Genomic DNA, 54351 nt, shown 5'->3' on the forward strand with positions numbered 1-54351 from the left:
AACGCCAACGTCGCCCGCATACGGTTCACTTCATGTGCGTCCACACACCCAACATGCTCCTGATCAGAACCAACGGAAAGACCTAACGGAGTCCTACTAGGCCGCCGTTCGGATCAGCCCGGCCGTGAGGTGCGGCGCCTCTCGACCGCCCTGACCTCGCGACGCCGGGGTGATCCAGCCGAGAGGGCCTGGCCCAGATACCGGGCCACCGCCTCCTCGATCCCCGCCGCGTCCGCGCCCTCCGCCGCCCAGGCCACGTATCCGTCGGGCCGTACCAGGACGGTCGTCCGGCGGTCGCCCGCCCAGCGCTCCACGGTCAGCCACCCCTCACGGACACCGGGGCCTTCGTACGTCCCGGGCGTGATCAGCACGAACCGGCCGCCGCGCAGCGCCTCGTAGAGCCGGCCGTCCTTCAGGGCGACGTCGGGGACGCGGGTGCCGGTGAGGCGGTGGGCGCCGCGGAGGGAGGGGTAGGCGTAGCCGATCCCGGTGATCTGCCCCAGGGCCTTGCGCTGGACGGGCGGGGCCATGTCGACGAACGCGGAGACAAGGGCGCGGGCGGCACGCAGCAGCGGATTCCGCGCGCGGGCCAGCCGGACCAGTCCGCCACTGCTGCGCAGCACCGCCCTGCCGACCGGGTGGCGCTCGGCCTCGTAGCTGTCGAGGAGCCCTTCGGGCGCCCGGCCCTGGACGGCCGCGGCGAGCTTCCAGCTCAGGTTGGCGGCGTCCTGGAGGCCGGTGTTCATGCCCTGCCCGCCGGCCGGGGAGTGGATGTGCGCGGCGTCCCCGGCGAGGAAGACCCGCCCGACCCGGTAGTGCGGTGCCTGGCGCTCGTCACTGTGGAAACGGGAGAGCCAGCGGGCGTCGTGCATGCCGTAGTCGGCGCCCAGGGCACGGCGGGTGATCTCCTTGACCTCGTCGAGGTCGAGCGGGGCGTCGTCTGAGACCTCGTTGCGGCGGTTCCAGCCCATGACCCGGTACCAGCCGTCGCCGAAGGAGGCGATCATCGCGAAGGCGTCGGCGCGGCCGTTGACGGTGAGGACGCCCTCGGGCTTCTCGGCCAGCCGGACATCGGCCAGGATCAGCGACTTGATGACGGAGACACCGGGGAAGTCCAGGCCGATCGCCTCCCGCACGGCGCTCCGGTGACCGTCGGCGCCGACGACATAAGCCGCCCGACGGGTGACGACCGCCCCGTCCGCGCCGCGCACGTCGAGGTCGACCCCCTCGTCATCCTGCCGCAGCCCCACGACCTCGCTCTCGTACGCGAACTCGACCCCAGCCTCCCGGGCCCGCCGCTCCAGGAGCCGCTCGACCTCGTACTGCGGGGTGATGAGCAGGAACGGGAAACGCGAGGGCAGCGTGCTCAGATCCGAGGGAGAGGCGGCGGAAGAGCCGCAGGCCGGTGATGGTGTCGCCGGTGGTGAGGAGTTCGTCGGCGAGGCCGCGGGCGTCGAGCTGCTCCAGGGTGCGGGCGTGCACCCCGAAGGCGCGGGAGAGGTTGCTGATCTCGCGCGGCCGCTTCTCGACGAGGGTCACGGTGACGCCGGCTGTGGCGAGGTCACCGGCGAGGAGGAGGCCGGTGGGGCCGGAGCCGACGACGATCACGGTGCGGTGGGTGGCGGTGCCGTTCATGGTGGCCTCCTGTTGCCAACGCTTGCTTGCCATCGCCTATTGCCAACAAATGTTGGCCAACACTCGTTGACGAAGATAGCGAGGCGCCAAAGAGGATGTCAACAATCGTTGGCAAACAACTGTTGGCGAACACTTGTTGACCTACGCCCGTTGGCCTACGCTTGTTGGCATGAATGGCAGCGACAGCACCTCCACGGTTCCCGGCTCCGGCGCCCCCCGCCGCTCCGACGCCACTCGCGGCGCGATCCTCGCGGCGGCCCGCGAGCGCTTCGCGACCGACGGCTACGAGCGAGCCACCATCCGTGCCATCGCCAAGGACGCGAACATCGATCCGTCGATGGTGATGCGGTACTACCGCAACAAGGAGGGCCTCTTCGCGGCGGCCGTCGCCATCGACCTGCGGCTGCCGGACGTGAGCGGGGCGGACCGCCGGCAGGACGCGGGGCGGATCCTCGTCGAGCACTTCCTCGACATGTGGGAGAACAACGAGGTCCTCACCGCCCTGCTGCGGGTCGGCGTGACCAACCAGGCCGGGGCGGAGCGCATGCAGGGCATCCTGCGGGACCAGCTGCTGCCGGTCGCCCGGCAGGTGTGCCCCGACCCCGAGCAGGTCCCGGCACGGGCGGCACTCATGGCGTCGCAGCTGCTGGGGCTGGCGCTCACGCGGTACGTGCTGCGGATGCCGCCGGCGGTGGGGCTGGCGCGGGCGGAGATCGTGGCATGGCTGGCACCGACGATCCAGCGGTACCTGACCGCGCCGAGTCCCTGAGGCTTGCCGAGCACTCGTATCCGCAGGGGCCACGGGACCGGTAGGACGCTGGAAAGGCCGCCCCGTACATGAGACCCGCCGAGCCAAGGAGCGGATCGCGGAGCTTTCCGCGCAGCTGGAGGAGTTTCACCGCACCACCGGAGAGATCCGCATCACCCGCAAGGCGCTGCTGGAGCTCCCGAGCTGGTCCCGCCCGAGCCGCCGCCCCCGAAGCTGCCTGACCATCCGGCCTACCAGCAGACCACGGCGGTGTTCGTCGCGGCCGAGGCCCGCTGCGGGCGCGGCAGGCGTGTGAGGCGATGGACCTGGAGATCGCGCCCAACACCATCAACAACACCCGCCTGAAACTCAAGCGGCTCGTCGAACGCGGGATCCTGGCCGAGACCGAGCAGGCCTTGTTCACCCATCCGCGGCCGTAAGCCGCCCTGCGTCGCCGCGATCCGCCCGCCCTCAACGAGGCAGCAAATCAGGAATCCATCCTCATACCGCCCTCTCACACCGGCCTTTCTGTGTCTTCCGGTGGCGTGTCGCTGGGCTGGTCCGTCAGTCCTGAGGGTGGGGCAAGCCAGGTTTCGTAGAAGGCGTCGAAGGCGGCGACCATGTCCACGTCGCGGTCGTAGAGCCATTGGATCTGCAGGCCGTCCAGGAGCGCGAGAAGGACGACAGCCGCCTGGCCGGGATCGCGGTCTGCGCGGATGTGGCCCTCCTGCTGGGCTCCACTCACGCAGCCGCTCGTAGCGTTCGGTGAAGAACTCATGGGCCGGGTGTTTCGCCACGGTGGCCTCGGCCGACAGCAGGGCGAACAGTTGGACGAGTCCGGGTCGCTGGGCGTTCTGGCGCACCAGTTCGGTGACGCCGGTGAGGTGTGCGCTGTCGAATGCGGCCTGGTCCTCGTCGTCGCGTTCCTGGATTATCGCGGACAGCAACGCCCGCTTGCCGCCGAAGTGATGGGTCAGACCGGTATCGCTGAGCCCGACACGGGAGGCGATCTCGCGTAGCGATGACCCGTGATAGCCGTACTCGGCGAAGACCTCGACAGCGGTCTGCAGGATCTCGCGGCGGCGTTGCCGTCTTCTCCGGCCCGCGCTGCTGGCAGGCTCAGTTCTGGCGGGCACCGAGACCGTCCCCGGGCCCGGGGACCAGCGGAGACGCCGGACCGCGGCCTTCCTCCATGGACCGGCCCAGCTCTTCGCCCCGACACCTGGACGCCCGCCTGGCCCAGGCCCACGGTGGCGAGCTCGGAGCCCTGCGCCGGCTGCACGCCGGCGAGTCCGTCATCCTCTTCGGCCCGGTCGGCGTCGGCAAGACCCCCATGGCCCAGGCCCTCGGACATCTCGCCGTCCGCCAGGGCGCCCACGTCCTCTTCGCCAAGACCAGCCGGATCCTGGCTGACCTCGAGGGCGGTCACGCGGACCGCACCTGGGAGAAACGGAACCGCGAACTCATCTGCCCCGGGCTCGGCGAACAGTGATGGAGGTCGCCACGACCCTTTCAGTCCACACAGGCCGTGACCATTACGGGGACGCTCCGTGAATCACGCCGTCCGTATGGAGCCCGGTCGGCGCGGACAGAGACTGGCGTCCTAACCGGTGGCTGCCTCGGCGAACTGGTTGGTGTCGAAGAGCTGGTTGATGTGGCCGCCCAGCTCGGACCGGTGCTGTCCGGAGAGTTCGGCGGCGGCGCGGGCGTCGCCGCCCGCGCAGACGTCGATGAGCTGGTCGTGGTGTTCGATGGTGTTGCGGCCGCCGAGGAGGGTGGAGAACTTGCGGTAGAGGATGCGGTGGATCTGGGGGTGGAGCTGCTCGACGATCCGGCTGAGTACGGGTTGTCGGCGGCCGAGATCGGGACGGCGTGGAAGCGGTCGTCGGCGGCGAGTGCGGCGTTGGTGTCGTTGGCGGCGACGGCCTGTTCGAAGTCACGGTTGGCCTCGCGCATGTGCTCAAGGTCCTGCCCGGTCATGACCGGCACAGCTGTCTCGATGGCCAGCTGGTCGAGGGAGCGCAGGACGGCGAGGGTTTTCTCGACGTCACGGCGGTTGAGAGTGGTGATGCGGGTGTAGACGCCGGGTTTGGCTTCGACCAGGCCGATGTCGGCGAGCCGGGCGAGCGCCTCGCGCACTGGGGTGCGGCTGAGGCCGAGGCGCTCGGCGAGTTCACCGCCCTGCCGGGAGACAAGGAGGTTCCCCGCTGACGCCTGCTACGGCGTGCACACCGTGCGGGCTGTGGAGAATTTCGCGATAGCCGGGCCGCCGCGGGAAGGGAATGGCCGGTGGCCGAGGATCTCCGGGCCCGGTTGGCCGATCTCCTCGCACGCGCCGATGACCGCTTCGGCGATGTCCGGCGACAGCAGGCCAAGGTCACGGTTTGCCTGCGCCACCGCCTGTTTGACGGCGGCCTGCGCGGCGACCAGGACAGGGAACTGGGCCATGGTCGACCCGTGACACGGCGGTGAAGGCCGTCCGGAGCTGCCGTGTGCAGCCCCGGCCCCGCCCATGAAGCAGGACCGAGAAGGATCGCGCTGAGCAATCCGAGTACGGCGCGGTCGCGGTCAGCCGAGCGGGACGCCTGTGTGGTTCTCCAGGACCTGAATGAGTCGAGCCTGGAACTGTTCGTCCTGCGCCGCAGGGTGCGGTGTCTGCGTCTGCTCGTGATACCAGTAGCCGCCGGTGTCAGGCGTCACGTCGTGATCGGTGGCGAGCCGCACCTGTGTCCGGTGCCCGGCGGCCAGGTCGTCCGAAGCGCCGGGACCGCCCATACGTGTGGGAACCCATCCGGGGTCGACCGCATGGCTCGAGGTTCCTTGCCACCGGGACGCGAGGGCGAGCGCGAGGGTGGTGACCCACAGTTTGCTGTCGTCGTAGGAAGCGGTGCCGGCGGCCAGCTGTCCCAGGTCGGTGGAGCCGGTTCGGTGCATGGAGCTGCTGAGATAGATGAGCCTGGCCGGCTTGTCCATCAGGGCCGTCAGCAGGTAGGGCGCGACGGTGTTGACGGTGACCGCTTCCGGGGAGTGCAGGACGCCGGCGTTGTGGATGACGGCGTCGAAGCGGCCGAATTCAGCGGCCTGCCGGGCAACACCGCGGATCTCGTCCAGTTCGGCGAGGTCCCCGACGACGACGCCTTTCCACCGGGCGGTGTGATCCACGTAGGTGAGACGGGCTGGGCTGCGGACGTGGATGACCACGTCGTGCCCGTCGTCGGCCAACGCGTTCGCCGTGTTGCGCCCGAGTCCGCTGGATGCCCCGGTCACCAGAATCAGTGCCATGCGAGTTGTCTCCCGTCGGTGTGGTGATGGGTGCGGTGAACTGGTCGGGAGCCCGCCGCTTGCCCAGGTCCTAAGTGGAATGGCCGCCCTCGGTTCTCCCTTTCGGCGATCAATTCGGCGGATTGGTCGGAGACCGAAGGGAAGAGGCGACAGCAGTGTCCTGGGTGGCGGCCCAGGACGCGAGCAGGTTCAGGCCTTCTGAGGAGGGTGAGCCGGGCTCGGCGGTGTAGATGGTGAGGGTGAGGCCGGGTTCGGCGGCCATGGCCAGGGCTTCCCAGGCGAGGGTGAGGTTGCCGACGACCGGGTGGTGGAAGCGTTTGATGCCGGTGCCGTGGCGGGTGACGTTGTGGGCGCCCCATCGGGTGCGGAAGGCATCGCTACGCGTTGACAGCTCGCCCACCAGATCGTGGAGGTCCTTGTCATAAGGGTTGCGGCCCGCTTCGGTGCGCAGGACGTCCACGGTCATGTCGGCGATGAGGTCCCAGTCCGGGTAGAAGCGGCGGGCCGCGGGGTCCAGGAACTGGTGTCGAGCTAGGTTCGGCGGCTTCATGCCGCCGCCGTAGATGTCGCTGAAGAAGGCACGGGCGAGCTGGTTGGCCATGAGCAGGCCCAGGCGGCCGTTGACGACGACCGCGGGCCCGGCGGTGACGGCATTCCAGGGTCCACTGCAGGCTCTTGTGCAGGGTCCGCTGTCTGCTGGAGCGCGCCCGCGGGCGGGCAAGCGTATCCGAGCCTTCCTGGGCCTGGGCGAGGTGGAGCAGGTGGGTGCGTTCGGCGTCGTCGAGCTGGAGGGCGCGGGCGACGGCTTCGAGCACGGCGGGTGAGACGCCGGCGAGGTTGCCGCGCTCGAGTCTGGCGTAGTACTCGACGCTGACGTCGGCCAGAGCGGCGGCCTCGCTGCGGCGCAGCCCCGGTACGGGGCGGCGGGTGCCGGATGGCAGCCCCGCCTGCGCGGGGGTGATCTTGGCTCGCCGCGAGGTGAGGAACTCGCGGACTTCGTCACGGTTGTCCACACATCTGACCGTACGCCGCCACCTCGGCCCCAGGCATGTACTGCCAGTACACCCATCGTCAGTGACTCGCTGCCCGCCCGGAGCGGCGGTGACCTGGACGCCGTGGTGTCCCTTCCCGCGGACCTCTGCCGGCCCAAGGATTTCGAACACCTCCCGACAGGATCCCGCGATCATCGTCGGCGCGCCGTATGGCGGTGTGAAGGAGCAGGAAGCAAGTGAAGCAAGGAACGTAAGGAGACTCAGGTTGCGCGGCGTAATCATGCGTACGGCCGGTGACGTCCGGATAGAGCAGCGTGACGACCCGAAGATCATCGAGCCCACCGACGCGATCATCAGGCTGACCGCGACCTGTATCTGCGGGTCGGACCTGTGGCCCCACCGCGGGATCGAGCCCGTCGGTCACACGGCCATGGGGCACGAGTACGCGGGCGTGGTCGAGGAAGTCGGCGACAACGTGCGGAACGTCAAGGTGGGCGACTTCGTCGTCGGGTCGTTCGTCATCTCCGACAACACCTGCGAGATCTGCCGCGCCGGTTACCAGTCCGGCTGCGTGCACCGGGAGTTCGTGGCGCAGACGGTCGGCACCCAGGCGGAGAAGGCCCGCATCTCCCACGCGGACGGCACCCTCGTCCCCACGCCGGGGCAGCCGTACCGTCCGGCTGGTCGAACAGGCCGAGTTCGTCCTGCGCCGGAAGGCCCTCCCAGTCGCCCCGGGTGGCAACGGCGAAGGCCGCGGTGGTGACGGCGCGGTGCAGACGGGGGGACCTCACGTACGCCGCTTCGGCGGGCGGTGAGGCACCGGGCGAGATCACTTACGCCGAGGCCTTCGCCGTCCAGCCCTTCGCGGGATCACTGGTGTCCGTCGACCTGACGGGAGCTCAGATCGAAGAGATCCTGGAGCAGCAGTTCAACGACTCGGCACCCGGGCACCCACCCTCATCCTGGGCCTCTCCAAGGGCCTGACGTACGCCTACTCCCGCAGCGCCCCGGTCGGCGACCGCATCGACCCGGCCTCGATCGGACCCAACGGCGAAACGTTGAAGCCGGACGCCACCTACCGAGTCACCGCGAACACCTTCCTCGCCGGGGGCGGTGACGGGTTCACCACCTTCGCCAAGGGCACCGGCACCATCGGCGGCGGAGACGACATCGCGGCCCTGTCCGACCACCTCACCGCCAACAGCCCCGTCGCCCCTCCGGGCACCGACCGCGTGACCGAACTTCCCTGAACAGCAGTCCCGTCGAGGCTCCACCCGGCATTCCGGGTGGAGCCTCCTCCCTATCCCGCGGCGGCAGGCTCGGGGGTCGGGGCGGTGGCCGGCGAGTGGGCGAGGTCGTAGGCGTTCTCCGCGTGCAGGTGGACGTCGACGCCCTCCTGCTCCACCTCGGGACGGACCCGCAGGCCCATCGTCTTGTCCAGCGCCTTGGCGATCAGCCAGGTCACGCTGAAGGAGTACGCCAGTACGGCCAGGGCACCGACCGCCTGCTTGCCGAGAAGGGAGAGGCCGCCGCCGTAGAGGAGGCCGTCGACGCCGTTGGGGGCGTCCGATGTGGCGAGGATGCCGATCAGCAGGGTGCCGGTGAGGCCTCCGACGAGGTGGATACCGACGACGTCGAGGGAGTCGTCGTAGCCGAACTTGTACTTCAGGCCGACAGCGAGGGCGCACACCGCGCCGCCGATCGCGCCGAGGACGAGGGCGCCGACCGGGGAGACCGCGCCGCAGGCCGGGGTGATGGCGACCAGCCCGGCGATCGCGCCGGACGCGGCGCCGAGGCTGGTGGGGTGGCCGTCGCGGAGTTTCTCGACGAGGAGCCAGCCGAGCATCGCGGAGCAGGTGGCGGTGAAGGTGTTCAGCACGACGACGGAGGCGGCGTTGCTGGAGGTCAGAGCGGAGCCGCCGTTGAAGCCGAACCAGCCGAACCAGAGCAGACCGGCGCCGAGCATCGCCAGGGGCACGTTGTGGGGCCGTTCCGTGCCCTTCTGCCAGCCGATGCGCTTGCCCAGGACGAGGATCATCGCCAGGGCCGCCGCGCCGGCGTTGATGTGTACGGCCGTACCCCCGGCGAAGTCGATGGCGCCGAGCTCGTTGACGATCCAGCCGCCGACGACGTCGTCGCCGTCGAAGGCGAACACCCAGTGGGCGACGGGCAGATAGACCAGGGTGACCCAGATGCCGGTGAAGGCCATCCAGGCGCCGAACTTGATGCGGTCGGAGATCGCACCGCAGATCAGTGCGGCGGTGAGGGCCGCGAACAGGGCCTGGAAGGCGGCGAAGACGGAGAGCGGGATGGTGGCCTTCGGGTCGTCCTTGATGACACCGCTCAGGCCGAAGAACTCGGTGACGTCACCGAGGATTCCGGCGCCTCCCATCGAGTCGCCGAAGGAGGCCGAGTAGCCGTAGACGACCCAGATGCAGCCGACCAGGGCGACGGCCCCGAAGGTCATCATGATCATGTTAATGACGCTCTTGGCGGCAACCATGCCGCCGTAGAAGAGCGCGAGGCCCGGCACCATCAGACAGACCAGTGCCGTGCTTGCGAGCATCCAAGCGGTACTTCCGGTGTCCATGCGCACACTCCGCGGAGAAGTTCAGCAAAATGAAACTTCGTTTCACCACAGTGGACAGGAGATGCGTTACAAGACAGATTCGTGGCCGATTAACACCGGGTTTCAGTGCTGCGGGCTGTCCCCGAAGGCCGTCACCGTCAGGAAGCGGATCGGCAACTCCACCAGCCGCTCCGGGCCGTGCGGGGCCTCACCGTCGAACTGCAGGGCGTCGCCGGGGCGCAGGGTGTAGCTGGACTTGCCGTGGCCGTACACCATGACGCCTTCCAGCATGTAGAGGAGCTCGGTGCCGGCGTGCTGGAAGAGCGGGAAGACCTCGCTCTGTTCGGTCAGCGTGACCAGCAGGGCGTCCATCCGTTTGTGGGCGCCCCGCAGCGAGCCGAGTTGGGCGTACTCATGACCGACGCGGGTACCGCGGCGTACGATCCGGGCGCCGTGCCCGGCGGGGACGAAGACGGCCTCGCGTTCGTCGTCCATGCCGCGGAACAGGGCGGTGACCGGGACGTCGAGACCGCGCGCGAGCCGGGAGAGCGTGGTGAGGCTGCACGCGGTCTGGGCGTTCTCGATCTTCGACAGCATGGCCTTGGAGATACCGACCCGCTGTGCCATCTCGCCGACCGACAGCCCGGCCGCCTGCCGGTACTCGCGGGCCCGGACCGCGATGATGCGCTCCAGCGCCTGGTCGTCGGCGTCCTGGGAGTCCGCTGCGGGTTCGGGGTGCTCGGTCACCGGCGCATCCTAGCCCGCGCGGTCCAGGCGGAACCGGGGATGGGGCTCGGTGCGGCCGGTGGCGAGGTCGGCGGCCATCGCGCCGATGAGCGGGGCGAACTTGGCGCCGTGGCCGGAGCACGGAGAGGCAATGACGAAGGGGCCGTGGCGGTCGAGGACGAAGTCCTCGTCGGGGGTGGTGGTGTAGAGGCAGGTCGCTTCGGCCACCGGGTCGGGCTCGAGGCCCGGGAGGCGGTCCCGTACGAAGCCGCTCACCCGGGTGCGCGACGACGGGTCGACAACCCCGTCGCGGGTGCGGGCGGTGGTGGGGGTGCCGCGATCGTGCTCGGCGACCTTCACCGTGGGGAGCGGGCCGCCGTCGCTTCCCGACGGCAGGCCGTACAGGTGCAGCGCACCGTCCCAGACCAGGGTCGGCCACTTCACGGACGGATCGCGCTGCCGGAAGTGGAAGACCTGCTGCTGCGTCACGTGCAACGGCGGCAGGGCCACGGGCAGTCCGAGCTCGGGCAGCCAGGCGCCGGCGGCGATCACCACGGTGTCCGCGACGATCTCACGGCCGTCGTCGGTGTGCAGCAGAACCCTCTCGCCGCCCCGGACGTCGATGCCCGTGACGCGGGCGCCGATGATGGCTTCCGCGCCGTGTTCGATCGCCCGCCGTACGCAGGCCCCGACGGTCTCGTCGGCGTCGACCACGCCCGCGTCCGGGTGGTGGAGCACCGGGCCCGTGACACGGATGTACGGCCAGCGCTCCAGGGCTGCTTCGGGGCCGAGGAGTTCGTGCGGCACTCCGGCCGCATCGAGGAGTGCCGCCAGCGCCTTCGGGTCACGGTCCTCGCCCATGTCGAGGCCACCGGTCGTGCGCAGCAAGGGAGTCGAGGCGTCGTCCTCCAGTTCCCGCCACTGCTCGTGCGCCTGCCCGGTCAGCCGTACATAGAAGGGGTCGGCGTACGCCCGCCGGAAGATCCGCGAGCTGCCGTGCGAACTGCCGTGCTTGTGGGCGATGTCGTACGCCTCGATGAGCGTGACCTCGTGGCCACGCCGGGCCAGTTGCCAGGCGGTGGCAGCACCCATCAGCCCGGCGCCTACGACGGCGATCACAGACCCTCCCCGGGGATCCAGTTCGTACCCGCGAGCGGGATGCGGGCCATGGCAGCGGACTCGATGGTAAGTGCCACCAGGTCCTCGGGCTCGAGATGGAGGAGGTGGGCCTTGCCGCAGGCGCGGGCGAGGGTCTGGGCCTCCATGGTCATCACGCGGAGGAAGTTGGCGAGCCGGCGGCCGGCCTCGGCGGGGTCGAGGCGGGCGGCGAGGTCCTCGTCCTGGGTGGAGATGCCGGCGGGGTCGCGGCCGTCCTGGTAGTCGTCGAAGTAGCCTGCGGCGGAGCCGAGTTCGCGGTACTCGGCGTCGTACTTCGGGTGGTTGTCGCCGAGCGCGATCAGCGCGGCCGTGCCGATGGCGACCGCGTCCGCGCCCAGGGCGAGCGCCTTGGCCATGTCGGCGCCGCTGCGGATGCCGCCCGAGACGATCAGCTGGACCTCGCGGTGGACGCCCAGCTCCTGCAACGCCTGGACGGCCTGGGGCAGGGCGGCCAGGGTGGGAATGCCGACGTGTTCGATGAACACGTCCTGGGTGGCCGCAGTGCCGCCCTGCATTCCGTCGACGACCACGACATCGGCGCCCGCGTGCACGGCCAGCTTCACGTCGTAGTACGTCCGGGTCGCGCCGACCTTCACATAGACCGGCTTCTCCCAGTCCGTGATCTCGCGCAGTTCGAGGATCTTGATGGCGAGGTCGTCGGGGCCGGTCCAGTCGGGGTGGCGGCAGGCGCTGCGCTGGTCGATGCCGACGGGCAGGGTGCGCATCCCGGCGACCCGTTCGGTGATCTTCTGGCCGAGCAGCATGCCTCCGCCGCCGGGTTTGGCGCCCTGGCCGAGGACGACCTCGATGGCGTCGGCGGCGCGCAGGTCGTCGGGGTTCATGCCGTAGCGGGACGGCAGGTACTGGTAGACGAGGTGCTTGGAGTGACCGCGCTCCTCGGGGGTCATGCCGCCGTCGCCGGTGGTCGTCGAGGTGCCTACCTCGCTGGCACCGCGGCCGAGGGCCTCCTTGGCCTGGGCGGACAGCGCGCCGAAGCTCATGCCGGCGATGGTGACGGGGGTGGCGAGTCGCAGGGGGTGCTTGGCATGGCGAGTGCCGAGGACGACGTCCGTGTCGCAGCGTTCGCGGTAACCCTCCAGCGGATAGCGGGACATGGAGGCGCCGAGCAGCAACAGGTCGTCGAAGTGCGGGAGTCTCCGCTTGGCGCCCCAGCCGCGGATGTCGTAGATGCCGGTCTCGGCGGCGCGCTGGATGGCGTGGATGGTGGCGCGGTCGAAGGTGGCGGACTCGCGCAGGCCGTGGGATGCGGGTTCCATGGCTGAACTCCTCTGGTAACGGCGAGGTGTCGCGCCCCAAAGGGGAGCGGGGAACTGCGCGACCAGCCACACTCGGCCCGCAGTGTTGGGACGGTATTTCCAGCGGAGCTAATAGGCTGCTGTGTTGTCGACCTTGAAGTGGTACAGCTGCCTGGCCGAGCCGTACCGGCGGAAGTCGGCGGGGTTCTCGTCACGCTCGGCCGCCTTGAGCAAGTCAGCGAGCTCTGCGAGGTGTTCGGCGCCCATCTCCTTCTCGACGCAGTCGGCGCCGAGGGACTTGACCGTGCCCCTCACATAGATCCGGGCCTCGTACAGGGAGTCGCCGAGGGCCTCGCCTGCATCCCCGCACACGACCAACCGCCCGGCCTGCCCCATGAAGGCGCTCATGTGGCCGACGCTGCCGCCGACGACGATGTCCACGCCCTTCATGGAGATCCCGCACCGCGCGGAGGCGTCCCCGTCGATCACGAGCAGGCCGCCGTGGGCGGTGGCCCCGGCCGACTGAGACGCGTTGCCGCGCACGCGAACCGTGCCGGACATCATGTTCTCGGCCACCCCGGTGCCGGCGTTGCCGCGAACGGTGACCGTGGCGTGCTGGTTCATGCCGGCGCAGTAGTAGCCGACGTGGCCCTCGACGTCGACGGTGTGGTCCTCACGGATCCCGCAGGCCACGGCGTGCGCGCCGCGCGGGTTGAGGACTCGCCAGGACGTCGCGTCGGGGGTGTGCAGGGCCTGGTTGAGGTCCCGCACGGGAGTCTCGGCCAGGTCGATCAGCGTCGCCATACGTACACCTCTTCCGGCTCGGGTTCGAAGATGCGGGCGTTCTCGATGCCCGGCAGGACGTCCAGCGCCCGGTACTCGGAGGCCATCGCGACCCACGCGTCGGTTTCGGCGACGAGCGCCGGCTTGCAGGCGATCGCGTCGCGGACGACCGCGAAGGAGTCGCCGGTGGACACGAGCAGCGTGTAGAAGCCGTCGAACCGCTCGCACAGCAACCGCAGGGCCTTCTCCAGGTCGGCGCCCTGGGCGAGTTGGTGTGCGATGAACCGCGCGCCGACCTCGGAGTCGTTCTCGCTGTCGAACTCGACGCCCTGGGCGCGCAGTTCACGCCGGATGGTGGCGTGGTTGGCGAAGGAGCCGTTGTGCACCAGGCACTGGCCGGGGCCGACGGAGAAGGGGTGCGCGCCCTCGGGGGTGACGGCGGACTCGGTGGCCATCCGGGTGTGGCCGACGCCCTGCCAGCCGGTGACAGCGGCGAGCCCGAAGGACTCCGCCAACCGCACTGGATTTCCGGTGCCTTTGAGTACGGCCATATCCGTGCCCGAGCCGATGACGGTGGCGTGGGGCAGCGCGGCCGAGACGGCTGCGAGCAGGTCGGCGATGGAAAGATCCGCATGCACGACCGTGGTGGCGTCGGCCGCGACGGCCACGGCGCCGGGCAGCGCGGCCTCCGCCTCGGCCGGCGTGGCCCCGAGCAGCGAGACGACGGCACGTCCTGGCGGAGACAGGCGCGGGTCACCGTAGACCGCAACTCCCGCCGAATCCGGGCCGCGTTCGACGACCTGTCCCAGCATCGCGGCCAGCAGCGCGCCGAGCCGGGGTTCGAGGGAGGGCTCGCGCAGGTGGAGCCCCACGATTCCGCACATCTCAAGTCCCTTCAGAAGGCGGTCAGATAGCGGTCGAGCTCCCAGGGGCCGACCGTGGCGTGCCAGTCGAAGAACTCCTCGCGCTTCAGGTCGGCGAAGTACCGGCTGACCCCGGTGCCTACTGCGTCCAGCGCGCCGCTGATCACGTCGTCCGCCTGGAGGGCCTCGACGGCGTGCAGCAGGGTGGGCGGGAGTTCCGGGCCCTTGCCGGCCGCGCCGGGCTCGCCCGGGTCGAGGCCGCGTTCGATGCCGTCGAGGCCCGCGGCGAGGGCGGCGGCAGCGGCGAGGTAGGGGTTGGCGGCGCCGTCTCCGCCGCGCAGCTCGATGCGGTTGCCGTCGGGGACGCGGACGAAGTGGGTGCGATCGTTGCCGCCGTAGCCCGCCATGCGTGGCGACCAGGTGGCTCCCGAGCGGGTGGAGACCGCGCCGGTGCGCTTGTACGAGTTGACGGTCGGCGCGATCACGGCCTGGAGCGCCCGCGCATGCTCGACAACCCCGGCGACGAAGGAGTAGGCGAGCGAGGACAGACCGAGCCCGCGCCCGTCGGTGGCGTCGGGGAAGGCGGGTTCGTCACCCCGCCACAGCGACATGTGCAAGTGCATGCCGGTGCCGGTGCGGTCGGTGAACGGCTTCGGCATGAACGTGGCGGTCATGCCCCGCTGTTCGGCGAGCATCGAGACCAGGTACCGCATGGTGATGACCCGGTCGGCGGTGGTGAGGGCGTCGGCGTGCTTGAAGTTCTGCTCGAACTGGCCGTTGCCGTCCTCGTGGTCGTTGGCGTAGTTGCCCCAGCCGAGGGAGTTCATGGCGCTGGAGACCGCGGTGAGGTGGTCGTACATCCGGGTCAGTCCCCGTGCGTCATAACAGGGTTGGGCTGCGGTGTCCTTGGTGTCGGCGACGCTGAGCACGCCGTGCTCGTCGCGGTTGACCAGGAAGTACTCGACCTCGGCGCCGACGGACATCGACAGCCCCTGGTCCGCGGCCCGCTCCAGGAGCCTGCGCAGGATGACGCGGGGCGCGTAGGGCCAGGGTTCGCCCTCCACGTGCGGGTCGCAGTGGACGAGGGCGAGGCCGGGCTTGATGAAGGGGACGGGTGTGTACGAGGAGGCGTCCGGCCGTGCGATGACGTCGGGGTCGCTCGGCTGCTGGCCGAGAGCGCCGGCCGCGTAACCGGCGAACCCGACGCCCTCGTCGCGGAGTTCCTCGACGGCCTGGGCCGGGACGAGCTTGGCGCACGGCTTGCCGGTCAGGTCGACGAAGACGGCCAGTACGAACTCGATGCCGTCGGCGCGGACCAACTCGGCGAGATCGGGGGCGTCCGCTGCTGGGTCGGTCGTCATGGGGCCTCCCTGGCCGGGATGGAGTGTCCACTAGGATGAATCATCGTTGCCTACGAGTAGACACTCTTGGTGTTACGGACGGATTTCAGCGGTGGAAGGTCCCCGTAAGCCGAGGGGCCGGGCACCGCCCCCGAAGAGGCGGAACCCGGCCCTGATGCACCGTCAGGAGAGGGCGGAAGACCATTCGATGGCAGCCGTATCGGACGAACCGCCGGACGGCCCGTATCAGGAACCTGCCGTGCCGAACCTCTCGTTCGCACCGCCGATGGGCAGCCCCGCCAGCAGAGCACGCCGGCTGGCCCTGACGTGCTCACGCATCACGTGCTCGGCGCTGTCGCCGTCCTTCTCCAGGATCAGCTCCAGGACGAGGTGGTGTTCACGGTCCGACTGAAGGGGGCGGCCCGGCTGACTCAGCGACGTGTTCACCAGCCGGGAGTAGGCCAGCTGATTCATCAGCATCCGGTAATGGGCTTCCAACTTGCTGTTGTCGGCCCCGGCGATGAGCAGGTCGTGGAACTCCTGGACCAACTCCGCGTACCGCTCCCGGTCGTCCCCTGCCACCGCTTCATCGGCCTCGCGCAGGTTGCGCTCGAGCATGTCGATCTCCGGAACCCGGCCCCGCCGGGCGAGAAGGCGGGCGGCCGCGCCCTCGAGGAGCTCCTTCATCTCGAAGAGCTCGGTTATTTCGCGACGGGAGGGAGTGGTGACGAACGTCCCGACGCGGGGCCGGATTTCCACCAGTCCTTCGGTCTGCAGCTGCTTGAGGGCTTCGCGTACCGGCGTACGACTGACACCGAACTCTTCCGCGAGAGCGAGCTCCGACAGCGGAGCCCCGGGCTCGATGTCTCCCTTGATGATCCGCCGGCGCATTTCGGCGATCACCCTGGCCTGCATCGACCCTCCCCCAGCCTCCGGCCGGGGGGACCCCCACTTCGGTTCGCTCGTTGCGCGATTCACCGAACCATCCTCCGTCTCCCGAGCCGCCCGCCGGTCATCCCAGCGGCGCGAGCGCGCCGCCGTCGAAGAACTTACCCGCGCTGTAGACCATCGGATGGTGCTCGGCGACCGCAGCGTGCACCACTCGGCAGATGAACACGGTGTGGGTGCTGGCCTGCAGCCGCTCGCGGATCTCGGCCTCCATCTGCGCACTGCTCCGGGCGATCAGCGGGCTGCCGAACGGGCCGCTCTCCCAGTCCAGGTCCTTGAACTTGTCGTCGGCCTTGCTTGCGAACGTACGGACGACATCGAGTTGGTCCGTGGACAGGATGTTGATCGCGAGGTGGTCCGCCCGGAACAGGCAGTCGTGGGTGGACGAGGTGCGCTGGACGCACACCATCACCGTGGCGGGGTCGAGCGAGATGCTCGAGAACGCGTTGACGGCCAGCCCTCTGGGGGTCCCTGCGTCCATCGCGGTCACGACCGTGACACCGGTGACGAACTGCCGGTTGACCTGCTTCATCACATCGAGGTCGGGCTTCGAGGCAAGCGGGGCCATGGAGATGCTCCTAGTCATCTTGATCGTCAGTCCTGTCCCACCCGGATGACGCCGAGCGCCGAGAGCAGCGCCCGGGGATCCCACGTCACATGCTCCGCGACGATCCGGTCCCGCTCGAAGCGGGCGAACGTGGCGCCGCTGACCTCGACGTGCCGCTTGGTGGGAGGGACGCCGAGGAACGAGTTCACATGGGTTCCGCTGCTGTGCCAGCGGATCGCGGCCCTGTCGCCTTCGACGACGATGTCGTCGATGGTCGTGACCAGGTCCGGGAAGGCGGCTCGGGTCGAGACGATCGCGGCTTTGAAGGTGTCCAGGTTCTGCGGGTGCGGGTCCCCGCCGTGGCGGAGGTACGCCGGGCTCAGCAGCGCGTCGAGGGCATCGACGTCACCCTGGCCCCAGGCCGCGGCCCACACCTTCTCGATGAGCCCACGACGGGCGTCAGAGTGCGACATCGGTCTTCTCCTTTCTGTCTCCGCTCAGCTCCTTCCAGAAGGCCACCGCCAGGCCGGCGATGATCACGAGGAAGGGCAAGGACGTCACGATGACGGTGTTCTGAAGAGCGTTCAGTCCGCCGGCGAGCATGAGGACGACGGCGGTGACACCGGTGAGGACACCCCAGAGGATGAGCACCGGACGACGCGGGGTGAGCGATCCGTCCGAGGTCATCATGGACAGCACGTAGGTGTTGGCGTCCGCGCCGGAGACGAAGAACATCACGACCAGGATGATCGCGATCACCGATGTGACAGTGGCGAGCGGGAAGTGGTCGAGGGTCGCGAAGAACGCGCTGTTGATGTCAGCCGTGGTCTGCTTGGCGACGTCGCCGCCCTCGAACAGGTCGAGGTGGATCGCCGTACCGCCGAAGACGGTGAACCAGGTGAAGAACACCACGCTGGGGACGACCAGGACGCCCGTGACGAAGCCGCGGATGGTGCGGCCACGCGAGATACGGGCCAGGAAGACGCCGACGAAGGCGCCCCAGGAGACCCACCAGGCCATCATGAAGTAGGTCCACCACTGCATCCACTCGAGCCCGCCGAACGCGGTGCCTTGCAGGCTCATACGGAAGAAGTCGGTGGCCCACTGGCCCACGGACTCGATGTACAGGTTGGCGATGAACACGGCCGGGCCGACGATCAGCATGAAGACGAACAGCGCGCCCGCCAGCAGCGAACTGCCCTGGCTCAGGAACTTGATGCCCTTGCTGACACCGGTCACCGCCGAGAGCGTGAAGACCGATGTGACGGCGGCGATGATGAGCACCTGGCTCACCGAGTTGACCGGCACCCCGAACAACCGGCCGAGACCGTTGTTGACCTGGAGAGCTCCAAGGCCCAGGGACGTCGTGGTGCCGAAGAGCGTCGCGAACACGGCGAGCACGTCGATCGCCTTGCCGATCGGCCCGTTCACGCGGTCGCCGAGCAGCGGCACGAACAACTGGCTCACCAGGGTGCGCCGGCCCTTGCGGTAGGTCGAGTACGCGATGGCCAGACCGAAGACGGCGAAGATCGCCCAGGCGTGCAGGCCCCAGTCGAAGTAGGAGTACTGGAGGGCGCGCACCGCTGCCGCCGGCGTGTTCGGCTCGGCGAGACCGTGCGGTGGCGTCGCCAGGTGGGAGATCGGCTCGGCGACGCCGTACGAGACCAGTCCGATACCCATGACCGCGCTGAGGATCATGGCGAACCAGGTCAGCGTCGAGAACTCGGGACGGTCGCCGTCCTTGCCCAGTCGGATGTCGCCTGCGGGGCTGAAGGCCAGGAACACCAGGAAGACCAGGATGGCGAGCGTGACCACCAGGTAGCTCCAGCCGAACGTGGCCGTCACCCAGTTCAGCGAGTCGTTCGTGACCTCGTTCAGGTTGTCGGTGAAGAGCACCGCCCAGGCTACGAAGACGGCGGAGAAACCGAGCGAGGTCCAGAAAACGGAGCCGAGCCTGCCGCCGCCGTCGTGGCCGGCACCTGTGCCATCCGGGGTGCTTTCCCCACCGCTCCCCGACAGCGTCGCGGACGTCGTTTCCGCACCCGTTCCAAGGTGACTGGACATGAAACTCCTTGGGTCCGCGGGGCCCGATGGCCACCAATGCTGGCATACAAGTGGCAGTAAGGCAGGTCGCGGATTGAGCGTCAAGAGGCCGCTGTAAGCGAATCGTAAATTCGTGCGCCGTCGCACGTAAACACACAGGTCAATGGCACTAAACGGAATACATGCAGCTACCGAGAAGGGACTCGATGGAGCCCTCCAGCTCGACATCTTGACCGATGCAGGAGGGGTCCCTATCGTCCTGTGGCATGCAAGAGCGCATCATGGATCGTCCTGACGACAGCATCGTTCTCCGCAAACTCGTGCTCTACCGCGACGTCGTCCTCACCGAGGCGGGCGAGGCGCCTGCGCAGCCCGCACGACGAGCCAGCGTCGCCGCCGTCATACGGAACCCCTGGGTGGGCGTCGGCCCCTCGGCCGACCTGTCCGAACAGCAGGGCCAAGTCGCCCCGGTGCTGGCGAAGTTGCTGACCGGGCGGCTCATCGGCGCCCTCGGCGGCGTGGACGAGATCGAATCGTTCGGCAAGGCCGCCATCGTCGGCACAGCGGGCGAGATCGAGCACGCCGGAGCCCTCATCCACACTCCGTACTTCGGCAACCTGGTCCGGGAGTTCCTCCAGGGCGAGTCGATCATCTGCTTCGCCGACACACGCGCCGAGGCCGGCGAGACACTGATCGTCCCGCTCTGGCACAAGACACATGCCGCGACTCGCAGTCACTACCAGACCATCAGTGCCCGTGTTTCCGACGCCCCGCGTGCGGACGAGATCGTGGTCATCGCCGCCGCGTCGACGGGGCCGCGCCCGCACCCCCGTATCGGGGACCGCATGACCGACCCCGTCGTCAGCACCGAAACCCTGGAGGTAGTTCCTTCATGAACGTCCGCAAGATCGTGACCGTCGTCGAGGAGATCCGCATCGAGGGCGGACGTGAGGTCAACCGCCCCGCCCGGGTCGCCGTCGTCGCGGCCGTGATCGAGAACCCATGGGCCGGCCGGGGTTTCGTCGAGGACCTCACTCCCGGAATCGACGCGAACGCCTCCGACCTCGGAGCACTGCTGGCCCCAGCGGTCCTCGACGCCCTGGAGGCCCCCGCAGAGGCGTACGGCAAGGCGGCCATCGTCGGCCTGGACGGCGAGGTCGAGCACGGCTCGGCTCTGATCCACACGCTCAAGTTCGGCGACCACTTCCGCAAGGCCGCAAACGCCACCACCCTGCTGCCGGCCGTCGAGAAGCGCGGGCCCGCCGGCATCGTCTTCGACATCCCGCTGAAGCACATCACCGACGCCACGATCCGTTCGCACCACCAGACCGTCGAGGTCCGGATCAGCGACGCTCCCCACCCGAACGAGATCGTCATCGCGCTTGCCGCGGCCGCCCAGGGGCGCCCCCAGCAGCGCCTGGCACCGCTTTCGACCGAGCAGTAGGCGTTCATGAGCAAGCCCACCGTGGTCCTGCTGCACGGCGTCGGGCTCGACCACACCATGTGGGAGCCGGCCGCCGCACTCCTGGCCGCCCGCTTCACCGTGATCGCCCCCGACCTGCCGGGCCACGGCACTCGCCCGCCGGTGAGCGACGGGGTGACACTCGCAGACCTGGCCGACGGGGTGGTCGGTGAGATTCCGGCCGGCTCGCACCTGGTCGGATTCTCACTGGGTGCCCTGGTCGCCCAGCATGTGGCGCTGCACCACCGGGAGTTGGCGGCCACGCTCACCTCGGTCAGTTCGGTGTGCGAGCGTACGGCCGAGGAGCGGGAGTCCGTACTCGACCGGCTGCGCACAGCCGAGGCCGACTTCACGGCGAGTGCGGCCGCATCCCTGAAGCGGTGGTACGCCGGCACCGGCGTCGGCCCCGACCAGGTGGCCCGCACCCAGGCCACGCTCCTTGCCAACGACCTCAGGTCCTTCCTCAACTGCTATCGCGTCTTCGCCACAGCGGACGCCGACATCGCACCGGACCTGGCCACGATCGCCGTACGCGCCCTGGCGGTGACGGGCGAGAACGATCCCGGGTCCACCCCCGAGATGACCCACCGGCTCGCCGCGGCGCTGCCCGACTGCCGCGCCGAGGTCATCCCCCAGGCACGTCACATGCTGCCCGTCGAGCGCCCCGAGGCGTTCGTCGGCTCCCTCACCACCTTCATCGGAGAGTGCGCACATGTCTGACCTCACCACGTTGCAGCACTTCATCGGCGGGACGTGGGTCGACCCCGCATCGGGCGAGTACTTCGAGAGCACCAACCCGGCCACGCGCGAGGTGCCCTATCGGGCAGCACGCGGGAACGCCAGCGACATCGAGCGAGCTGTGGCCGCCGCGAGGAAGGCGTTCGAGGACCCGCGCTGGCGCGACCTCAGCCAGACGCGACGCGGACATCTGCTGCGGCGCCTGGGTGACCTGATCGCCGCGAACGCCGAAGACCTGGCCCGCATGGAGACGCAGGACAACGGCAAACTGCTGCGCGAGATGCGCGGGCAGCTGGCCACCCTGCCGGAGTATTACTACTACTACGCCGGGCTGGCCGACAAAATCCACGGCGACTTCATCCCCACCTCCGACCGCCAGGTGCTGAACTACACGGCCCGTGAGCCCCTCGGTGTGGTCGGCGCGATCACGCCCTGGAACTCTCCGCTGACGTTGACCAGCAGCAAACTGGCGCCCGCGCTCTGCGCCGGCAACACCGTCGTGGTCAAGCCCTCGGAGTACACGTCGGCCACGGTGCTCAAGCTCGCCGAGCTGGCGCTCGAGGCAGGGTTCCCGCCGGGTGCGGTGAACGTCGTCACCGGGTTCGGAGCCGAGGCCGGGCAGGCCCTGGTCGACCACCGCGACCTCGCGAAGATCTCCTTCACCGGCAGCACCGCCACCGGGTCGCGCATCGCCGCCGCGACGGCGAGCCGTTTCATCGGCTCCACGCTCGAACTGGGTGGCAAGTCGCCCAACATCGTGTTCGAGGACGCGCACATTCCGAACGCCGCAATGGGCGTCGTCGCCGGCATCTTCGCCGCCGCCGGACAGACCTGCATCGCCGGCAGCCGGGTGTTCGCGCACAGGTCCGTCTACGACGAGCTTCTCGAGCGTGTCTCGGAACGCGCGCGGACCATCCGTATCGGCGACCCGATGGACGAGAAGACCGAACTCGGTCCGCTGGCCTTCGAAGGACAGCGCGACAAGGTGGCCGGGTACGTCGACCTCGGACGCGGCGAAGGTGCCCGGGTGCTGACCGGTGGACGGGCCACCGACGGCGGCCTCGGCGGCTACTTCTACGAGCCGACCGTCCTCGTGGACGTCGACAACAGCATGCGCGTCGTACGCGAGGAGATCTTCGGCCCCGTCCTGGCGGTCATGCCGTTCGACACCGAGGAGGAGGTCGTACGTCTGGCGAACGACACCGAGTACGGACTCGCAGCCGGCGTGTGGACGACGAACCTCGCACGGGCGCACCGGATGGCCGCCCGCCTGGATGCCGGGACCGTGTGGGTCAACACCTACCGGGCCATGTCCCCCATGTCGCCGCGCCAGGGCTTCAAGAGCAGCGGAGTGGGCGTCGAGCACGGCACCGAGACGATTCTGGAATACACGCGGCTCAAGAGCGTCTGGATCAACACGAGCGAAGAGCCCGTGGCCGACCCGTTCACCATGCGGAGCTGACATGCCACAGGTCTCCATCACCCTCGCCGAGGGCCGCACCCCGGAGCAGATCCGGGACTTGATGCACGAGGTGCACGCCGCGGTCCTGCGCGCCGTGCTGCATTTTCCCGGGGATAACCCCCGGACCCCCAGCAGAAGAGCCGGTCAGTTGGTGTGACCGGCGCGAACATCCCGAGGCAACAGCAGCAGCGGAGGAGCAGTCATGAGGTTTTCGTTGTTCGTGCACATGGAGCGCTGGGACGAGGAGGTCAGCCACCGGCAGCTCTTCGAGAACCTCTCCGAGCTGGCCCTGATGGCCGAGGCCGGCGGGTTCGGCACCGTGTGGATCGGGGAGCACCACGCGATGGAGTACACGATCTCCCCCAGCCCGATGCCGCTGCTCGCCCACCTGGCCGCGAAGACCTCGACGATCCGCCTGGGTGCCGGGACCATCATCGCCCCGTTCTGGCACCCCCTCAGAGTCGCCGGTGAATGCGCGCTGCTCGACGTCATCAGCAACGGCCGGATGGAGGTCGGACTCGCCCGGGGTGCCTACCAGTTCGAGTTCGACCGACTGGCAGGAGGACTGCCGGCCGCCGACGGCGGAAAACACCTGCGTGAGCTCGTGCCGGCCGTCCGGGCGCTCTGGCAGGGCGACTACGCCCACGACGGCGAGATCTGGCAGTTCCCGACATCCACCAGTGTGCCCAAGCCGGTGCAGCAGCCCACCCCGCCCATGTGGATCGCCGCTCGCGACCCCGCCTCCCACGACTTCGCGGTGGCGCAGGGCTGCAACGTCATGGTCACCCCACTGATGAAGGGCGACGAGGAAGTGGCCGACCTCAAGGGGAAGTTCGACACCGCCGTTGCGAACCATCCAGAGGTGCCGCGTCCCGACCTGATGGTGCTACGGCACACGCATGTCCACTCCCCCGACGAGCCCGACGGCTGGCGCCCGGCCGCGGAGGCCATCAACCGCTTCTACCGAACCTTCGACGCCTGGTTCGGCAACAAGACCACCCCGCAGAACGGGTTCCTGCCGCCCAGCCCGGAGTCGAAGTTCGAAGGCCGGCCGGAGTTCCAGCCGGAGGCACTGCACAAGACCGCGGTGATCGGCACCCCGGCCGAGGTCATCGAGCGGCTGCGCACCTACGAGGAACTCGGCGTCGACGAGTACAGCTTCTGGATCGACAACAGCATGTCGCACGAGGAGAAGCGCAAGTCGCTGGAGCTGTTCGTCAAGGAAGTCATGCCTGCCTTCCAGTGAGCCGAGGCCGTCCGTCGAAGCCGTCGCCAGGCACGGCACTCGCACAGCATGACCAGGACGCCCAGGAGCCCGCCGTCAGGGGGCTCGTCGGCGGGTGTTGCCCGGTCGCGGGTCAATCGCGCCGGCTGGCGCGGTCGGCGGCGAGGCGGGCCTCGAAGCCGTCGAGGAGGGACTGAAGCCCGAACGTGAAGGTGTTGTCGGGCGCTGCGGCGTACTCCGTGGCTGCCGTGGTGCCGAGGCGTTCGCGCAGGCGCGGGAATTGCCTGGCGGTCTCGGCGGCGCGGGTCACGGCGTCGGCCATCAGTTGCTCGGCGTCGGCGCCGTTCCTGCTCAGACGGTGTTTCAGCGAGAGTTCTATGGCATGGCCGAGCGCGCTGCCGATCACGAAGATGAACACGGTGGCGGCAGCCCGGTCCGCGTCGTCGGCGGCGAAGCCCGCCTTTTCGTAGAGGGCCAGGCTGAGGTCGTCGTGCCGGGCCTTTCCGGGCCCGTACAGGAGGTGGCTGCTGAATGCCTGGCCGAGCCAGGGATGCCGGGTGAGCATCGCGTGCATGCCGGTGGCGTGGGCGGTGGCGGCCGTGCGCCAGTCGGTGGCGTCGAGATCGGGCAGCTCGACCTCGTGCCAGATCGCGTCGGCGGCGAGTCGGACCAGGTCGTCCCTCGTTTTGATGTGCCAGTAGACGGCCGTGGGGGCCGAGCCGAGCCGTTTCGCCAGGCTCCGCATGTTGAGGCCGTCCAGTCCCTCGTCGTCGAGCAGCTCGATGGCCGCACGGACGATCCGGTCTGCGGTCAGTGTGTCTCGCGGCATGGCCACCACCCTACTTGCACTTAGTTCACGAAAGGTCTTGCACTTTGTTCGAGAGCTACCTACGCTCCTTCTCGCACTTAGTTCAAGTGCCCGAAGGAGGAACCGTGTCGCAAGACAAGCTGTCGGAGTTCGTCAAGGCGCAGGCCACGGAGCTCGGCGTTCCCGGTGTCGCCGTCGGGGTGCTCCTGGACGGACAGGAGATCTACGCCTCGCACGGCGTGACGAGCCTCGGCAATCCGCTGCCCGTCGACGAGAAGACGCTGTTCCATCTGGCGTCGGTGTCCAAGACCTTCACGGCGACCGCGCTGATGCGCCTGGTCGCTGAGGGGAAGGTGGACCTGGACGCGCCTGTGCGGCGCTACTTACCCGAGCTGAAGCTGGCCGACGAGCGGGCCGCGGCGCAGATCACCGTCCTGAACCTGCTCAACCACACCGCGGGCCTGGACTGGAACCTGATTGACGACGGCGAGGGCGACCGCTCCCTGGCCGGGCTCGTGGCCAAGCTGCCCGGGCTGCCGCTGATCGCACCGCCCGGCACCCGCGCCTCGTACAGCCAGGCCGGATACAACCTGGCCGGGCGGATCGTCGAGAAGGTCACGGGCGTGCCTTTCGAACGGGCCATGGCCTCGCTCATTCTCGAGCCGGTGGGCCTGTCGGACACCGTGTACGGACTGACTGAGGTGATGCTCCGCAAGTTCGCCGTGGGCCACAACCGCGGCGACGACGGCGATCTGCAGGCCGCCCGGCCCTGGGGAGCATTCAGGGAAGGCGCTCGCGGCGACAACCCCGGCGGCGGCCTCGCCTCCTCGGTGAGCGACCTGCTGCGCTGGGCGCGGTTCCAACTCGGCGACGGCGATGGCGTGTTGCCCGCAGCGGAGCTGCACCGCATGCGGGAGCAAACGGTCGGGCTGCGCGCCAGTACGCTCGGCGACGGACACGGCATCTGCTGGTTCCTGCACGACCTGGACGGCCTCCGCGGAATCGGTCACGGCGGCTCGGGCAACGGCCAGTTCGCCGAGCTGCTCATCGTGCCCGAGCGCAACTTCGCGGTGGTCTCGCTGGCCAACGCCGGCCCGGACGGCTACCCCTTCAACCAGTCCGTCGTGCGGTGGGCGCTTGAGCACTACCTGGGCGTCGTCGAGAAGACGCCGGAGCCGCTCCCGTACGACGAGGGGCAGGCCCAACAGGTCTTCGGCCGCTACGAGATCGACGCCATGAACCTCGACATCGCCACCGACGGCACCCGTCTCACCCTGGCGGTCGGGATCAAGCCGGAGATCCGCGAGGCATCGGACGAAGAAATGCCCCCGGACTACCCAGCCGCGGGCATCGGCTTCCTCCCCGGCGACGAGTACATCGTCACCGAAGGCGGCCTCAAGGGGCAGCGCGGCTACTTCTCCCGCGACGCCAACGGCGCCGTCACAGGCGCCGACCTCGCCGGCCGGCTCTTCAACCGGGCCGCGGAAGCATCCTGATCCGAGGCCGGAAGGGCGGACCCGAGTGGCCGCCCCTTCCGGCACCCGCGGCAGTCGGCTCACCAACACGACCCGTCTCCGGCTGAGACCCGCCAACTGCGCCCGCACAGCGGGGAACGACGTCAGTCACCCAACCGCTACACACCAACGCGACCTGCGCGCCGACGTCCCGCACTCAAGCATCACGAGCCTTGAATCATTTTCTTGATCTCAGGCAGCTTCGTGTCGGAGTCGACGTTGACGAAGATGACGTCATCAGACGCCTGTTCCAATGCGATGGCAATGCTGGGATCCCCCCCTCGATCGCATAGGCGGTCGTCGAGGTTGGCGTCTTTTGACCGTCGCTGTCATCGCTCGGCGTGTCGTCGCACGGCGGAAGGGCGGCGGCACCGAGCTTGTTCCCGAGGGTGAAACCCCTGGACTCTGCGCCCGAGTACGTGCGGTTCTGGTACTCGGCTCGGTACGCGCAGGACGACGCGGACTCGCCGCCGTCGCTGTCGCTCGACGAGGTGCAGGCGACGGACATGGTGACCAGGACTGCCGACAGCTGCGGATGTCGTATTAGGGCGTGTATCGAAAGTGAGTACGCCCTCGCTCTTGTAGCCTCATCCGGATGGTGATCGAGGCGGGCGTGATCGAACGGATCTGGCGGTATCCGATCAAGTCGACAGGGGGTGAGTTGCTCCACCGGGCGGAGGTTGAGGCTAGGGGGTTTGTCGGCGACCGTCTCTTCGCGGTGCGCGACGCTCAGGGCAAGTTCGGCTCGGGGAAGACCACTCGTCGCTTCCGCAGGATGCCGGGCCTGCTGCATCTGCGTTCCCGTTACGTGGACGACGTTGGTGAGCCTGAACTGCTCGACCCGCGAGGCGCGGTGGTACCGGATCGGAGTGCCTATCTTCGTCGTTACCTCGGTCGCGAGGACGTCGAGGTAGCTCGCGAGGGGGCAATCTCTCACTTCGACCAGCTGCCTATCAGCGTGTTGACCACGGCCACCCTTGACTGGATGCGTTCGGCGGTGCCCGATGTTCCCGTCGATGAGCGACGCTTCCGGCCGAACCTCCTAATACGCACTCCACCAGGCACTCCTCCGTTCGTGGAGGACGAGTGGTTCGGGAGCAAGGCGCGGATAGGCGACGCGGTGTGCATTGAGTTCGTGCGATCGAGTGAGCGATGCGTGATGACCAACGAGGCTCAGCAGGACCTCCCCCACTCCCCGCTGGTATTGCGGGCCATCACGAAAGCGCACGACATGCGGTTGGATGGGCTTGCCACGGTCGTGTCGCCAGGACAGGTGCGGGCCGGAGACCCCCTTGTTCTGCTCTAGGGTCCATCGAAAGTGGATCTCGCACGTGAGATGATCTTGGTTCGTGGCACGCGGAGATCTTACGGACGGGCAATGGGCGGTGCTGAAGCCGCTATTGCCGAAGGGCAGGAAGCCAGGACGGCCGCCGATATGGACCAGGCGGCAACTGATCGACGGCATACGCTTCCGGGTCCGCACCGGCATCCCGTGGCGGGACGTACCCGAGGAGTACGGGCCATGGGGCCGGGTGTACGACCTGTTCCGCCGCTGGCAGCGGGACGGCACCTGGCAGCGGATCTTCACCGCGCTCCAGGCCCGGGCCGATGCCAAGGGCCTGATCATCTGGGACCTCAACGTCGACTCCACGGTCTGCCGGGCCCACCAGCACGCCGCCGGGGCACGGAAAAGGGGGATCTGCAGAAGGAGCCGCCCGGCGGGCTCACCGTCGAGCCGGACGACCACGGGCTCGGACGCTCGCGCGGTGGTCTGAGCACCAAGCTGCACCTGGCCGTCGAGCAAGGGCAGAAGCCCATGTCGATCGTGATCGCGGCCGGTCAGCGCGGTGACTCCCCGCAGTTCGAGCCGGTCCTGGGGCGCGTCCGGGTGCCCCGCCTCGAGCTCGGAAGGCTGCGGACCCGGCCGAGGCGGGTGCGGGCCGACAAGGCGTACGCCTCCCGCAAGAACCGGGCCTACCTGCGCACGCGTGGCATCCGCTGCACCATCCCGGACAAGGCCGACCAGGCCCGCAACCGCAAGAAACGCGGCTCCCGGGGTGGCCGGCCACCGAAGTTCGACCCCGAGGACTACAAGGCGCGTCACGCGGTCGAGTGCGGCATCAATCGCCTCAAGAGGCACCGGGCCGTGGCCACGAGGTACGACAAGCTCGCGGTCCGCTACGAGGCCACCGTCCTCGTAGCGGCCATCAACGAATGGTTGTGAACGGGCCATGCTGTGACGGCGCATGGGCTTCCTCGAAGCGAAGCGTTCTGCTGTCAGCCAAGACTGTCGCGCCTACGACGGCATGAGCGACAGGATCGTCACATGCAGCCGATCTTCGTTCTCGTGCACAGCCCGTCCGTAGGCCCCTCGACCTGGCACCCAGTGGCCGAACACCTGACTACGGCCGGATATCAGGTACGGGTGCCGTCCCTGCTGCACATAGGCGCCGGCGCTCCGCCCTTCTGGCCCCGCATCGTCGACGCCGTCCGCGACCACCTCCGGCAGCTCCCGGCCGACAGTCCCGTTACGTTGGTGGCACACAGCAACGCGGGCCTGTTTCTCCCGGCGATCCGCTCGGGCCTCGACCATCCGGTGACCAGCTCCATCTTCGTCGATGCCGCGCTGCCAGCCCAGACCGGACCGACCCCTGTCGCCACACCCGACTTGCTGGAGTTCCTCCGCCCGATGGCCGTGAACGGCAGGCTGCCACGCTGGACCGACTGGTGGGACGAGGCAGAGGTCGCACCCATGTTCACCGATCCGACGATGCGGCAGACAGTCATCGAGGAGCAGCCCACCCTGCCGCTGTCCTACTACGAGCAGCACATCCCGGTCCCCGACGGCTGGGACGACCACCCCTGCTCCTACTTGCTGTTCGGCCCTCCGTATGACGACCACGCCGACCAGGCGGGCGAACGCGGCTGGCGTGTGGCACACCTGCCTGGCGCACACCTCCATCAGATCATCGACCCTGCTGGCACAGCCCGTCACCTCGTCGAGCTCGCCGCTACAACTTGATCCACTTCCGATACACGCCCTAGTTCGGGCAGCCGGCGGTCGGCTTGTTCGTGAAGTTGCCCGCGTCCCACGTGCTCAGCCCGTCCAGTTGGCAGTGTCCGGGCCGATCAGAGTCATCTAGCCGACAAGTTTCTGGCTGTCTTGCGAGGCGGTTGTACGTCAGACGCTGTGGGTACGTGTTCCGTTCGATCTCTGCGGGCCTCAACAGCTGCGGCGCCCAACGTGGAGAACCAGCGCCGATGCGCATCCTCGTGGTGCTGACCTGTGGAATCGAGACCTGCGGGGCTTCGTCCTGCCCGAGATGGGCCAGCTACTGGAGACCGGCGCCCCGGCTCCATTGGGAGCCGGGGCGGTTTCTCGTCGTGTGCGGTCAGGACCGGGGAGGGTTGCGACACAGGCAGAACGGATGCCCGGCCGGGTCGGTGTAGACCTGCCAGCCGTAGCCGGACTCGCCGACGAAGCTCTTTTGAAGGGTGGCCCCCAGCTTGATCACCCGGCGCTGCTCGGGCTCGAACTCGTCCACTTCGAAGTCGAGGTGGAACTGCTGCGGATGCTCCTGGCCAGGCCAGCTGGGCCGCTGGTAGTTCTCCACCCGCTGAAACGACAGCTCGACGCCGTCGTTGCGCAGGTTGACCCAGTCCTTCCGGCTGATGTCGGTGTTGATCTCCCAGCCCAGCAGCTCAGCGTAGAACTCGGCCAGCTTCCAGGGATCGGGGCAGTCGAGAATGACATCGGTGAACGTCAGCATTCGATCATCATAAATTGCGGCGCCGGACGCCCGCGATGCAGCGTGGTGGTGCAGAACGGTCGCGAGTGTCTGCTGAGGCCGGGGGAATTCGCCGTCTACGAATCGATCGCTCCCTACACACTTCTCTTCGACGAGGGAGTCGACCACCGCTTCATCCGTTTCCCCCGCGCAGCACTCGCGCTCCCCGACCGGTTGCTCCGGGACATCACCGCGGTCCCGCTGGGATCCGACAACCCCGTTGCGCGCCTGGCCTTCACCTATTTCTCCCAACTGGCCGTCAGCGACGCATTGCACCAGGGCGTGCACGCCGACGCCGTCGTGGGACCCAGGTCGAACTCCTGCGTGCCGTCCTGACGTCCCAGCACGGCAACTCCAGCCTGGCCAGGACACCGTTGGAGGCGACACTCAGCCTGCGGATCACTCAATACCTTCGGAAGCATTTGGCTGATCCCGATCTGTCGGCGGCACGGATCGCCGCCGCACATGACATCTCCGTACGTCACCTCTATGCGGTGCTGTCCCGGTCGGGCATCAGCCTCGGAGACTGGATCCGCGCACGCCGCCTGGCCGAATGCAGGCGAGAGCTGGCCGGCCCGAACGGCCGACTGCGGACCATCGCAGCCATAGGACGACGGTGGGGCTTCGCGGACGCGACCCATTTCAGCAAGGTGTTCAAACAGGCATACGGAATCTCGCCTCGGGCCTGGCGCGACCAGAACCACCCCCGCTCCTTGGCGTGATGGCCTCCGCGCGGCCCCGTTTCGCGTGGCCGACCTTGGAACGCCCGGTCTGGGGCCAGGGCAATGTCGTTCAGAGGACCTGTCCGGCTTGATGCGGGTTCAGGTGACTGACGTCGCTGCGGAGTTCATCGACGGCAACAGAACCGATGCAGGCACGACGACGTCGCCCTGCCCCCTCGCCCGATACGGATCCTGAAGCTCTGCACCACTGACAAGTTCCCCGCACGGATGACAGAGTCCGAAGCCGACGATGACCCCAAGGTCCATGGGCGAGGCCGGAGAACCGGGCCCCCATCTGAGAGGCGTGTTCATGACCATCTGCTCGACTCGGTGGACCACGGGCATTCTGACCATCGGCGCCCTTACAGCCAGCCCGCTCAGCGGCGCCATGGCCGTCGCACCCTCCGCGACGGCGGCATACACTGAGCAGTGCAACAGCAATCAGGTCACGAGCGTCGGGGTTACCCCTGGGTACTCCATCACCCGGCCGGCTTACCAGAGCGGCGTCGACAGAACCGCCAACTGCTGGATGGACTACGGCAGCGCGGGAAAGGGCGCCGAGTGGCTCCAGTTCTCGCTCAACTCTTGCTACGGGTTCAGACTTGCGACCGATGGCGTATTCGGTTCGGCCACGCGAAGCGCCCTCGCGTCCGCCCAGGGGCAGGAGAACATCACTGCTGACGGCCAGTACGGCACTCAGAGTTCTCAGTACCTGAAGTTCCCGCGGTATCGGGAGATCACCGGCGACCGTAGTGGCTGCGAGTCGATCAACTGACCTGCCACCGCTGAGGAACTATGCCCGGCATCTGCGGCCCTGGTGGGTCTGAGACTCAGCTCACAAGGCGTCCCGTCACGTCTTCCAGGGCAGACAGAAACCTGGAAGGCGAGCGCGGATGCGGGGCGTCGTCTCAGTCGATGTGGTCTGGCGCGTGGCTCCTTGGAGCGAGGCGAGCTCTTGCTGCTCAGTACCCATGGGTGTCGGCGTACTACGCCATGCGGAAGGTGGCGCCGAGGATGCCCCGCAGGGCACGGGCACCGATCCGCATGCCCGGTGTTCAGGGCCGCGCCCCCGAGGGCGGAGGCGGCCGTGAAGCCGATGACGCCGGTCAGTTGGTTGTTTCTGTCCCCGTAGGTCCGCGCCCATCGAAGGTGACGTCGAAGGCGTTCAGAGCGGTCTTCCAGCGCATGGTCCAACGAGCCTGACCTTTGCCGGTGGGATCGGGCGACATGATCGCCATGTAGACGCATTTTGCGGCCTGCTCATTGGGGACGTGTCCGCGGGCCTTGACCGCCCGGCGGATCCGCGCGTTCACCGACGCGAAGCTCTCTTGTCAAGCTGCGGTGCGCGCGGGCGGTTGGGCCGGGCTCTGTTCTGCGTCTCTCCACATATGACGGATGATCACGTTGGCAAGTTGGCGCTTGTGTGCTCGGCGCGCGGACCGTTTGGGCATGTTCTCGCTGGTCTTTCTGGCCATGAAGGATCGGGCTGGCTCGTGGCAGCGGACCTGGGTTACGTGGATGGTGTGCAGCACGGAGTTGACCTTGCGGTTGCCGCCGACGTCGAGCCGGTGGCGGCGGGCCCGGCCGTGGCCCTCGCCGGAGGAGACGGCCAACGGAGCAGCACCGCACCAGCGGGCGAACTGGGCCTCGGTGCGGAACCGGCACGGGTCTCCGACCTCGACCAGCAGGTCCATGGCGGTAACGGTGCCGATGCCGCAGATCTCGGTGAGTGTGCAGCCCAGGGCGGCCAGCAGCGCGGGGATCTTCTTGTCGAGGTCCTTGATCCGCCGGGTCAGCCGGCAGATGTCGTCGAGCGCGGCGGCCAGCCGGTTGAGGCGCGTCAAGGTCGCCGAAGCCATCTCAGGCTGGTGGTCGACGACGGTCTCCAGTGCCTCGAGTTGGGGCAATACTCTGCTGGTCGCGGGGAGTTCGGCTCGTATGTCCAGGGGCAGCGCGACGAGAACGGCCTCGGCTTCCGTCAGCTGGCGGGTTCGCTGCAGGATGAGGGAGGACCGCCAGTCGTGGATGGCAGTGAGTTCGTCCCAGGCAGCGTCCGGCGCGGCGTGCTTGCCGGCCGGGGGCAGGTGCGGGTCGGCCAGGGTCTCGCGGGCGATCGCTTCCGCGTCTTCGATATCGGTCTTGGCGCGGCGTCGCCGCCTGCGGCGTTCTGCGGCGCGGTTGGGCTGCACTTCCCGCACGTCGTATCCGGCCGCGGCCAGGGCCAGGGTGAGCGGCTGACCCAGGCCGGATGATCCTTCGACGCCGATCCGGTCGATCACCAGCTCGCTGTCGCCGAGGAAGCCCAGCAGCTCGGTGATCCCGTCGGGCGTGACGGCGAAGGAAGCGGCGTGTTCCGCTTCACCTCGCTGATGGACCAGGCAGATCGTGGCGGTGCGCTTGTGCGGGTCGATTCCTGCGACGCCGTGGCGTGGTTCCAACTCCTGTTCCTCCCCTGCTGCCGATACGGTGGCAGCGCGGCCCCCGCGACGTCGGCAGATCTGGGTTGAGTCGGACAGGCTCTCTTCAAGCCAGGCGCCCGGGGGCCGCGCCAACGGCCCGCCCGACACTTCGAATCCAGGACAACTGAATCGCCGTCAATCGCGTTCAGAGTCAGGACGGACCGCTTCATACACTGCTTGGGGGGAGCAACTCCCCAAGCAGTGATAGGAGTACAACACCCAGATCGCGTTCGTCGTGCGGACGATGCGGCGGATCTCGGTGTCGAACCGCAGGAAGGGGGTGAACTCCTCCCAGACGTTCTCCCCCAGCTTCACGATCGCCGGTGGGTGCCGTTGGGGTGCAACCAACGCGACAGATGTCTCGTAGGCGTGGGGCCACTTGGATGTACCGAAGTAACGATCACTCCGCTGATCTGGGGTTTTTGCGCTGGTTGGCATTGAAGCGCGCCTTCTTCTGTCGATTCCCGCACGTGTTCATGTCACACCATTTGCGGGTGCGACTTTGGCTGGTGTCGAAGAAAGCGGCTTGGCAGGTTGGTGATGCACACAAGGCCAATTTTCCGTCTCGTTCGCCTGCGATGATGCTGATCGCGTCGGCGGCGATCACGCTGAGGGCATCTTCCACGCAGGAAGCCGAGCTGAGCCGCCATCGCCGCTTACCCTCGGGCGTCAGGATCGCCGCGGCCCGACCCTGAGCGCTGCAGTCATTGATGACTTGGACAGCAGACGCAGGGAGAGCGTCCTGGAGTGCGGCCGCTGTCGCGGCGGCGTGAATCGACTCCCTCAGTTCCCGAGCGAGTTCGAGCTGGGCGGTGGCGCAGGAGTCCACGGCGAGGCCGTTCACTGCCAGCCAGTCGACGAGTCGGTGCGGCGTGGGTATGCGCTCCACAGCGTCACCATGACGCTCCGACAGAGTCCCCGTGAAGCTGGTCGCCAGCACGTTACCGAGGCGGAAGTCAGGGAACCCAGCACGCATAGAACCACCTTAGCAGGTTCCACGCTGGCATGAAGGCATGGTAGAACCGTCTAAGCCGGTTCGCGACGGTTCGCAGCCGGTTCCGCGATGGCCAGGAGGTCTCATGCCCCGTCCAACCAGCGACGTGCAAGCATTTGAAGCCCACGCAACCGACGCTGACCTCGGCGATCTGCGCGCGCGACTGGCCGCGGCGCGACTACCGGAGGCCGAGACGGTCTATCGCGCCGCGCCCGGCCCTCGCCGATGGGAACAGGGCGTTCCTCTCGCCGACCTCGTCGATGTCGTGAACTACTGGCGCACCGGGTACAACTGGCGGTCGTTCGAAGAACGCCTTAACCGAATCGGCCAGTTCCGCACGACGATTGATGATCTGGGAATCCACTTCCTGCACCGCCGATCCGCGCGCACAGATGCCACTCCTCTGATCTTGACGCACGGCTGGCCGGACAGCATTGCTCGGTTCATCGATGTAGTAGACGAACTGGCAGATCCGAAAGATGCAGACGCGCCGGCGTTCCACGTCGTGGTTCCATCGCTACCGGGCTTTGGCTACAGCGACAAGCCGGCCACCACCGGGTGGGGAACCGAAAAGATCGCGGCCGCATGGGTGGAACTGATGGGAAGGCTCGGCTACAGCAAGTTCGCAGCCCACGGCGGCGACTGGGGAGGCAATATCACCACGGTTCTCGGCGGCAGGTTCCCGGCGCACGTTCTCGGCATCCACACAACGTTCGCGGAGGGACCGCCCGGGTTGACAACGGACGGGCTGACGGCGGTCGAGCGCAAGTGGACCGAGGAAACCCGCGATTTCTGGCGCCAGCACGCGGCGTACGCGAAGCAGCAGGCGACCCGACCGCAGACCATCGGCTACTCGCTCGTCGACTCACCGGTCGGGCTTCTTGCCTGGATCCTTGACAAGTTCGCCGAGTGGTCAGACACCGAAGACAGCCCGTTCGAGACGCTTCCCAGAGACCGCGTTCTTGACGACGTCACCCTGTATTGGCTGACGCGGACCGGCGCATCGGCGGCCCGCATCTACTACGAAAGCCACAACTCGCTCGATCCCGAACTTCGGGTCGACGTCCCGTCAGCACTCACCATGTATCCCCGCGACATCGAGAAGTGTCCGCGCCCCTGGGCACAGGAGCGGTACCGACAGATCGTCCGATGGAGGTCGCCCGAAAGCGGGGGACATTTCCCGTCGCTGGAGGTTCCCGAGTATTTCGTCAAAGATCTGCAAGAGGGCCTCGCGGCAGTGCTGGCTGCTAATCGGTGAACGCGGCTCGGCGACCCGGCACTCGATCATCGCCTGATCCGGCTCAAGGCGTTGCCCGACGGCTTCCAGACCGAGTTCATCGAGACGGCGGAACGTGGTCAGACAGGGCGCTGCGAAGATGGCGTGGAGAATGTCGAGGTCTTTCGGATGGTCAGGTGGTGGCCGGAAGCCGGGTGAGCCTCGTCCATCTGGTGGTGAACGCCGTTGCCCAGGGCCAGGTCCTCTCGATGCGCAGGTAGCGGCGGCGGGCGTGGCGGGCCAGGCGGGCGGGCAGGTGGTAGAGGCGGAAGCGCATGGTGTCCGGCTCGGTGCCGGCGAGGTCCTCGCTGTCGTGCAGGGTCAGCAGACGGAGCCAGGCATTGAGATCGGCCGCGAGGTTCGCGGCGAGCATCAAGGAACTGGATCTGGCGCGTTCACACCGGTCAACTCCGCAACGTGGTAACCCTCTTGAAACTCGCCTCCTGTGCCAGTGAGGTCTCCCACGCGCTTGCGGGAAGCTGTGCGATGGCGGCCTCGTCCTGGGGCGTGATCTTCCAACCGACCGTGTAGCGGACCGTGCGCCGCGTGGTGTCGCGCCCCTGATCGGAGGGCGCGGCTGCCGATATCGCGGGGGCATATCAGGCGATGAGCGCGATGCCGGGCCGCTCGATCGCCGCTGAACACTCTGCCCAGGAGGTACTTCGCCGGTGGCCACCTGGGCAACGCACAGCCGGCTCGTGGATGCTTCACAGGTGGCGCCCTTACTGTCACGCACACCCAACGGGCGACACAGAAGAGCAAAGGCGAGCAGTCATGAGCGAAGAACTCCACGACCACGACAGGGGTCTCTCCTTCGACCTCCCCACGCTTCACCGCCGCAAGATGATCCGGCTGCTGGCCGGCGTGAGCCTGGTCCCGGTGGTGGGCTGCAGCGGTGACGATGCGGACACCGCCGGGTCCTCGTCCTCGACCTCCTCGGCCTCGTCTGCCGCGGCCTCCTCAGGGGCTTCCGGGGCGAGTTGCGAAACCATCCCGGGTGAGACGGCCGGGCCCTACCCCGGCGACGGGTCCAACGGAGTCAACGTCCTCAAGGAAAGCGGCGTCGTACGCTCGGACATCACCTCCAGCTTCGGCTCCGCGAGCGGCACCGCCGAAGGCGTGGCCCTGACCATCACCCTCACCGTCGTCGACGCCGCCTCCGGCTGCGATACGGCGAAAGAAGGCGCGGCAGTCTATCTCTGGCACTGCGACCGGGACGGCAACTACTCGCTGTACTCCGAGAGCGTCACCGAGGAGAACTACCTGCGAGGAGTGCAAGAGACCGACTCCAAAGGCCAGGTCACGTTCACCAGCATCTTCCCGGCCTGCTACACGGGCCGCTGGCCGCACATCCACTTCGAGGTGTACGGCAGCCTGGACGACGCCACCAAGGCCACGTCCATCACGGCGACTTCACAGCTCGCCCTGCCGAAGGACGTCTGCGACACGGTGTACGCGAGCGACGGCTACGAGCAGAGCGTGCAGAACCTCGGCCAGATCTCCCTGGAAAGCGACATGATCTTCAGCGACGGCTACGACCAGCAGATGGCCACGGTCGAAGGCAGCGTCGACAAGGGTTACACAGCCACCCTTACGGTGCCGGTCTGACCGCCACCGCGTGAGCCGAGCCCCGACGTCACCGGCGTCGCAGGCCGGAGGTGCCCCGCATCGCCCACGTACAAAAGCGGCGACCGGACCTGCCGATGCAGGTCCGGTCGCCGCCCGATGCCGTCCGGCGAAAGGCGTCAGTACGAACTGCGCCTCATACGGCGCAACAGCACGAAGCCGGAGATCACGAGCACCGCTCCGGCCGCGGCCGGCCACAGCTGGGTACCCGTTTCGGCGAGAGAGCCGGAACCCCCCTGCGGTTCGGTCTGTGCACCGGCCGCCTGATCGTTCCCGTCGGCGTTCGACGCCTGATCCGAGTCGTCGCCTTCACCACCGCTGCCGCTGTCCGAGCCCTCCGCCGGTGACGTGGCCGGATCGCTCTGGGCGGGCGAGGGCGTCGTGTACACCTCGGGGTCCGGGCGGTTGGTGGGCGCGGAGCCGACCTCGGGTTCGGCCTCCGGCGCCTTCGTGGCCGTCTCCGGCGTGTCCGTGTCCCCGGCGTCTCCGGCGTTGTCGCCGTTGCCGGCATCCGCCTCGCCGTTCCCGCCGTTGTCACCGGACGCGTCGTCAGGATTCTCCGTCGGCTTGTCCTGAGGGTCCTCCGTCGGCTTGTCCTGCGGCTCCTCACCGGCGCCCGCACCCGCGTCGCCGCCCACGCCGCACTTCCGGCCGGCGTTGATGCATTCGACCATCTCCTTCATCAGGTCCTCGTCGAAGACGTTGATGAAGTCGCCGTGGTCCGTGACCGGCTTGTGCACCTGCTCGGGGAAGGAGTCCACCGCGAACAGCGGAACCGTACGACCGCCGTCCTTCAGGCTCGGCGCGTCGACGTCGTAGACGATGCGCTGCACCAGCTGCGGGATCGCCTGGAAGCCGTTCGCACAGTTGCCGTTCGCGTCAGCGAACGCCACGTGAGTGCGGTGGTTCGCGCTGTCGATGTTCCGGCCGTCCCAGCAGCTCTGGAACTTGAAGGTGCGCACCACGTCACTGCCCTGGGGACAGAGCGGATACTTGTCCTTCAGCTGCCGGTCCTCGAACCCGGTGCAGCTCCACGAAGCATTGGCATTCGCGGTGCCGTTGACGAACGCCTTGGCGTCACCCGTGATGATGCGCAGCAGCCGCGGCATCTCGGTGACCTTGCTCTGCGGGTTGCCCACAAAGTTCAAGGTCACCTTCTTGGGCGTGACGATCTCACCGACGTTGCCCTCGCTGCCACCGCCCGGCGAGTTCGCGTCCTGCTCCTGCACGCCGTTCTGCAGACGCAACACCGGCCAGTAATACGTGGACTTGTCGCCCTGGTCCACGCACGTCGTGTCACCGTTCGCCAGGTCCTCGTCGCTCGCGAAAGCGTCGTTGGCCTGGTTGCCGATGTAGTCGTGGAAGTGGTGGGCGCCGTTGGTGACGCCGGGAGCCACGATCACGTTGTCCGAGTTGAACAGGCCGTTGGCGTTCACACCACAACTGGTGGTGAAGGTGCCGCGGGAGGCGTTGCTCTGCTGCTGCGCCTTCGCCACGTTGGGCTGCACGGTGGTGATGTCGGTGAAGTCCTCGGCCACGGGCGCGCCGGCGGCCTGACCGCCATTGCCACCCTGCTGGTCACCCTGATCCTGGCCGTCCTGGCCGTCACCCTGGTCCTGGCCCTGGTCGTCCTGATTGGCGTCGCCCGCGTCCTGGCCGTTGCCCGCCTGGTCGCCGTTCTCGCTGCCGCCGGCCTCGTTACCGGTGGCGCGCAACGTACAGGCGGCAAGAGATTCAAGACCCTGCGGGCGCTCCCCCACACGCCCGATCGCGATCGCGATCCGCTCGATCGTCGCGGTCCGCTTGTCCTTCAGCGGATTCATGATCGCGTTGTCGGCGAAGCCGGCGTCCTGCTGAGCGGCCTGCGCCGAGTTCTGCAGTCGCTGGTAGGCCTCGGCGATCTGCTTGTCCAGGAGGGCAAGTTGCTTGTCGACCTCCGCCCTCGCCTGGTCCGGCACCGCCGTCAACTTGGTGCCGACGTCCGGGCAGTCGATCGTGGCGGCACCCGAAGCCAGAACCTGGTCGGCCTGGCTTTGACCCGGCTGCTGACCCGAGCCGCTCTCGGTGGCCGTGGCGTAAACGTTCGCCGCTACCAGCGCACCTCCTCCCAACATCAGCGCGACCGCCGCAAAGGTCGTGCGTCGTGCGCCTGTTGGGCGTCTTCGCGTGTTGCGTCTCACGGGACTACTCCTACGGTTCGTCGGAGGCCGGGCATGACAATCCCCTGCCCCCATACGGAGCCGAACCCCGGAGTGTTCAATCACCCCATAAATTCATAGAGACCTCTCACGAAATAGGTACCTCTCGTGCATCAGCCCGCCCGCCCCCGAGGACGTGGTGAACTCCCAGCAGGCCGCGGCCTGGAACGGATACGAGGGCCGGCACTGGGCCGACCACCAGGCCCGCTACGACGCCCTCAACGACGGGGCCAACACACCACTCCTCGACGCGGCGGCCATCACGCCGGCCGACCGCGTTCTCGACATCGGCTTCGGCAACGGCCGCACAACCCGCCTGGCTGCCGGCCGCGCCGCGTACGCCCTGGGCATCGACCTGTCGGCGCCCATGCTGGAGCGGGCCCGGGCGAGCGCCGCGGCCGAGTGTCTCGACCAGGTGGAGTTCGTACGGGGCGACGCGCAGGTGTACGGCTTCGAGGAGGCCGCGTTCGACGTCGCCGTCAGTCGCTTGGGCATCATGTTCTTCGCCGATCCGGTCGAGGGTTTCGGCAACATCGGCCGCGCTCTGCGCCCGGGCGGGCGGCTCGCCTTCGTCTGTCCGCAGGAGTTCGGGCGCATGGACCAGTCCACGGTCTTCGCGGCGATCGGGGAGCACGTACGGCTGTCCGATCTGTCGCACTCCACCGGTCCCGGCCCGCAGGCCTTCGCGGACCCCGGCCACACCCGTCGGGTCCTGGCCGACGCCGGCTTCGACGACGTGGCCGTCGAGGGCGTGTAAGCACCGCAGTACTGGGGCAAGGACGCCGGCGACGCGACAGGGTTCCTCTTCGGTTTCGGGCCGCTGCGGCACTGGCTGCGCGAGGCGGACGCCGATTCCGCGGCGGAGGAGCGTGCCCGGCAGGCCGCGGCGGAGGCCTTCGGCACGTATCAGGACGACAGTGGCGTACGGCTGTTGGGCCGCTACTGGCTCGTCACCGCCGTACGCCCGTGAGGTCCCGGAGTACGTGCTTCACGCGTTGTGGCCGGTGAAGGGGCCGCCCGTGGTGAAGGCCAGTTCGGCGAAGCGTTCGCCGATGCGGCGGTGGGTGGCGGCGTCGGGGTGGAGTTCGTCGGGCAGGGGCAGCTCGGCGAAGTCTCTCTCGCCATAGAGGTCGCGACCGTCGAGGTAATGCAGGTGGGGGTCGTCGGCGGACCGCTGGCGCACGATGCGGGACAGTTCCTCCCGGATGACACCCAGCGTCAGTTTTCCCGTGGCTCGCTCGGCGGGGTCGCCGGTCGCCCGGAAACGCAGCGCTCCGACGGCGAGCGCACTGAAGTCGAAGGCTCCGGGGCCGGGTGTGTCCTCGTGGATGGGGCACAGGATGGGCGAGACGACCAGCAGCGGTGTGGTGGGGTGGCCCTCGCGGATGGTGTCGAGGAAGCCGTGCACGGCGGGGGTGAAGGCGCGCAGGCGCATCAGGTCGAGGTTGACCAGGTTGATGCCGAGCTTGAGGCTGATCAGGTCGGCGGGGGTGTCCCGTATCGCGCGGGCGGTGAAGGGGTCGAGCAAGGCGCTGCCGGCCAGGCCGAGGTTGATCAGTTCCACGCCGCCGAGGGCGGCGGCCAGTGCGGGCCAGGTGTTGGTGGGGCTCGCGGCGTCGGAGCCGTGGCTGATCGAACTGCCGTGGTGCAGCCAGACTTTGCGGCCCCGGTCCGTCATGGGCGCGACGGGGGCGTCGGTGCGCAGGGCGATCAGTTCGGTGGTCTCGTTGTGCGGCAGCCAGATCTCGATGTCCTTGATGCCGTCGGGCAGGTCGGTGAAGCTGAGGGTGCCGGGCGGGCCCGGCTGGTGCTCGGCGGTTCCGGTGGTCATGTCGATCGTGACGGTGTTGCCGCCGGTCACGGTGGCCTGGCCGGTCAGCCGGCCGTCGACGAGCAGGTCGTACACGCCGTCCGGGCGGGGCGGGGCACCCTGGTAGGTCCGCTTGGTGGGCAGCGTGTCCAGTTCGACGGTGGTGGCACGGGTGCGGAAGAGCAGTCGTACGCCGGAGGGCTGGGACTCCACCATGGCGAGTTGTGGGTCGGTGCACTGGGCGCGGGCTCGGGCGGGCAGGCGGTGTGGCAGCACGCCGTGTTGGGTGGTCTCCAAGTCGAGGGCGCCGCGGATGAGTTCGGGGGTGATGGGCGTGGTGGTCCAGTCGGGGTTGGGGTGCATGGCCTCCGCCTGTTGATCAGCATGGTCGTAGAACACGGATTTCCCGGATTGCTCGGATACGCCGATGTCCGGCGTGGGCGGCGGTCGCCGCCTGGTGCCTCAGGGCGCGGGCCAGTTCCGCAGCAGCGCGTCCAGGGCGTCCAGGATTCGCGACCAGGATTCCTGTGAGTCGGGGGCGCTGTGACTGAAGCCGCCGGCCAACTCCAGGCTGACGTAGCCGTGGAAGACGCTGCCCAGCATCCGGACCGCGTGGGTCTGGTCCGGTTCCGTCAGGTCGTAGCCGCGCAGGATCGCCCGCGTCATCTGCGCGTGTCTGCCCCCGGCGCTCGCGGCCGCCGCCTGAGGGTCGAGCCTGAACTGGGCCGCGGCGTAGCGGCCGGGGTGCTCCCTGGCGTAGTCGCGGTAGACGTTCGCGAAGGCCGCGAGGGCGTCCTTGCCGGCCCGCCCGGCCAGGGCGTCGGCGGCCCGGTCGGCGAGTTCTTCCAGGGCGAGCAGGGCGATCCTGGTCTTGAGGTCCTGGGAGTTCTTCAGGTGCGAGTACAGGCTCGCGACCTTGACATCGAAGCGCCTGGCGAGCGCGGAGACGGTCACCTGGTCGAAGCCGACCTCGTCGGCCAGTTCGGCTCCCGCCCGGGTGAGGCGTTCGGCTGTCAGCCCTACGCGTGTCATGTTCTTCCTCCCGTTCGGCATAACCAATCATGCTGTTGCCTAATCCCCTTAGGCAAATTGTGCAGTCGAGACGTGAAGCGCCTACTGAGGGCGGTCTGACCCTGGGACGACTGGTGATTGCGTACGCTCAGGGCCTGCGTGAAAGGCTCAGCGCACACATATGAGGAGAGGCGGCGGCATGCGCATCGGACTGCTCGGTACAGGACCGTGGGCCGAGATGGCCCATGCCCCCGCCTTGAGCGAGCACCGCGAACTCGATTTCGTGGGCGTGTGGGGCAGGCGCAGGAACGCGGCCGAGGCACTGGCCGAACGGCACGGGGCACGCGCGTACGAGGACGTCGACACCCTGCTCGCCGAGGTGGACGCCGTCGCGATTGCCCTGCCTCCCTCCGTTCAGGCCCCGCTCGCGGCGCGCGCGGCGCGGGCCAACTGCCATCTGCTGCTCGACAAGCCCCTCGCGGCGAGCGTCGAGGAGGGGCGGGCGGTCGTCGAGGCGGTCGGGGAGGCCGGTGTCGCCTCGGTGGTCTTCTTCACGGCCCGTTTCCAGAGCGCCACCGAGGCCTGGATTTCCGAACAGGCCGCTGTGGACGGGTGGTTCACGGGACGCGCAGAGTGGCTCGGTTCGGTGTTCACCGGCGACAGCCCGTTCGCCGACTCGCCGTGGCGACGGGAGAAGGGCGGCCTGTGGGACGTCGGCCCGCATGCCCTGTCCGTACTGCTGCCCGTTCTCGGCGACGTCGAGCGGGTGGCGGCCGCCGCACGCGGCCCGAAGGACACCGTCCACCTGGTCCTTCAGCACATCGGCGGGGCGTCGAGCACCCTGACTCTCAGCCTCACCGCACCGCCCGCGGCTGCCGGAGCCACGCTCGAACTGCGCGGCAAGGCGGGAGCGACCGTCCTGCCCGATTCCACCGAAGGACCGGTCCAGGCTCTGATCCGGGCCGCCGACGCCCTCCTCGTCGCTGCCCGCACCGGCCGTCCGCATGCGTGCGACGCCGCCTTCGGCCTGCGGGTGACGGAGATCCTGGTTGCGGCCGAGGCCCGGCTGACAGAGCCGTACTGACCGGGATTCCCTGTCTGCCATAAGGCTGCTTTATGAGGTCATAGGCCGGACCCTCGTACCAAGTTAGGCTTGCCTTAGTTTAGGGTTGCCGACGAGTTGCCTGTTCATCACTCGAAGGGAACCTGATCATGCCCCGCCCCCTGCGGGTAGCCATTGTCGGAGCCGGCCCCGCCGGGATCTACGCCGCCGACGCGCTGCTGAAGTCCGAAGTGGCCGCCGAACCCGGCGTGTCCATCGACCTCTTCGAGCGGATGCCCGCCCCGTTCGGCCTGATCCGTTACGGCGTGGCCCCCGACCACCCCCGCATCAAGGGCATCGTCAAGGCCCTGCACCAGGTGCTCGACAAGCCGCAGATCCGTCTCTTCGGCAACGTCGACTACCCGAGCGACATCAGCCTGGACGATCTGCGCACCTTCTACGACGCCGTGGTCTTCTCCACCGGGGCGACGGCCGACCGGGCGCTCGACATACCCGGCATCCACCTCGACGGCTCGTACGGCGCGGCGGACTTCGTCTCCTGGTACGACGGCCACCCGGACGTCCCGCGGACGTGGCCGCTGGAGGCAGAGAAGGTCGCCGTGCTCGGTGTCGGCAACGTGGCGCTCGACGTGGCGCGCATCCTGGCCAAGACGGCCGAGGAGCTGCTGCCGACCGAGATCCCGCCGAACGTCCACGACGGACTGAAGGCCAACCGGGCTCGCGAGATCCACGTCTTCGGCCGCCGTGGACCGGCGCAGGCGAAGTTCAGTCCGATGGAGCTGCGGGAGCTGGACCACTCCCCCAACATCGAGGTGATCGTCGACCCCGAGGACATCGACTACGACGAGGGATCGATCGAGACGCGACGCGGCAACAAGCAGGCCGACATGGTCGCCAAGACGCTCGAGAACTGGGCGATCCGCGATGTCGGAAACCGGCCGCACAAGGTGTTCCTGCACTTCTTCGAGTCGCCGAGCGAGATCCTCGGCGAGGACGGCGGCGTCGCCGGCCTGCGCACCGAACGCACCACCCTCGACGGCACCGGCAACGTCAAGGGCACCGGCGAGTTCAAGGACTGGGACGTCACCGCGGTCTACCGCGCGGTGGGTTACCTCTCGGACAAGCTGCCCAAGCTGCCCTGGGACGTCGAGTCGGGCACGGTGCCGGACAGCGGCGGCCGGGTGCTCGAGGACACCGGTGCGCACCTGCAGTCGACGTACGTCACGGGCTGGATCCGGCGCGGTCCCGTGGGCCTGATCGGTCACACCAAGGGCGATGCCAACGAGACGGTCGCCAACCTGCTGGACGACTACGCGGGCGGCCGTCTGCACACGCCCGGTTCGCCCGCCCCGGAGGCTGTGGACGCGTTCCTCGCCGAGCGGAACGTCCGCTTCACGACGTGGGACGGCTGGTACCGGCTGGACGCCGCGGAGAAGGCGCTGGGCGAGCCCGAGGGCCGGGAGCGCGTGAAGATCGTCGAGCGTGAGGACATGCTCAGGGAGAGCGGCGCGTAGCGCTCAGGTGCCGCGCGGCCGGGCACTCCCCCACCATGTGCGGGGGCGGCCCGGCCGCGCGGCGATTTGCTTTGCGAGCGGGGCGGTGGTGTCACGCCGCGGATGAGCGGCCGCGGACGGCCTGGGCACCCCGTCTCGGGGCGGCGGATCGGGCCGCGGGCCCAGGCAGGACCGGTACCAAGGACGTAGGTCCACAGCGCCTGGCGTAACTTCGGGGGAACAACCGGCGCCGTCCGTACGTACATCTCTACGCCGGTGCGCCCCGCTGCAAGTGCGGCTCGCGAAGCAACGAGGAAGGTCAGCACCATGACTCAAAGCACTCCCCCAGCCACTGAACTGACGTCGCAGTACCTCGCCCAGGTGGTCGGTGACCTCGACCGCAACACCAAGGAACAGGAACGCATCCGCGCGGAGATCAGCGCGCTGCAGGAGCAACTGCTCGCCCTGCAGCATGACCACACCGTGCTCGTGAACATGCAGCAGGCGCTCGGCTCGGAGGCGCCCACTCAGCCTGCGCCGCCCGAAGACGCCACGGCACCCGCGACCCCTTCCACTCCCAGGCGGAAGAGTCCGAAGGCCGCGACCGAGTCAGGCCCCGGAAAGCGAGCCGGGACGAAGAAGGACCCCACCGCACAGGGCGGCACGACAGCAGCCAAGAAGGCAGCGGCCAAGAAGCCCAAAGCCCAGCCCAAAGTCGAGCCCATAGCCAAGGCCGAAGCCTCAAAGTCCGCCCAGCCCACGCTCGTTGAGCTCATCCGCCGTCATCTCGGCGAGCAGAGCGAACCCCGCTCCGCGGCGGAAATCGCCAGCGCGCTCGGCCAGGCCCACCCCGAGCGTCGTATCAAGACCACCGTCGTACGCACCTCGCTCGAAGGACTCGTGGCCAAGAGCCAGGCCCACCGCACCAAGCAGGGCTCGTCCGTCTTCTACACGGCCCCGGAAGCACCGGAGCCGACGGCGCCGCCCCGGACCGAAACCCAGTCCGCCGAGGACTGACTGACGGATTGTCATCTGCGCTGGGGTGCGGCGGCGCCTCCGGCGTCGTACGTCAGGCGTTGGGGTCGAAAGCGATGCCGGCCGGCTTGGCCGCGGCGAGGTGGTTGTTGAAACTGCCGTCCTTGAGGCCGAAGTTGGCGCTGCCGAAGTTGGCCTGGCTCAGCCTGTCGCGCAGACCCGCGGGGTAGCCGTTCCAGCCGACCAGCGGGGGATACTGCCAGGTGCCCTTGTGGTTCTCCGGCGGCTCGTCGTTCGCGGTCGCGGGGCGGAAGGCGTGCGTGCTGACGCCGTCCTTGTGGTACACGATCTTGGGGTGGTTCCCGTCCCAGCGGATCTGGTCACGGCCGTGGACGCTGAAGCCGCCGTGTGCCGAAGTGGACACGTACATGGCTTGGTTGTTCTGCACCCACAGCACGACGTGCTCCCAGTCGTGACGGTGTCCGCCGAGACTGCTGCCGGCCACGGCCTGGTCCTTCTCGAAGTACAGGCCGTACATGATGGCGCACCAGCCGTTGTTGCACTTGTAGCGGGAGTACCCGTTGGTGTTGTCCAGGTCCGAGGCGTCGCGGCACTCGCCGTTGAGGGATCCGGTCGGGTTGAGGCCGCCGTTGACGGTCCCGTCGGGGCCGATGGCGGGCGTGGAGTAGCAGCCGTCCGTGTCGTAGTCGTACGCCGGCTGGAACGTCTGCTCCAGTGCTTCCGCGTTGGCGGGCAAGGACCGCGGCGGGGCCGCGAGAGCAGTGCCGGGGAAGGCGACGACCAGCGCAACGGCGCTGCCGAGTATGAGAGTTGCTCTGCGGATCCGTGAACTCGTCTTCAACGCGTCCTCCTGATCGGCCACGGTGTGGGCCGCATGATGATGGCATGATTGGCATGCCCGCAACAGACTCTCGGCACCTCGTTGACACCGTGATCTCCGAAAGGTGTTGAAACGATGAAGCGCCCACTAATACCTGGGAGTTGATGGGCTGAGCCGGCCGTCGCATCAGTTGCGACGGGTCAGGTCCGGCTGTCGGCCCCTTCCCGTACGTGCTCTGACGGGTAGTCACGCCGAGGCAGGAGGAGGGGGGTTGTGAGGATGAGGAGGCCGGCGATCGCGATCGCGGTGCGGGGACTCGTGATGCCGGCCAGTACGCCCCACAGGGCGGTCATGGCCGCGACGGTGGCGCTGGTGGTGACCGACCACGCGGACAGGGTGCGGGCGACTCGGTCCGTCGGGGTGTGCTCGAGGCGGTAGGTGGCGTACACCGGGTTGAACACGCCCATGCAGGTGATCAGCCCCAGTTCGACGGCGATGACGAGCACCAACCCGCCGGCGCCGGGGCCGATGAAGGCCAGCCCGAGCAACCAGCACGCACGCAGCGTTCCGGCGGTGAGCATGACCTTGTGCCGTCCGAACCGCGCCACGAGTGGGCGGGCCAGTCGTGAGCCGATGAGGCCGCCCACGCAGGGCGCTCCGAACGCGAGGCCGTACTGCCAGGGCGCGAATGCCAGAGGGCCGAGCATGAGGACGGCGAGCAACGGCGAGGTCGCCATAATCAGGCTGCTCACCAGGACCTGGTTGAAGAACAGCGGGCGCAGCGCGGGGTGCGTCAGGATGTACCGCCACCCTTCGAGCAGGTCGCGGGCTCGGAGCCCCGGTGCATCGGTTCGTACGGGCCGCGGCTCCTTCCCGCCGATCGCGCGGATCCCGAGAGCCGAAAGCAGGTAGCTGACCGCATCGGCCACGAGGGTCGCCACCGGGCCGAACAGTCCGATCGCGGCCCCGCCGAGCGGCGGTCCGAGCGCCGTGGCGGTCCACATCGTGGACTCGAACCGCCCGTTCGCGACGAGCAGGTCCTCCGGCCGTACGAGCGCTTTGAGACATGCGCCGCTCGCCGCCTTGAAGGCGATGTCGGCCGCGGCCACGACGACCGCCACGACCAGCAGCTGGGCGAAGCTGAGCCGACCGAGCGCGAACGCGGCGGGGACGCTCATCAACGCCGCGAACCGGGTCAGGTCCATCGCGACCATCACCGGCCGTTTGCGGCGGAATTCCACCCACGGGCCGAGCGGCACCGCCACCGCCGCCCCCACGGCAAGCCCCGCTGCCGCCAGCACCGACACCTCGGCCGGCCCGACGTGCAGCACGAGGACCGCGATCAGGGGGAACGCGTCGAACGCGAGCCGCGTGCCGAACGTACTGGTCGCATACGCCGCCCAGAGCCACCCGAACTGCCGCCCCAGCGAGCGTCCCAGCCCCATCGCCATGTCCAGCGCACCCCCGCTGCCTCGCCGGAACAACCTCACCTTGATCAGCGAGATCCAAGCGAGCGGGAGGCCGACCGGTCAAACAACCGCTCGACCGGGAAGCCACAACCGCACGTTGTGAGCCGAGGTCCGTGCACTACTGTCGGTCGGCGTGGATCTAGATGCCGTACGTACCTTCGTCGCCGTCGCGGATGCGGGCCAGTTCCGAGAAGCCGCCGCCGGACTGTCTCTCACCCAGCAGGCCGTATCCAAGCGCATCGCCGGGCTGGAGAAGGACCTCGGTGTGCGGCTGTTCACCCGTACCGCACGCGGAGCCCAACTCACCGTCGACGGACGGGTGTTCCTGCCACATGCCCGCGAGCTGCTGCGGGCCGAGGAGCGGGCGGCCGCATCCGTACGTCCTGGCCGCCGGGCGTTGCGCGTCGACGTGATCGGCCGGGGGCTCGCGCCGGCAGGTCTGCTGCGCGACTTCCACCGTGCGCATCCGGAAGCCCAACTCGATGTCGTGACCCACTTCCTGGACGCCGACGCGGCCATCGACGCGGTCCGGGCGGGCACGATCGACGCATCGTTCCGCGCCGTCACGACGCCCGCGCGGCATCTCCCCGACGGCGTCGAGGCCGTCCGCGTCCTCGACGAGCCGCTCCAACTCCTCACCGGACCGGCCCATGAGTTCGCCGACACCCGTGCGGTCACGCCCGCCGCGCTTGCCGGGTACCGGATCTGGATGCCCGGCATCGTCACCGGAACCGAATGGGCCGCCTACTACGACGAACTCGCCCTCGCCTTCGGGCTCACCATCGACGCGACCGGCCCCAACTTCGGTCTCGAGCCGCTCCTGGACATGATCGCCGACTCCTCGGCCCTGGCGACCTTCGTCGGCGAAGGCACCCGATTCGTCTGGCCCGCCGACTACGACCTGCGGCGCATACCGGTGCACGGCCCGACACCGGTCTACCCTCACTCGCTGATCTGGCACGGCGACAATCCGCATCCCCAACTGGCCGCCCTCCGAGCCTACTTGGAATCCGCACAGCCCGACCAACGCGACGCCGAGACGTGGACACCGAAATGGGCCCAGCGCTGAACATCACCGCGTCAACCGAGCAACAACAACGACGTGAGCCGCAACAGCCGGGCCAGGGCGGCAAGTTCAACAGTCGTCTCAGGAACCCAGACGTCTCCACGCCCGCTGGAGCAGAGTCCTCAGCAGTGCCGCCTCCTCGCCACCGAGGGCCGTCACGATGCTCTCCTGTTCCTGCTCCACGGCCGCCGTCCAGCGTCCGAGCGCCTCGTTGCCGCGCTCGGACGCGAAGACCAGCACGCGTCGCCGGTCCGCGTCGTCCACCCGGCGCAGAACGAGGTTGAGGGACACCATGCGGTCGACCACCTTGGTCAGGGTGGGAGCCGACAGCAGTGCGAACTCGGCGATCTCCGTCATCGCGTGGCCGGTGCCGTCGCCCAGGAACGACAGCACGCGCCACTCCTCGAGCGTCGCACCCTCCGCCTTGAGCGCCTCACCGAGCCTCGATACGACGCTCCGCTCCACGAGCGTGAGCGCCCGCGCGAAGTCGAGGTCGGATACGGCCGTCGCCGGGGTCGTCGTCATCGTCCTGCCAAAGCTTCGTCGGTGTCGTTGCGGCGCCATAGTCACCGATCGTCGGCGCACGGCAGACCGGCCGGATCGCATGGAGTGATTCCACGATACAGTCATTTCCTTGTCGCCCCGAAATATTCTCGTAGCAACCAATCGCTAGTGTGAGCGCCTATGATCGACAAGGCGTCTGTCCGGCTCGGCACTCCGGCAGGCCCCCGGACCCGGGACGCGCTGAATGTCGCCCTCGTGATCCCGCTCCAGGGCCCGGCCGGAATCTTCGGCCCGTCCTGCGAGTGCTGCGCCCGGCTCGCGGCCGAGGAGGTCAACGCCGAATCGGGAGTGCTGGGCAAGGAGCTGCGGCTCGTACTCGTCGACGGCGGGGCGCCGCGCGAGCAGGTGGCCACCGAGATCGACGCGCTGATCTCAGGCGGCGTCGTCGACGCGGTGGCCGGCTGGCACATCTCCGCCGTCCGGGAGGTCGTCGCCCCACGCATCGACGGCCGGGTTCCGTACGTCTACACCGCGCTGTACGAGGGCGGCGAGCGGTCCCCCGGCGTATTCCTCACCGGTGAGACCCCCAACCGCCAACTGCGGCCCGCCCTGCGGTGGTTCGCCGGCGAACTCGGCATCCGGCGGTGGACGATCGTCGGCGACGACTACGTCTGGCCCCGCTCCTCCGCCCGCGCCGCCCACCGCTATCTGCGCGAACTCGGCGGCGAGGTCTGCGACGAGATGTATGTGCCGCTCGGCACCAAGGACTTCGGCCAGGTCCTGGCCAGGGTCGCGGCCAGCGACTGCGAGGCCGTCCTGATGCTGCTGATCGGTGACGACGCCGTGCTGTTCAACCGCGCGTTCACCGCCGCCGGGCTCGACCGCGACCACATCAGGTTCAGTTCGCTGATCGAGGAGAACGTGCTGCTGGCGACCGGGCCGGAGAACACCCGGGGCCTGATGACTTCGGCCGGTTACTTCGAGGACCTGCCGACCGCGTACGGCCTCGACTTCGCCGCCGCGTACTTCCGCCGTTTCGGGCCCCGGGCGCCGGTGCTCAACAGCCTCGGCGAATCCTGCTACGAGGGCGTGCGCATGCTCACCGAACTGCTGCGCCGCGCGGGCACCATGGACATGGACCGCATCCAGGCGACCGCCGAGGGCCTCGAGTACGAGACTCCGCGCGGCACCGTGCAGATCCAGGACCGCCATCTGAAGCAGCGGGTGTTCCTCGCCGCGGCCGACGGGCTGCAGTGGGACGTGCTCCAGCAGCTGCCGTAGCCGCCCCCTCCCCTTGGTGGGCCTTGCGGTGGGCCCTTCTTTTACACGCACGTAACGCGCTGCCCTCTTGCCTAATTGCTTCGGTTGAAAATACTTTTTTCTCGAAGCTTTTGGAGGTTGGTCGTCATGGCCACGTATCAATACCGCTGCCCGGGCTGCGGCACCTTCGACGTGATCCGTCCGATGGGTCGCGCCCTCCCCGAGGAACCGTGCGGCGCGTGCGGAGACCAGGCCCGCAGGGTCTTCACCGCCCCGATGCTCACCCGCACCCCCGCTCCCCTGTCCCGCGCCCTGCACGCCCACGAGGCCAGCGCCCACGAACCACGCGTCGTCGGCGAAGTGCCCCCGGCCCGCCGCAGCCCGGCTGCGCCCGCCGACCCCCGGCACGCCCTGCTGCCCAAGCCCTGACTCCCCCTGTTCTGGAGGCCGTTCATGCCCGAAGTCGTCTTCAGCGTCGACCAAGCCATGTCCATGCGAGACCAGAAGGTCCCCGGCCACAACCGCTGGCACCCCGACATCCCGCCGGCCGTCACCGTGAAGCCGGGCTCGGATTTCCGCATCGAGTGCCGGGACTGGACCGACAACCAGATCGGCAACAACGACTCGGCCAACGACGTCCGCGACGTCGACCTCACCCACGCCCACATGCTCAGCGGCCCCATCGCGGTGGAGGGCGCCGAGCCCGGCGACCTGCTCGTCGTGGACATCCTCGACCTGGGCCCCGTACCGCAGTCGCAAGGAGAAGGTTCCGGGCAAGGCTGGGGCTACACCGGCGTCTTCGCCAAGAACAACGGCGGTGGCTTCCTCACCGACCGCTTCCCCGACTCGTACAAGGCCGTCTGGGACTTCCACGGCCAGCAGGCCACATCCCGGCACATCCCCGGCGTCCGCTACACCGGCATCACCCACCCCGGCCTCTTCGGCACCGCACCGTCCGCCGATTTGCTGGCCCGCTGGAACGCCCGCGAGCAGGCCCTCATCGACACCGATCCCCACCGGGTTCCGGCGCTCGCGCTGCCTCCGCTCGCCGACAACTCGCTGGCCGGCACGGCGGACGGCGAGACCGCGTCCCGTATCGCCGCCGAAGGCGCCCGTACGGTCCCGGCCCGGGAGAACGGCGGCAACCACGACATCAAGAACTTCACCCGCGGCTCACGGGTCTTCTACCCCGTCCTCGTCCCCGGAGCCCTGCTCTCCGGCGGCGACCTGCACTTCAGCCAGGGCGACGGCGAGATCACCTTCTGCGGCGCCATCGAGATGGGCGGCTTCATCGACCTTCACGTCGACCTGATCAAGGGCGGCATGGAGAAGTACGGGGTGACGACGAACCCGATCTTCATGCCGGGCAACGTGGCACCGCAGTACACCGAGTTCATCTCGTTCGTCGGCATATCCGTCGACCACGAAACCGACACCAACCACTACCTCGACGCGACGATGGCGTACAAGAACGCCTGCCTCAACGCCGTCGACTACCTGACGACCTTCGGCTACAGCGGCGAGCAGGCCTACCTCCTGCTCGGCTCGGCCCCGATCGAGGGCCGACTCAGCGGCGTCGTGGACATCCCCAACGCGTGCAGCACCCTCTACCTCCCCACCGCGATCTTCGACTTCGACATCCGGCCGACGGCCGAGGGCCCGAGAAAGGCCGACCGCGGCCAGTGCGCCGTCACCTCCTGAACGTCCCGAAAGGCAGCCCCATGAGCGACCATCTCACCTTCCAGCTGGGCGACTTCACCACCCAGAGCGGCGCCACACTGCGCGGCGCGCACCTCGCCTACACCACGTACGGCGAACTCAACGCGGACAAGTCCAACGTGATCGTCTACCCCACCTGGTACTCCGGCCGCCACTGGGACAACGAGTGGCTCATCGGCCCCGGCATGGCCCTGGACCCGGAGCAGTACTTCATCATCGTCCCGAACATGCTCGGGAACGGACTGTCCACCTCGCCGAGCAACACACCGCCGCCGTACGACCGCGCCCGCTTCCCGGACATCACGGTGTACGACCAGATCGAGGCCCAGCACAAGCTGGTCACCGAGGAGTTCGGCATCGAGAAGATCCAGCTCGTGACCGGCTGGTCGATGGGCGCCGGGCAGACCTTCCAGTGGGCCGTCAGCCACCCGGAGATGGTCGAGCGGATCGCCCCCTTCTGCGGCTCTCCGCGCACCAGCGCCCACAACAAGGTGTTCCTGGAGGGCGTCAAGGCCGCGCTGACCGCCGACGCGGTCTTCAACGGCGGCTGGTACGACGAGAAGTGGCCGACCACCGGACTGCGCGCGCTCGCCCGGGTGTACGCGGGATGGGGCTTCTCGCAGGCGTTCTACTGGGAGAAGGAGTACGAGAAGCTCGGCTACACCTCCTTGGAGGACTTCCTCGTCGGCTTCTGGGAGGGCTTCTTCCTCGACGGCCGCGATCCGAACAACCTGCTCACCATGCTCTGGACCTGGCAGAACGGCGACGTCGGGCTCACCCCCGGCTTTGACGGGAACACCGAGGCGGCGCTGGCCTCCATCAAGGCGACCACCCTCGACATGCCCGCCGAAAAGGACCTCTACTTCCCGCCGGAGGACGAGGCCTGGGCCGTCAGCCACATCCCGGGCGCCGAACTCCGCGTGATCCCCGGCATCTGGGGCCACTTCGCCGGCGGCGGCAGCAGCCCCAAGGACACCGAGTTCATCGACACGGGCATCAAGGAACTGCTGGCCAAGCCGGGCGGATTGGCGTAGCCATGAACATCCGACGCATCACACTGCCGCACGAGGTCAGCGCCTCGATCGTCGCCTTCGCCACCGTCTTCCTCCTGATGAGCCCGCTCAACATGCCGACCTGGGCGATCTTCATCACCTGGGCCGGAACGTTCATGCAGGGCGGGCCGAGCGTCGCCAACGCCCTCTCCATGATCACCGCCACCACGACGGGGGCGGGGTTCGCGGTGGTGGCCGTCCTGCTCAACCGGGAGACGGGCACGATGTTCGGCACCGGGGCGTTTGCCCAGACCCTGGCACTGGGCGTGGTGATCTTCTTCGTCAACGGCACCCTGCTGGCGACCGGCCGGCTGAAGCCGTTCGCTCTCATTCCGGCGATGTTCTTCGGCTTCGCGTCGACCTTCGCCACGTACTTCGGCGGATTCGGCTATGACGGAGGCAATCTGGGCGCCTCCTTCGTCAGCGCCGCCGCGATGTGTGCCCTCGGTCCGCTGGCGGCCACTCTCGGACTGCGGCTGATGTTCGCTCCAGCGACCCCGGCACCCGAGCCCGACGTACGCGAAACCGGGGAGGTGACACCTTCGGCCAGCGAAGCACGCGCCTGAGCACGGGGCCCGCCATCAGCTGCGCTGCGCGATTGGCGGGCCCCTCATCGATCTCATCGGCGAGCCGACCGAGCCGAGGCCGAGGAGCGGGCGTGCGTCGCCCTCACGCCACGATCAGTGGTCACAGCGTCCGATGGGCGATCTCCAGATCGTTCTTGACCTTCTCCTCATGCGCAGCACACGGCGTGGTCCGGCTCGGGAGATCAACGGCCCGCGCGGATCAGCCCCGTCAGGTACCGCCAGAGCGATGAGCGCTGCCGGGCGGACGGGTCCGGCACCACCGGTCCGGCTGCCTCCGGTTCAGGAGCGGCGGGCGCCGGCTGCTCGGCCGGTGAGGCGAGTTCGTACCGTACGGGCAGG

The 54351-nt window shown here is 68.5% G+C and carries 53 protein-coding genes and 10 pseudogenes (1 of these 63 only partly in view); 30 read left to right on the plus strand and 33 right to left on the minus strand.

The window, feature by feature from the left end; genetic code table 11:
• Window positions 1-113: 113 nt before the first annotated feature.
• Window positions 114-1635: pseudogene (locus ABD357_RS03795) on the minus strand (FAD-dependent monooxygenase).
• Window positions 1636-1804: 169 nt separating this feature from the next.
• Between ABD357_RS03795 and ABD357_RS03800 the strand changes: the two are divergent.
• Complete coding sequence (locus ABD357_RS03800) at window positions 1805-2404, plus strand: TetR/AcrR family transcriptional regulator (RefSeq protein ID WP_119102998.1); 600 nt, start codon at window positions 1805-1807, stop codon at window positions 2402-2404.
• Between the two features lie 493 nt (window positions 2405-2897).
• Here the strand turns inward: ABD357_RS03800 and ABD357_RS03805 are convergent, their stop codons facing one another.
• Entirely contained in the window at window positions 2898-3128 is a 231-nt protein-coding gene (locus tag ABD357_RS03805; RefSeq protein WP_344387545.1) for a TetR family transcriptional regulator C-terminal domain-containing protein, read from the minus strand.
• Window positions 3129-3159: 31 nt separating this feature from the next.
• Between ABD357_RS03805 and ABD357_RS03810 the strand changes: the two genes are divergently transcribed.
• Window positions 3160-3402 carry a hypothetical protein gene (locus ABD357_RS03810; RefSeq protein ID WP_344387546.1) on the plus strand — a complete coding sequence of 81 codons (243 nt, stop codon included), beginning with the start codon at window positions 3160-3162 and terminating at the stop codon, window positions 3400-3402.
• On the opposite strand, the pseudogene ABD357_RS03815 reads toward ABD357_RS03810, so the two are convergent.
• A pseudogene (locus tag ABD357_RS03815) lies at window positions 3376-3519 on the minus strand (TetR family transcriptional regulator); the annotation flags it as partial. The gene ABD357_RS03810 and the pseudogene ABD357_RS03815 sit on opposite strands and share 27 nt — an antisense overlap.
• 122 nt (window positions 3520-3641) lie before the next feature.
• Between ABD357_RS03815 and ABD357_RS03820 the strand changes: the two are divergent.
• Window positions 3642-3857, plus strand: a pseudogene (locus tag ABD357_RS03820) (ATP-binding protein); the annotation flags it as partial.
• Window positions 3858-3986: 129 nt separating this feature from the next.
• On the opposite strand, the pseudogene ABD357_RS44525 reads toward ABD357_RS03820, so the two are convergent.
• From ABD357_RS44525 to ABD357_RS03845, 4 genes and pseudogenes are all read right to left on the minus strand, one after another.
• Window positions 3987-4522: pseudogene (locus ABD357_RS44525) on the minus strand (GntR family transcriptional regulator).
• Window positions 4523-4600: 78 nt separating this feature from the next.
• Window positions 4601-4831, minus strand: coding sequence for a hypothetical protein (locus tag ABD357_RS03835; RefSeq protein WP_344387477.1), 231 nt, complete (start codon window positions 4829-4831; stop codon window positions 4601-4603).
• 120 nt (window positions 4832-4951) lie between these two features.
• On the minus strand, window positions 4952-5665 hold the full coding sequence (locus tag ABD357_RS03840; protein ID WP_344387479.1) for an SDR family NAD(P)-dependent oxidoreductase: 714 nt from the start codon (window positions 5663-5665) through the stop codon (window positions 4952-4954).
• A gap of 109 nt (window positions 5666-5774) precedes the next feature.
• Window positions 5775-6678: pseudogene (locus ABD357_RS03845) on the minus strand (helix-turn-helix transcriptional regulator).
• A gap of 259 nt (window positions 6679-6937) precedes the next feature.
• Between ABD357_RS03845 and ABD357_RS03850 the strand changes: the two are divergent.
• Window positions 6938-7327 (plus strand): annotated as a pseudogene (locus ABD357_RS03850) (alcohol dehydrogenase catalytic domain-containing protein); the annotation flags it as partial.
• Here the strand turns inward: ABD357_RS03850 and ABD357_RS03855 are convergent.
• Window positions 7326-7436, minus strand: a pseudogene (locus ABD357_RS03855) (sugar kinase); the annotation flags it as partial. The pseudogenes ABD357_RS03850 and ABD357_RS03855 sit on opposite strands and share 2 nt — an antisense overlap.
• On the opposite strand from ABD357_RS03855, the gene ABD357_RS03860 reads away from it, so the two are divergent.
• On the plus strand, window positions 7417-7641 hold the full coding sequence (locus ABD357_RS03860; RefSeq protein ID WP_344387540.1) for a 5'-nucleotidase C-terminal domain-containing protein: 225 nt from the start codon (window positions 7417-7419) through the stop codon (window positions 7639-7641). The pseudogene ABD357_RS03855 and the gene ABD357_RS03860 sit on opposite strands and share 20 nt — an antisense overlap.
• A complete protein-coding gene (locus tag ABD357_RS03865) occupies window positions 7638-7907 on the plus strand; it encodes a 5'-nucleotidase C-terminal domain-containing protein (protein WP_344387541.1) in 270 nt (89 codons plus the stop codon). Before ABD357_RS03860 ends, ABD357_RS03865 begins: the two co-directional genes overlap by 4 nt.
• Window positions 7908-7957: 50 nt before the next feature.
• Here ABD357_RS03865 and ABD357_RS03870 read toward each other — a convergent pair whose 3' ends face one another.
• The 11 genes from ABD357_RS03870 to ABD357_RS03920 all read right to left on the minus strand — a co-directional run bounded on the left by ABD357_RS03870 (window position 7958) and on the right by ABD357_RS03920 (window position 18911).
• Window positions 7958-9247: an ammonium transporter gene (locus tag ABD357_RS03870; protein WP_344387480.1), complete on the minus strand. Its 1290-nt coding sequence runs from the start codon at window positions 9245-9247 to the stop codon at window positions 7958-7960.
• A gap of 102 nt (window positions 9248-9349) precedes the next feature.
• Window positions 9350-9973, minus strand: coding sequence for a helix-turn-helix domain-containing protein (locus ABD357_RS03875; RefSeq protein ID WP_344387481.1), 624 nt, complete (start codon window positions 9971-9973; stop codon window positions 9350-9352).
• Window positions 9974-9982: 9 nt separating this feature from the next.
• Window positions 9983-11071 (minus strand): FAD-dependent oxidoreductase, encoded by a 1089-nt coding sequence (locus ABD357_RS03880; protein WP_344387482.1) that lies wholly within the window; start codon window positions 11069-11071, stop codon window positions 9983-9985.
• Window positions 11068-12387 (minus strand): FMN-binding glutamate synthase family protein, encoded by a 1320-nt coding sequence (locus tag ABD357_RS03885; protein ID WP_344387483.1) that lies wholly within the window; start codon window positions 12385-12387, stop codon window positions 11068-11070. The genes ABD357_RS03880 and ABD357_RS03885 overlap by 4 nt, the downstream gene beginning before the upstream one ends.
• A gap of 108 nt (window positions 12388-12495) precedes the next feature.
• The gene (locus ABD357_RS03890; RefSeq protein WP_344387484.1) at window positions 12496-13170 is read right to left on the minus strand and encodes a GltB/FmdC/FwdC-like GXGXG domain-containing protein; all 675 of its coding nucleotides are present in this window, start codon (window positions 13168-13170) and stop codon (window positions 12496-12498) included.
• Window positions 13158-14033: a class II glutamine amidotransferase gene (locus tag ABD357_RS03895; protein ID WP_344387485.1), complete on the minus strand. Its 876-nt coding sequence runs from the start codon at window positions 14031-14033 to the stop codon at window positions 13158-13160. Before ABD357_RS03895 ends, ABD357_RS03890 begins: the two co-directional genes overlap by 13 nt.
• 11 nt (window positions 14034-14044) lie before the next feature.
• Window positions 14045-15373: a type III glutamate--ammonia ligase gene (gene glnT, locus ABD357_RS03900; RefSeq protein ID WP_344387486.1), complete on the minus strand. Its 1329-nt coding sequence runs from the start codon at window positions 15371-15373 to the stop codon at window positions 14045-14047.
• A gap of 225 nt (window positions 15374-15598) precedes the next feature.
• On the minus strand, window positions 15599-16267 hold the full coding sequence (locus ABD357_RS03905) for a GntR family transcriptional regulator (RefSeq protein ID WP_344387487.1): 669 nt from the start codon (window positions 16265-16267) through the stop codon (window positions 15599-15601).
• A 97-nt stretch (window positions 16268-16364) separates the two neighbouring features.
• Window positions 16365-16868 carry a flavin reductase family protein gene (locus tag ABD357_RS03910; protein WP_344387488.1) on the minus strand — a complete coding sequence of 168 codons (504 nt, stop codon included), beginning with the start codon at window positions 16866-16868 and terminating at the stop codon, window positions 16365-16367.
• 26 nt (window positions 16869-16894) lie between these two features.
• Entirely contained in the window at window positions 16895-17320 is a 426-nt protein-coding gene (locus tag ABD357_RS03915; protein ID WP_344387490.1) for an ester cyclase, read from the minus strand.
• The gene (locus ABD357_RS03920; RefSeq protein WP_344387492.1) at window positions 17307-18911 is read right to left on the minus strand and encodes a BCCT family transporter; all 1605 of its coding nucleotides are present in this window, start codon (window positions 18909-18911) and stop codon (window positions 17307-17309) included. Before ABD357_RS03920 ends, ABD357_RS03915 begins: the two co-directional genes overlap by 14 nt.
• A gap of 245 nt (window positions 18912-19156) precedes the next feature.
• Here ABD357_RS03920 and ABD357_RS03925 point away from each other — a divergent pair, with 245 nt between their 5' ends.
• Genes ABD357_RS03925 through ABD357_RS03950 form a run of 6 tightly spaced genes read left to right on the plus strand, consistent with a single transcriptional unit; the run spans window position 19157 to window position 23798 of the window.
• A complete protein-coding gene (locus ABD357_RS03925) occupies window positions 19157-19786 on the plus strand; it encodes an amino acid synthesis family protein (protein ID WP_344387493.1) in 630 nt (209 codons plus the stop codon).
• Entirely contained in the window at window positions 19783-20334 is a 552-nt protein-coding gene (locus ABD357_RS03930) for an amino acid synthesis family protein (protein ID WP_344387494.1), read from the plus strand. Before ABD357_RS03925 ends, ABD357_RS03930 begins: the two co-directional genes overlap by 4 nt.
• A 6-nt stretch (window positions 20335-20340) precedes the next feature.
• A complete protein-coding gene (locus tag ABD357_RS03935) occupies window positions 20341-21072 on the plus strand; it encodes an alpha/beta fold hydrolase (protein WP_344387496.1) in 732 nt (243 codons plus the stop codon).
• The gene (locus tag ABD357_RS03940; protein WP_344387497.1) at window positions 21065-22552 is read left to right on the plus strand and encodes an aldehyde dehydrogenase; all 1488 of its coding nucleotides are present in this window, start codon (window positions 21065-21067) and stop codon (window positions 22550-22552) included. The genes ABD357_RS03935 and ABD357_RS03940 overlap by 8 nt, the downstream gene beginning before the upstream one ends.
• Window position 22553: 1 nt before the next feature.
• Window positions 22554-22709 (plus strand): tautomerase family protein, encoded by a 156-nt coding sequence (locus ABD357_RS03945; protein ID WP_344387498.1) that lies wholly within the window; start codon window positions 22554-22556, stop codon window positions 22707-22709.
• A gap of 45 nt (window positions 22710-22754) precedes the next feature.
• Window positions 22755-23798: an LLM class flavin-dependent oxidoreductase gene (locus ABD357_RS03950; RefSeq protein ID WP_344387499.1), complete on the plus strand. Its 1044-nt coding sequence runs from the start codon at window positions 22755-22757 to the stop codon at window positions 23796-23798.
• Between the two features lie 112 nt (window positions 23799-23910).
• Here the strand turns inward: ABD357_RS03950 and ABD357_RS03955 are convergent, their stop codons facing one another.
• Window positions 23911-24606 carry a TetR/AcrR family transcriptional regulator gene (locus ABD357_RS03955; RefSeq protein WP_344387500.1) on the minus strand — a complete coding sequence of 232 codons (696 nt, stop codon included), beginning with the start codon at window positions 24604-24606 and terminating at the stop codon, window positions 23911-23913.
• Between the two features lie 104 nt (window positions 24607-24710).
• Here ABD357_RS03955 and ABD357_RS03960 point away from each other — a divergent pair, with 104 nt between their 5' ends.
• Complete coding sequence (locus ABD357_RS03960; protein ID WP_344387501.1) at window positions 24711-26081, plus strand: serine hydrolase domain-containing protein; 1371 nt, start codon at window positions 24711-24713, stop codon at window positions 26079-26081.
• Between the two features lie 182 nt (window positions 26082-26263).
• Here the strand turns inward: ABD357_RS03960 and ABD357_RS44530 are convergent.
• Window positions 26264-26607: pseudogene (locus tag ABD357_RS44530) on the minus strand (DUF6281 family protein).
• An 87-nt stretch (window positions 26608-26694) separates the two neighbouring features.
• Between ABD357_RS44530 and ABD357_RS03965 the strand changes: the two are divergent.
• The 3 genes from ABD357_RS03965 to ABD357_RS03975 all read left to right on the plus strand — a co-directional run bounded on the left by ABD357_RS03965 (window position 26695) and on the right by ABD357_RS03975 (window position 29121).
• Window positions 26695-27405 carry an MOSC domain-containing protein gene (locus ABD357_RS03965; RefSeq protein ID WP_344387502.1) on the plus strand — a complete coding sequence of 237 codons (711 nt, stop codon included), beginning with the start codon at window positions 26695-26697 and terminating at the stop codon, window positions 27403-27405.
• 43 nt (window positions 27406-27448) lie between these two features.
• Window positions 27449-28323, plus strand: a protein-coding gene (locus tag ABD357_RS03970; RefSeq protein ID WP_425584735.1) for an IS5 family transposase whose coding sequence is annotated in 2 segments (ribosomal slippage) — window positions 27449-27839 and window positions 27839-28323 — 876 coding nt in all. Because the reading frame shifts where the segments join, the coding sequence is not laid out codon by codon here.
• Window positions 28324-28425: 102 nt separating this feature from the next.
• Window positions 28426-29121: an alpha/beta fold hydrolase gene (locus tag ABD357_RS03975; protein WP_344387503.1), complete on the plus strand. Its 696-nt coding sequence runs from the start codon at window positions 28426-28428 to the stop codon at window positions 29119-29121.
• 370 nt (window positions 29122-29491) lie between these two features.
• Here ABD357_RS03975 and ABD357_RS03980 read toward each other — a convergent pair whose 3' ends face one another.
• Window positions 29492-29869, minus strand: coding sequence for a VOC family protein (locus tag ABD357_RS03980; protein WP_344387504.1), 378 nt, complete (start codon window positions 29867-29869; stop codon window positions 29492-29494).
• A gap of 39 nt (window positions 29870-29908) precedes the next feature.
• Between ABD357_RS03980 and ABD357_RS03985 the strand changes: the two are divergent.
• Window positions 29909-30609 (plus strand): annotated as a pseudogene (locus ABD357_RS03985) (helix-turn-helix domain-containing protein); the annotation flags it as partial.
• A gap of 310 nt (window positions 30610-30919) precedes the next feature.
• Complete coding sequence (locus ABD357_RS03990) at window positions 30920-31384, plus strand: peptidoglycan-binding domain-containing protein (protein WP_344387505.1); 465 nt, start codon at window positions 30920-30922, stop codon at window positions 31382-31384.
• A gap of 331 nt (window positions 31385-31715) precedes the next feature.
• On the opposite strand, the pseudogene ABD357_RS44535 reads toward ABD357_RS03990, so the two are convergent.
• The 3 genes and pseudogenes from ABD357_RS44535 to ABD357_RS04000 all read right to left on the minus strand — a co-directional run.
• Window positions 31716-31925: pseudogene (locus ABD357_RS44535) on the minus strand (IS256 family transposase); the annotation flags it as partial.
• A gap of 15 nt (window positions 31926-31940) precedes the next feature.
• A complete protein-coding gene (locus ABD357_RS03995) occupies window positions 31941-33047 on the minus strand; it encodes an IS110 family RNA-guided transposase (protein ID WP_425584736.1) in 1107 nt (368 codons plus the stop codon).
• Between the two features lie 421 nt (window positions 33048-33468).
• The gene (locus ABD357_RS04000; protein WP_344387506.1) at window positions 33469-34044 is read right to left on the minus strand and encodes a CGNR zinc finger domain-containing protein; all 576 of its coding nucleotides are present in this window, start codon (window positions 34042-34044) and stop codon (window positions 33469-33471) included.
• Between the two features lie 103 nt (window positions 34045-34147).
• Here ABD357_RS04000 and ABD357_RS04005 point away from each other — a divergent pair, with 103 nt between their 5' ends.
• On the plus strand, window positions 34148-35320 hold the full coding sequence (locus tag ABD357_RS04005) for an epoxide hydrolase family protein (RefSeq protein WP_344387507.1): 1173 nt from the start codon (window positions 34148-34150) through the stop codon (window positions 35318-35320).
• 151 nt (window positions 35321-35471) lie between these two features.
• Here ABD357_RS04005 and ABD357_RS04010 read toward each other — a convergent pair whose 3' ends face one another.
• Window positions 35472-35711 (minus strand): transposase, encoded by a 240-nt coding sequence (locus tag ABD357_RS04010; protein WP_344387508.1) that lies wholly within the window; start codon window positions 35709-35711, stop codon window positions 35472-35474.
• A 401-nt stretch (window positions 35712-36112) separates the two neighbouring features.
• Here ABD357_RS04010 and ABD357_RS04015 point away from each other — a divergent pair, with 401 nt between their 5' ends.
• Entirely contained in the window at window positions 36113-36946 is an 834-nt protein-coding gene (locus tag ABD357_RS04015) for an intradiol ring-cleavage dioxygenase (RefSeq protein ID WP_344387509.1), read from the plus strand.
• A gap of 137 nt (window positions 36947-37083) precedes the next feature.
• Here ABD357_RS04015 and ABD357_RS04020 read toward each other — a convergent pair whose 3' ends face one another.
• On the minus strand, window positions 37084-39078 hold the full coding sequence (locus ABD357_RS04020; protein WP_344387510.1) for a DUF1996 domain-containing protein: 1995 nt from the start codon (window positions 39076-39078) through the stop codon (window positions 37084-37086).
• A gap of 223 nt (window positions 39079-39301) precedes the next feature.
• On the opposite strand from ABD357_RS04020, the gene ABD357_RS04025 reads away from it, so the two are divergent.
• Window positions 39302-39919 (plus strand): class I SAM-dependent methyltransferase, encoded by a 618-nt coding sequence (locus ABD357_RS04025; protein WP_344387512.1) that lies wholly within the window; start codon window positions 39302-39304, stop codon window positions 39917-39919.
• A 231-nt stretch (window positions 39920-40150) separates the two neighbouring features.
• Here the strand turns inward: ABD357_RS04025 and ABD357_RS04030 are convergent, their stop codons facing one another.
• Both ABD357_RS04030 and ABD357_RS04035 read right to left on the minus strand, forming a co-directional pair.
• Window positions 40151-41335: a GDSL-type esterase/lipase family protein gene (locus ABD357_RS04030; RefSeq protein WP_344387513.1), complete on the minus strand. Its 1185-nt coding sequence runs from the start codon at window positions 41333-41335 to the stop codon at window positions 40151-40153.
• Between the two features lie 99 nt (window positions 41336-41434).
• Window positions 41435-42004, minus strand: a complete 570-nt coding sequence (locus ABD357_RS04035; protein ID WP_344387514.1) for a TetR/AcrR family transcriptional regulator — start codon at window positions 42002-42004, stop codon at window positions 41435-41437.
• 178 nt (window positions 42005-42182) lie between these two features.
• On the opposite strand from ABD357_RS04035, the gene ABD357_RS04040 reads away from it, so the two are divergent.
• From ABD357_RS04040 to ABD357_RS04050, 3 genes are all read left to right on the plus strand, one after another.
• The gene (locus ABD357_RS04040; RefSeq protein ID WP_344387515.1) at window positions 42183-43067 is read left to right on the plus strand and encodes a Gfo/Idh/MocA family protein; all 885 of its coding nucleotides are present in this window, start codon (window positions 42183-42185) and stop codon (window positions 43065-43067) included.
• A 128-nt stretch (window positions 43068-43195) separates the two neighbouring features.
• Entirely contained in the window at window positions 43196-44560 is a 1365-nt protein-coding gene (locus ABD357_RS04045) for an FAD-dependent oxidoreductase (RefSeq protein ID WP_344387516.1), read from the plus strand.
• A gap of 306 nt (window positions 44561-44866) precedes the next feature.
• Window positions 44867-45556, plus strand: coding sequence for a hypothetical protein (locus ABD357_RS04050; protein WP_344387517.1), 690 nt, complete (start codon window positions 44867-44869; stop codon window positions 45554-45556).
• Window positions 45557-45608: 52 nt separating this feature from the next.
• On the opposite strand, the gene ABD357_RS04055 is transcribed toward ABD357_RS04050, so the two are convergent.
• Together ABD357_RS04055 and ABD357_RS04060 are read right to left on the minus strand one after the other, a co-directional pair.
• Complete coding sequence (locus ABD357_RS04055) at window positions 45609-46376, minus strand: NPP1 family protein (RefSeq protein WP_344387518.1); 768 nt, start codon at window positions 46374-46376, stop codon at window positions 45609-45611.
• Between the two features lie 179 nt (window positions 46377-46555).
• Window positions 46556-47800: an MFS transporter gene (locus ABD357_RS04060; RefSeq protein ID WP_344387543.1), complete on the minus strand. Its 1245-nt coding sequence runs from the start codon at window positions 47798-47800 to the stop codon at window positions 46556-46558.
• A gap of 157 nt (window positions 47801-47957) precedes the next feature.
• Here ABD357_RS04060 and ABD357_RS04065 point away from each other — a divergent pair, with 157 nt between their 5' ends.
• Complete coding sequence (locus ABD357_RS04065) at window positions 47958-48893, plus strand: LysR family transcriptional regulator (protein WP_344387519.1); 936 nt, start codon at window positions 47958-47960, stop codon at window positions 48891-48893.
• Window positions 48894-48971: 78 nt separating this feature from the next.
• On the opposite strand, the gene ABD357_RS04070 is transcribed toward ABD357_RS04065, so the two are convergent.
• Window positions 48972-49415, minus strand: a complete 444-nt coding sequence (locus ABD357_RS04070) for a MarR family winged helix-turn-helix transcriptional regulator (protein WP_165342690.1) — start codon at window positions 49413-49415, stop codon at window positions 48972-48974.
• A gap of 159 nt (window positions 49416-49574) precedes the next feature.
• Here ABD357_RS04070 and ABD357_RS04075 point away from each other — a divergent pair, with 159 nt between their 5' ends.
• From ABD357_RS04075 to ABD357_RS04095, 5 genes are all read left to right on the plus strand, one after another.
• Window positions 49575-50675, plus strand: a complete 1101-nt coding sequence (locus ABD357_RS04075) for a substrate-binding domain-containing protein (RefSeq protein WP_344387521.1) — start codon at window positions 49575-49577, stop codon at window positions 50673-50675.
• Window positions 50676-50801: 126 nt separating this feature from the next.
• Window positions 50802-51083 (plus strand): FmdB family zinc ribbon protein, encoded by a 282-nt coding sequence (locus tag ABD357_RS04080; RefSeq protein WP_344387522.1) that lies wholly within the window; start codon window positions 50802-50804, stop codon window positions 51081-51083.
• Between the two features lie 24 nt (window positions 51084-51107).
• Entirely contained in the window at window positions 51108-52355 is a 1248-nt protein-coding gene (fmdA, locus tag ABD357_RS04085; protein ID WP_344387523.1) for a formamidase, read from the plus strand.
• A 20-nt stretch (window positions 52356-52375) separates the two neighbouring features.
• Window positions 52376-53407 (plus strand): alpha/beta fold hydrolase, encoded by a 1032-nt coding sequence (locus ABD357_RS04090; protein WP_344387525.1) that lies wholly within the window; start codon window positions 52376-52378, stop codon window positions 53405-53407.
• A 2-nt stretch (window positions 53408-53409) separates the two neighbouring features.
• Window positions 53410-53991, plus strand: coding sequence for a DUF1097 domain-containing protein (locus ABD357_RS04095; protein ID WP_344387526.1), 582 nt, complete (start codon window positions 53410-53412; stop codon window positions 53989-53991).
• A 203-nt stretch (window positions 53992-54194) separates the two neighbouring features.
• Here the strand turns inward: ABD357_RS04095 and ABD357_RS04100 are convergent, their stop codons facing one another.
• A protein-coding gene (locus ABD357_RS04100; protein WP_344387527.1) for a cytochrome P450 family protein crosses the window boundary here: on the minus strand, window positions 54195-54351 show its 3' portion. 1244 nt of this gene lie beyond the right edge of the window; only the last 157 of its 1401 coding nucleotides appear in the window; its start codon lies beyond the right edge, outside the window; it ends in the stop codon at window positions 54195-54197.

Origin of the sequence: Streptomyces vastus (assembly GCF_039532825.1) — a bacterium.
GTDB lineage: Bacteria > Actinomycetota > Actinomycetes > Streptomycetales > Streptomycetaceae > Streptomyces > Streptomyces vastus.

Excerpts from the sequence above, each read along its gene's own strand:
- ABD357_RS03950 (WP_344387499.1), top strand. The coding sequence starts at position 22,755 with ATGAGGTTTTCGTTGTTCGTGCACATGGAGCGCTGGGACGAGGAGGTC.
- ABD357_RS04030 (WP_344387513.1), bottom strand. The coding sequence starts at position 41,335 with ATGCACCCCAACCCCGACTGGACCACCACGCCCATCACCCCCGAACTC.
- ABD357_RS03925 (WP_344387493.1), top strand. The coding sequence starts at position 19,157 with ATGCAAGAGCGCATCATGGATCGTCCTGACGACAGCATCGTTCTCCGC.
- ABD357_RS04035 (WP_344387514.1), bottom strand. The coding sequence starts at position 42,004 with ATGACACGCGTAGGGCTGACAGCCGAACGCCTCACCCGGGCGGGAGCC.
- ABD357_RS04005 (WP_344387507.1), top strand. The coding sequence starts at position 34,148 with ATGCCCCGTCCAACCAGCGACGTGCAAGCATTTGAAGCCCACGCAACC.
- ABD357_RS03800 (WP_119102998.1), top strand. The coding sequence starts at position 1,805 with ATGAATGGCAGCGACAGCACCTCCACGGTTCCCGGCTCCGGCGCCCCC.
- ABD357_RS04090 (WP_344387525.1), top strand. The coding sequence starts at position 52,376 with ATGAGCGACCATCTCACCTTCCAGCTGGGCGACTTCACCACCCAGAGC.
- ABD357_RS03965 (WP_344387502.1), top strand. The coding sequence starts at position 26,695 with ATGGTGATCGAGGCGGGCGTGATCGAACGGATCTGGCGGTATCCGATC.
- fmdA (WP_344387523.1), top strand. The coding sequence starts at position 51,108 with ATGCCCGAAGTCGTCTTCAGCGTCGACCAAGCCATGTCCATGCGAGAC.
- ABD357_RS03935 (WP_344387496.1), top strand. The coding sequence starts at position 20,341 with ATGAGCAAGCCCACCGTGGTCCTGCTGCACGGCGTCGGGCTCGACCAC.
- ABD357_RS03910 (WP_344387488.1), bottom strand. The coding sequence starts at position 16,868 with ATGGCCCCGCTTGCCTCGAAGCCCGACCTCGATGTGATGAAGCAGGTC.
- ABD357_RS04010 (WP_344387508.1), bottom strand. The coding sequence starts at position 35,711 with ATGCTCGCCGCGAACCTCGCGGCCGATCTCAATGCCTGGCTCCGTCTG.
- ABD357_RS04020 (WP_344387510.1), bottom strand. The coding sequence starts at position 39,078 with ATGTTGGGAGGAGGTGCGCTGGTAGCGGCGAACGTTTACGCCACGGCC.
- ABD357_RS03885 (WP_344387483.1), bottom strand. The coding sequence starts at position 12,387 with ATGGAACCCGCATCCCACGGCCTGCGCGAGTCCGCCACCTTCGACCGC.
- ABD357_RS03890 (WP_344387484.1), bottom strand. The coding sequence starts at position 13,170 with ATGGCGACGCTGATCGACCTGGCCGAGACTCCCGTGCGGGACCTCAAC.
- ABD357_RS03990 (WP_344387505.1), top strand. The coding sequence starts at position 30,920 with ATGACCATCTGCTCGACTCGGTGGACCACGGGCATTCTGACCATCGGC.
- ABD357_RS03870 (WP_344387480.1), bottom strand. The coding sequence starts at position 9,247 with ATGGACACCGGAAGTACCGCTTGGATGCTCGCAAGCACGGCACTGGTC.
- ABD357_RS03955 (WP_344387500.1), bottom strand. The coding sequence starts at position 24,606 with ATGCCGCGAGACACACTGACCGCAGACCGGATCGTCCGTGCGGCCATC.
- ABD357_RS04080 (WP_344387522.1), top strand. The coding sequence starts at position 50,802 with ATGGCCACGTATCAATACCGCTGCCCGGGCTGCGGCACCTTCGACGTG.
- ABD357_RS04095 (WP_344387526.1), top strand. The coding sequence starts at position 53,410 with ATGAACATCCGACGCATCACACTGCCGCACGAGGTCAGCGCCTCGATC.
- ABD357_RS03895 (WP_344387485.1), bottom strand. The coding sequence starts at position 14,033 with ATGTGCGGAATCGTGGGGCTCCACCTGCGCGAGCCCTCCCTCGAACCC.
- ABD357_RS03905 (WP_344387487.1), bottom strand. The coding sequence starts at position 16,267 with ATGCAGGCCAGGGTGATCGCCGAAATGCGCCGGCGGATCATCAAGGGA.
- ABD357_RS03975 (WP_344387503.1), top strand. The coding sequence starts at position 28,426 with ATGCAGCCGATCTTCGTTCTCGTGCACAGCCCGTCCGTAGGCCCCTCG.
- ABD357_RS03945 (WP_344387498.1), top strand. The coding sequence starts at position 22,554 with ATGCCACAGGTCTCCATCACCCTCGCCGAGGGCCGCACCCCGGAGCAG.
- ABD357_RS04045 (WP_344387516.1), top strand. The coding sequence starts at position 43,196 with ATGCCCCGCCCCCTGCGGGTAGCCATTGTCGGAGCCGGCCCCGCCGGG.
- ABD357_RS03920 (WP_344387492.1), bottom strand. The coding sequence starts at position 18,911 with ATGTCCAGTCACCTTGGAACGGGTGCGGAAACGACGTCCGCGACGCTG.
- ABD357_RS03840 (WP_344387479.1), bottom strand. The coding sequence starts at position 5,665 with ATGGCACTGATTCTGGTGACCGGGGCATCCAGCGGACTCGGGCGCAAC.
- ABD357_RS03835 (WP_344387477.1), bottom strand. The coding sequence starts at position 4,831 with ATGGCCCAGTTCCCTGTCCTGGTCGCCGCGCAGGCCGCCGTCAAACAG.
- ABD357_RS04050 (WP_344387517.1), top strand. The coding sequence starts at position 44,867 with ATGACTCAAAGCACTCCCCCAGCCACTGAACTGACGTCGCAGTACCTC.
- ABD357_RS04070 (WP_165342690.1), bottom strand. The coding sequence starts at position 49,415 with ATGACGACGACCCCGGCGACGGCCGTATCCGACCTCGACTTCGCGCGG.
- ABD357_RS03915 (WP_344387490.1), bottom strand. The coding sequence starts at position 17,320 with ATGTCGCACTCTGACGCCCGTCGTGGGCTCATCGAGAAGGTGTGGGCC.
- ABD357_RS03810 (WP_344387546.1), top strand. The coding sequence starts at position 3,160 with ATGGGCCGGGTGTTTCGCCACGGTGGCCTCGGCCGACAGCAGGGCGAA.
- ABD357_RS03980 (WP_344387504.1), bottom strand. The coding sequence starts at position 29,869 with ATGCTGACGTTCACCGATGTCATTCTCGACTGCCCCGATCCCTGGAAG.
- ABD357_RS04040 (WP_344387515.1), top strand. The coding sequence starts at position 42,183 with ATGCGCATCGGACTGCTCGGTACAGGACCGTGGGCCGAGATGGCCCAT.
- ABD357_RS03940 (WP_344387497.1), top strand. The coding sequence starts at position 21,065 with ATGTCTGACCTCACCACGTTGCAGCACTTCATCGGCGGGACGTGGGTC.
- ABD357_RS03930 (WP_344387494.1), top strand. The coding sequence starts at position 19,783 with ATGAACGTCCGCAAGATCGTGACCGTCGTCGAGGAGATCCGCATCGAG.
- glnT (WP_344387486.1), bottom strand. The coding sequence starts at position 15,373 with ATGACGACCGACCCAGCAGCGGACGCCCCCGATCTCGCCGAGTTGGTC.
- ABD357_RS04060 (WP_344387543.1), bottom strand. The coding sequence starts at position 47,800 with ATGGGGCTGGGACGCTCGCTGGGGCGGCAGTTCGGGTGGCTCTGGGCG.
- ABD357_RS04075 (WP_344387521.1), top strand. The coding sequence starts at position 49,575 with ATGATCGACAAGGCGTCTGTCCGGCTCGGCACTCCGGCAGGCCCCCGG.
- ABD357_RS04000 (WP_344387506.1), bottom strand. The coding sequence starts at position 34,044 with ATGCGTGCTGGGTTCCCTGACTTCCGCCTCGGTAACGTGCTGGCGACC.
- ABD357_RS04015 (WP_344387509.1), top strand. The coding sequence starts at position 36,113 with ATGAGCGAAGAACTCCACGACCACGACAGGGGTCTCTCCTTCGACCTC.